This is a genomic window from Enterobacter quasihormaechei (assembly GCF_004331385.1).
In the GTDB taxonomy this organism is placed as follows: Bacteria; Pseudomonadota; Gammaproteobacteria; order Enterobacterales; family Enterobacteriaceae; genus Enterobacter; species Enterobacter quasihormaechei.
Map to the genome: position 1 here is coordinate 111180 of NZ_SJON01000005.1, position 56416 is coordinate 167595.

Genomic DNA, 56416 nt, shown 5'->3' on the forward strand with positions numbered 1-56416 from the left:
TCAGGCGTTTTTGCCGGGCCTGCGTAGTAGATCGGGTGATCTTTAATGTACTGCGGCAGCCCTTCGCCGTTGTCCAGGCGCTCTTTCAGCTTCGCATGGGCGATGTCGCGGCCCACGATAATTGTCCCGTTCAGGGAGAGGCGCGTTGAAACCGGATACTGTGAAAGCTGGGCCAGGATCTCCTTCATTGGACGGTTCAGGTCAACGCGCACAGCTTCGCCCTCACCCGCTTTACGCAGCGCTTCCGGGATATATTTACCCGGGTTGTTCTCCAGCTTTTCGATCCAGATGCCGTCGCGGTTGATCTTGGCCTTGATGTTACGATCCGCAGAGCACGACACGCCCATGCCCACCGGGCAGGATGCGCCGTGACGCGGGAGTCGGATCACGCGAATGTCATGCGCGAAGTATTTCCCGCCAAACTGCGCGCCCAGCCCCAGATTCTTCGCTTCGGTCAGCAGTTCCTGCTCAAGCTGCACGTCGCGGAACGCCTGACCATGCTCGTTACCTTCCGTTGGCAGCCCATCGTAGTATTTGGTGGAGGCCAGCTTGACGGTTTTCAGGGTGCTTTCAGCGGACGTACCGCCAATCACAAACGCGATATGGTACGGCGGACAGGCCGCGGTGCCGAGGGTGCGCATCTTCTCGACCAGATAGTTCTTCAGCTTGCCCGGAGTCAGCAGCGCTTTGGTTTCCTGGTAAAGATAGGTTTTGTTGGCTGAACCGCCGCCTTTGGCGATGCAGAGGAATTTATATTCGTCACCGTCGACGCTGTAGAGGTCAATCTGCGCCGGCAGGTTAGTGCCGGTGTTCACCTCTTTGTACATATCCAGCGCCGCGTTTTGCGAGTAGCGCAGGTTATCTTCGGTGTAGGTGTTGTAGACGCCGTGCGCCAGCGCCGCTTCGTCACCGCCGCCGGTCCAGACGCGCTGGCCTTTTTTACCGGTGATAATGGCCGTGCCGGTGTCCTGGCAGGTCGGCAGAATGCCTTTCGCCGCGATATCCGAGTTACGCAGGAATTGCAGCGCGACGTATTTGTCGTTCTCGCTGGCTTCCGGGTCGCTCAGGATATCGGCAACCTGCTGCTGATGCGCCGGACGAAGCATAAAGGAAGCATCGTGGAAGGCCTGCTGCGCCAGCAGCGTAAGCGCCTGTGGGTCAACTTTGAGGATCTCCTGCCCTTCAAACTCAGAGACAGAAACGTAATCGCGGGTTAACAGGTAATACTCGGTCCGATCCTGACTGAGGGGGAAAGGATCCTGATAATGGAAGGGTTTATTCGACATTGTTCTCTCACTTACTGCGTCGGTCTGTTTATTCAGGGCAGATGTTCCGCTGCCCGGCTTAAAAGCGAGTCAGCTTATCCTACACAATTTTTTAACAAAAACTGAGACTAGTACGACTTTTTACATCCGCAGGTTACTTCCATCCGGTTTATTGCTTTAATACCCGGAGTTAATTCCACATTTGAATCAGGGCTTGATAATGCAAAAACTCATCAACTCAGTGCAAAACTACGCCTGGGGAAGTAAAACTGCGTTAACGGAACTCTACGGTATCGCCAACCCGGACAATCTGCCGATGGCAGAGCTGTGGATGGGCGCGCACCCGAAGAGCAGCTCAAAAATAGAAGATGCCAGCGGCCAGGTTCGCGGCCTGCGTGACGTCATCGACGCCGACAAGGCTGCGCTGCTCGGCGAAAAAGTGGCAAATCGTTTTGGTGAATTGCCGTTTCTGTTCAAGGTACTGTGCGCCGATCAGCCGCTCTCCATTCAGGTTCATCCAAACAAAAAAGCATCTGAAATCGGGTTTGCCAAAGAAAATGCCGCAGGTATTCCGTTAGACGCGGCAGAACGTAACTACAAAGATCCTAACCACAAGCCGGAACTGGTGTTCGCCCTTACCCCTTTCCTGGCGATGAATGCCTTCCGCGAGTTTTCCGAGATTATTTCTCTGCTGCAACCGGTCGCCGGGGCGCACAAGGCTATCGCCCACTTCCTGGAGAACCCTACCGCGGAAGCCCTGAGCGCGCTGTTTGCCAGCCTGCTGAATATGCAGGGCGAGGAAAAATCCCACGCGCTGGCGGTGCTGAAAGCCGCGCTGAACGGCCAGCAAGGTGAGCCATGGGAGACCATTCGCGTGATTTCCGCGTTTTACCCGGACGACAGCGGCCTCTTCTCTCCGCTGCTGCTGAACGTGGTGAAGCTCAATCCGGGCGAAGCGATGTTCCTGTTCGCTGAAACCCCGCACGCCTACCTGAACGGCGTGGCGCTGGAGGTGATGGCTAACTCCGATAACGTGCTACGCGCGGGCCTGACGCCTAAATACATCGACATCCCTGAGCTGGTTGCCAACGTGAAGTTCGAGGCGAAACCTGCTGCGGAGCTGCTTACCCAGCCGGTGAAAAACGGCGCAGAGCTGGACTTCCCGATCCCGGTTGACGATTTTGCCTTCTCCCTGCACGACCTTAGCGCAGACGAAACTGCCATTGCTCAGGAGAGCGCGGCGATCCTGTTCTGCGTGGAAGGTGAAGCGACCTTTCATAACGGTAGCGAGCGTCTGGTGCTCAAGCCGGGGGAATCCGCTTTTGTTCCGGCAAACGAGTCGCCTGTCTTGGTAAGCGGCACTGGCCGTCTGGCGCGCGTTTTTAATAAGCTTTAGGGACTTACTGAATTTTTTAACAACTCTTGCTAAGCTAGTAACAGGCGTTGTAACACCAGGCGGTTTTGACCGCCTGGTTTCATTTTAGGGATAATCGCAATGAAAAAATCGGTCGTAGCGGTAGGAGTGATTGTTGCTTTAGGCGTGATCTGGACGGGTGCTTCCTGGTATACCGGGAAACAGCTGGAAAGCCGTCTGGCAGAGATGATGGCGCAGGCAAACAGCGAGATTAAGCGCAGCGCGCCTGAAGCAGGCCTGGAGCTGAGCTACCAGAATTACCAGCGCGGCGTGTTTACCAGCCATATGCAGGTGGTGGTGAAGCCGGTTGCGGGTAATCAGAACGCCTGGCTGAAACCGGGCCAGAGCGTGGTTCTGGATGAGGTGGTCAGCCACGGTCCGTTCCCGCTGGCGCAGTTGAAGAAATTTAACCTGATCCCCTCCATGGCATCAGCCAGAACCGTACTGGTCAATAATGAGGTGACGAAGCCGCTGTTCGATATGGCGAAAAATACGTCGCCGTTTGAGATCAATACCCGCATCAGCTATGCCGGCGATACGCATTCCGACATCGACCTGAAAGCGCTGAATTATGAACAAGGCACCGATAAAGTCGCCTTCAGCGGCGGTAATTTCAAGCTTGACGCCGATCGTGACGGCAAGAATGTCTCCCTGACAGGCGATGCTGAAAGCGGCCTGGTGAATTCAGTTAATGAATATAACCAGAAGGTTCAGCTCACCTTTAACAACCTGAAGGCCAGCGGCAACAGCCGCATGACCGATTTTGACGAGCGTATTGGCGACCAGAAGCTGAGCCTCGATAAGATCGCCATTGCGATTGAAGGCAAAGAGATGGCGGTGCTGGAAGGCATGGATCTGGACGGCAAGTCGGACGTGTCCAAAGACGGTAAAAGCATCAACACCCAGCTGGATTACAGCCTGAAAAGCCTGAAGGTTCAGAATCAGGACCTGGGTACCGGCAAGCTGTCACTGAAAATCGGCAACATTGACGGCCAGGCATGGCACGAATTTAGCCAGAAATACAGCAAAGAGAGCCAGGCTCTGCTGACCGATGCCGCCCTGCAACAGAATCCGCAGGCGTACCAGCAGCAGGCGATGAGCGTGCTGTTTAATAACCTGCCGATCCTGCTGAAAGGCGAGCCGGTAATTACCGTTGCGCCACTGAGCTGGAAAAACGACAAGGGCGAAACCAACTTCAACCTGTCGCTGTTCCTGAAGGATCCGGCAGCCGCTACCGGCGAGCCGCAGACCCTGGCGCAGGAAGTTGACCGCAGCGTGAAGTCGCTCGACAGCAAGCTGACTATCCCGATGGATATGGCGACCGAGTTCATGACGCAGATTGCGAAGCTTGAAGGTTATGGTGAAGAGGATGCAGGCAAACTGGCGAACCAGCAGGTGAAAGGCCTGGCGGCGATGGGCCAGATGTTCCGCATCACGAAAGTGGAAGACAACACCATTTCCACCAGCCTGCAATATGCTAATGGTCAGGTAACGCTCAACGGCGACAAAATGCCGCTGGAAGATTTTGTCGGCATGTTTGGTATGCCGACGCTGGGCATTCCGGCACCGGCTGAACCGGCAGCGCCGCCGGCAGTACCGCAGCAGTAAACGACAAAACCCCTCGCACGAGGGGTTTTTTATTGCCGGGTGGCGGCTGCGCCTTACCCGGCCTACGATTCTGAGCCTGCGTCACTTCACCGTCACTAACCGCGCCGCCACAATCTGATGCCCGGCCTGGACGTCCGCCTTCTCGATCCGCTGCATGATCCTGTCCGCGAGGGTGTACCCCATTTCACGAGCCGGCGTCGTCGCCCAGACGATGGGGAGATCGTCCAGCGCATTTTCACCCACATCGGCAAACGCCCCGAGCGCCACCTGGTGACCAAAGAAGGTTTCTACCCCGCCCTCACCGCTCTGGCGTCCGGCGCGGATCAAGCCGAACCACGCCCCCATCGCAATCACATCGTTATAGCAAATCACCGCGCTGATTGTCGGGCTGGTGCGGAGCAACGTGCCGATGGCTTCTGCGGCTTTCTTCTGGCTGGATTCGCACTCCACCACCCATTCGCTGTGAAACGGTAGGCCGTATTTGATGAGCGTGGAGCAGTAACCGCCCACCCGCTCGGCACGCGTGAGGGACGAGCTTTTACCGCCAAGCCAGGCGATACGCTGATGGCCGCGATGAATAAGATGTTCGGTCAGCATTTGCGCGGCCTGCATGTTATCCGGGCGAAGGGTATCGGCTTCGTCGAGATAGCTGGCGCGCGACGCAAACACCAGCGGTACCCCTTTTTGCGCGGCGCGCTCACAAAGTTCGCTGCCCACGCCGGACGCACCGGCCACTATCACCCCATCCACCCCTTGCGTCAGCAGCATATCCAGCCTGGAGAGCAGCTGCTCCGGTTCGCGCCCACCGTGGAGCAGAAACACCATTCGCCCCTGCGCTTCAAGCGCCTCGGTAAGCCCCGCGGTCAGTTCTGCATAAAACGGCGAGGTGAGGTCGCGAACGATCAGCCCTATCACCCCGCTTTGTCCGCCGCGCAGCGCCGACGCCTGGCGATTTCGCACAAAGCCCAGCTGCTCAACGGCCTCGTTGACGCGCTGACCCGTTGCAGGAGAGATGCGCCCCTTTCCGCTCAGTACCAGCGAAACGGTGCTGACGGAAACCCCCGCCGCCAGCGCGACATCGTTGATGGTGATCTTTTTCGCTACAGCCATGTGGTGGCGTGACTCCCTGATAATGAGAACGCTAAAACGTTTTATCAATACGTTATCTTTATACTACCAGTAAAAGCCTGAGAATGTGATTTAGCGCGCACTAAAGTTTGATAAAACGTTTTATCTTCTCGCTGCATCGAGGCCGTTAAATCTCTTTCTACCATTTAAGGAGTCGTTTTATGACGACGAAAGCAGCACAAAAAATATCGCTGTGGGAGTTTTTCCAGCAACTGGGTAAGACCTTTATGCTGCCCGTGGCACTTCTCTCCTTTTGCGGGATCATGCTGGGGATCGGCAGTTCGTTAAGCAGCCACGATGTCATTACCCTGATCCCTTTCCTGGGAAATCCGGTACTTCAGGCGATCTTCATCTGGATGAGCAAGGTCGGATCGTTTGCCTTCAGTTTCCTGCCGGTGATGTTCTGTATCGCCATCCCTCTGGGCCTGGCGCGCGAAAATAAAGGCGTGGCGGCCTTTGCGGGCTTCGTGGGCTATGCGGTCATGAACCTTGCGGTTAACTTCTGGCTGACCGCGAAAGGCATACTGCCGACGACCGACGCGGCCGTACTGAAAGCCAATAACATTCAGAGCGTGATCGGCATTCAGTCCATCGACACCGGGATCCTGGGAGCCGTGATCGCCGGGGTGATCATCTGGATGCTGCACGAGCGCTTCCATAACATCCGCCTGCCCGATGCGCTGGCCTTCTTCGGCGGCACCCGCTTTGTGCCAATTATTACGCTGGTTGTGATGGGGCTGTTTGGCCTGATCATCCCCCTGATTTGGCCCGTTTTTGCGATGGGGATTGCCGGTATTGGCCGCATTATCAACGGCGCGGGTGATTTCGGACCGATGATTTTCGGCACGGGCGAACGTCTGCTGCTACCGTTCGGCCTACAGCACATTCTGGTTGCCCTGATCCGCTTTACCGAAGCGGGCGGCACCATGGACGTCTGCGGCCACTCCGTGAGCGGCGCGCTGACCATCTTCCAGGCGCAGCTGAGCTGCCCGACCACGCACGGCTTCTCTGAAAGCGCGACCCGTTTCCTGTCACAGGGTAAAATGCCTGCCTTCCTCGGCGGTCTGCCCGGCGCGGCGCTGGCGATGTACCACTGCGCCCGTCCAGAAAACCGTCATAAAATTAAAGGCCTGCTGATTTCCGGCGTGATCGCCTGCGTCGTAGGCGGCACTACCGAGCCTATCGAGTTCCTGTTCCTGTTCGTAGCGCCGGTGCTGTACCTCATTCACGCCGTGCTGACCGGCCTGGGCTTCACCGTGATGGCGGTGCTGGGCGTCACCATCGGCAATACCGACGGCAACGTGATCGACTTCGTGGTGTTCGGTATCCTGCACGGCCTGTCTACCAAGTGGTATCTGGTGCCGGTAGTGGCGGCCATCTGGTTTGCGGTGTACTACGGGATCTTCCGCTTCGCCATCACCCGCTTTAACCTGAAAACGCCAGGCCGCGATGCCGATACGGCCACCAGCGTTGAACAGGCGGTAGCCGGAACCGTGGGTAAATCCGGCTATAACACGCCGGCTATTCTGGCGGCGCTGGGCGGTGCGGATAACATCACCTCTCTGGATAACTGCATCACCCGCCTGCGCCTGTCGGTGGCAGACATGTCGAAAGTGGACACCAACGCCCTTAAAGCTAACCGGGCTATCGGCGTGGTACAGTTAAATCAACACAATTTGCAGGTCGTCATTGGCCCGCAGGTTCAGTCAGTGAAGGATGAGCTGGCAACCCTGATGCGAACCGTCGAAGCCTGATGCCTCGCCCCCCTCGTTATGAGGGGGTTTTACTTTACGGAGCACCGTCATGTTTGATTTTTCTACCGTCGTGGATCGACACGGCACCTGGTGTACCCAGTGGGATTATGTCTCCGACCGTTTTGGCGCTGCCGACCTGCTGCCCTTCACCATCTCTGATATGGATTTTGCCACCGCCCCCTGCATTACCGAAGCGCTGCACCAGCGAATTAACCACGGGGTGTTTGGCTACAGTCGCTGGAAAAATGACGACTTCCTGGCCGCCGTAGCGCACTGGTTCCGGCAACGCTTTAACAGTCAAATTGATAGCGAAACCGTGGTGTATGGACCGTCGGTTATTTATATGGTCTCTGAGCTGATCCGCATCTGGTCCTCGCCTGGCGACGGCGTGGTGGTTCATACTCCGGCTTATGATGCGTTTTACAAAGCGGTCGACGGCAACCAGCGTAACGTTGTTTCCGTGCCGATGCAGAAAACGGCGCATGGCTGGGACGGCAATATGGCCGCGCTGGAAGCGGCGCTGGCAAAACCGGAAAACACGATTTTGCTGCTGTGTAGCCCGCAAAACCCGACCGGCAAAGTCTGGACGCGGGACGAGCTGGCCACAATGGCGGCGCTTTGCAGACGATACGATGTGGCGGTAATCAGCGACGAAATTCATATGGATATGGTATGGGGAACGCATCGCCATACGCCCTGGAATGAGGTGGCGAGTGGCAAATGGGCGCTGCTGACCTCGGGATCCAAGAGCTTCAACATTCCGGCGCTGACGGGCGCCTACGGGCTTATCGCCGATAACGACAGCCGTAACGCCTATCTGAATGCATTAAAAGGCCGGGACGGGCTCTCTTCCCCTTCCGTGCTGGCGCTGACCGCACACATTGCGGCTTATCGGCAGGGCGAACCCTGGCTGGATGCGCTGCGGGCATATCTTGCAGAAAATCTGCGCTATATTGCTGACGAACTGAATACCGCCTTTCCGGCACTCAGCTGGCAACCGCCTGAGGCTACCTATCTGGCCTGGATCGACCTCAGTCCGCTCGGTATTGACGACAATACGCTGCAAAAGGTGCTGATTGAGCAGCAAAAAGTGGCCATCATGCCGGGATATACCTATGGAGCAGAAGGAAAAGGCTACGTTCGTCTGAATGCGGGTTGCCCCCGTAGTAAGCTTGAACAGGGCGTTCAGCGCCTCATCGCGGGCATCAACACGCTGCTGTAAATTATTTGCGCAACGGAATATTCCCTTGCGCAAATAGCTTTTTACCCCGTTTTGTTTTTATAATATGGCGCACTTTAACCAGCAAAGAGTGCGACCATGATTGATACACGCCTGCCTTTAACCGATATTCACCGCCATCTTGACGGCAACATTCGTGCCCAAACCATTCTCGATCTTGGCCGCCAGTTCAATTTGACGCTTCCTGCTGAAACGCTCGAAACCCTGATCCCCCATGTCCAGGTCACGTCGAACGAGCCGGATCTGGTGAGTTTCCTGAGCAAGCTCGACTGGGGCGTGAAGATGCTGGCCTCGCTCGATGCCTGTCGCCGTGTCGCCTTTGAAAACATTGAAGATGCCGCACGCAACGGCCTGCACTATGTCGAGCTGCGTTTCTCCCCGGGCTATATGGCGATGACCCACAACCTGCCCGTGGCGGGCGTGGTTGAAGCGGTCATTGAAGGCGTGCGTGAAGGCTGCAAAACCTTTGACGTTCAGGCGCGTTTAATCGGCATTATGAGCCGTACCTTCGGTGAAGCGGCCTGTCTTCAGGAGCTGGAGGCGTTACTGGCGCATCGCGACCAGATCACCGCCATCGACCTCGCCGGTGACGAGCTGGGCTTCCCGGGCAGCCTGTTCCTGTCTCATTTCAACCGCGCACGTGATGCCGGCTGGCACATTACCGTTCATGCGGGTGAAGCCGCGGGGCCGGAAAGCATCTGGCAGGCCATTCGTGAGCTGGGTGCGGAACGTATCGGTCACGGCGTGAAGGCGATTGAAGATCGTGCGCTGATGGATTTCCTCGCAGAGCAACGTATCGGAATTGAATCCTGCCTGACCTCCAATATTCAGACCAGTACGGTGGCATCGCTGGCGCAACACCCGCTGAAAACCTTCCTGGAACACGGGGTTCTCGCTTCACTGAACACGGACGATCCGGCCGTTCAGGGCGTGGATATTATTCATGAATACACTGTCGCCGCACCGCAGGCCGGACTGAGCCGCGAGCAGATCCGTCAGGCACAAATCAACGGGCTGGAAATTGCCTTCCTGACGCCTGAAGAGAAACAGGCGCTTCGGGATAAGGTGGCGACCGCATAAACCCTTTGCCGGGGGGCGGCTACGCCTTACCCGGCCTACAAACGTATTTAACACCTATGCCAGACAGAGCGTGGCGCGATGTCTGGCAGATTCGATCCCCAGCTCGATGAGCTCCATAATCTGGATGGCCTGGCTCGCCGGAACCGGATTTTCACCTGAACCGTTCAGCGCGTCACGGATTGCAGCGTAGTAGGCCGGGTAATTCCCCGGCAGGGTCAACACCGTTTCCTCAACCAGCGTCTCGCCCTCCGCACGCGTCACCACCCCGTCCCGCATGTCGTAGCCCCAGTCCTCCTGCGGTAAGCGTTCGCCATTTTTGAGGCGCTCTTCCTGGGGATCCAGGCCGAACTTCACGTAGCTGCCGCGCGCCCCGTGAAGGATATAGCGGGCCGATTCCGCAGCCGCAAGCATTGTCCCGTGCAGCACGATGCGGCGCTGAGGATAGCTTAAAATCGCGTGAAAATAGTCGGTTGTCTCCGCGCCCGGCCTGAGCTGCGCTAAATCGACCGTCATGCTCACGGGCAGACCAAACAGATGGACGGCCTGATCGAGCAGATGCGGCGCTAAGTCATACCAGATGCCGCTGCCCGGCCCCGCCTGCTCGCGCCAGCGGTCACGCACCTGCGGACGATAACGATCGAAGTGCGATTCAAAATAGGCAATTTCCCCGAGCGTGCCTTCGCTCAGCAGCGCTTTCACCGTCAGGAAATCGCTGTCCCAGCGCCGGTTGTGAAAGACCGACAATAACCGCCCCAGGCTTCGCGCCAGCGCGTCCAGCTCTCGCGCCTGTGACAACGTCACGGTAAAGGGCTTATCGACGACAACGTGTTTACCCGCCTCCAGCGCCGCTTTCGCCAGCGGGAAGTGGGTGTCGTTAGGGGTAGGGATAACAATAAGGTCAATATTAGGATCGTTAAACAGATGCTTAGGCTCCGTCACCACCGGCACGGTGGGCCAGTCGGCGTGGACTTTGGCTTCATCGCTGCTTGAAATAGCCGCCAGCGCCATGCCCGGCGTGCCGGCAATCAGAGGTGCATGAAAGGTTTTACTTGCGTACCCGTAGCCAATAAGACCGACGCGGATGTTTTCACTCATCGTGTGCCCCTCGCTGTGCGCTTATTTATCACTGGCCCTGTGCTTATCGCACAGATTAATAATGTGCCCTGTGCGTTAAAATAGCATCCCGCGGAAACGTTTTTTTGTAACGCCGCATTAAAGGAGACATATTGTCACGAGGAATCGTTCCCAAAGCGCTTGCTCTGGAGAAAAGGGCGCTGTAACATTTGTAATCTGTATTTATGGATAAATTACAAACACAAATTATGACGTCAATAATTAATCGAATCATTGAATTAGCGGGATGGATTGTCCTTGGGGTTTCGGTCGTGTTGCTTGGCATTGCCAGCCATATCGATAACTACCAGCCGCCGGAGCCCGTCACTGTCGCACAACAAAAGTAAGCCATACCGTCATAAAGCGTGACACATTACGTTATGGTACGTATTGCCAGCCGTAATGAACGGGGTTACCCTTCTCTTCCAGGCATCTGCTGATGCCTGATTCTTCGCAAAGAAAACTCCTAATTTCGTCGCGTTACCCGAGTGGACAGTTTACGTCTTTATTAATCCGTTTATTATTCGAACGCATTACCTTTATGGGTATTACCCTTTTATATGGAAACTTATTAATATGACAGTTCAGGACTATTTATTAAAATTTCGCAAGATCAATTCCCTTGAAAGCCTGGAAAAACTGTTTGACCATCTGAACTACACGCTGTCGGATAATCAGGACATCATCAATATGTACCGCGCTGCTGACCATCGTCGCGCCGAACTCGTCTCCGGCGGTCGTCTGTTCAACGTGGGGGAAGTGCCTAAGTCCGTCTGGCGTTACGTTGTATAAGAAAGTAGCCTTCGGCGCGAAATGTTATATACTCTCCGCCCTGCAAATTTCTGTATAACATTTCGCGCAGACTATGGGAGAGCGTATGACCGCATTGCCTGGAGAAAGAATTGGGGGCTGGTTAATCGCCCCGCTGGCATGGCTGCTGGTGGCACTATTAAGCGCATCGCTGGCGCTGTTGCTTTACACCACCGCACTGGTTACGCCTCATGCTATTCAGACGCTGATGTCCCAGAGTGCGCTTAATATTGCAACGTGGTTTGTGTCGTTCGTTTTCGCGATCGCAATGTGGTACTACACGCTGTGGCTGACCATCGCCTTCTTTAAGCGCCGCAAAAACGTGCCGAAACATTATATTATCTGGCTGCTTGTCTCCGTGCTGCTGGCCGTTAAAGCGTTCGCTTTTTCGCCAGTATCTGACGCGCTGGCGGTTCGCCAGCTCCTGTTTCCGCTGCTGGCAACGGCGCTTCTGGTGCCCTATTTCAAGCGTTCGACGCGCGTTAAGAAGACCTTCGTTAACCCGTAATAACCTTACAGTTAACCTGTTGTGGCCTGTTGTCGTTTATCCGATAATAGGCGGCTATTTTATTTCAGGCTAAATAATGACCGATTACTTATTGCTCTTTGTCGGAACTGTGCTGGTTAATAACTTCGTACTGGTGAAGTTCCTTGGCCTGTGCCCGTTTATGGGCGTCTCCAAAAAGCTGGAGACGGCAATGGGCATGGGGCTGGCTACCACCTTCGTGATGACGATGGCCTCCATTTGCGCATGGCTGATTGACACCTGGATCCTGATCCCGCTGGACATGCTTTACCTGCGCACCTTGTCCTTTATCCTGGTCATCGCGGTCGTGGTGCAGTTTACCGAAATGGTTGTGCGAAAAACCAGCCCTGCCCTGTATCGTCTGCTGGGCATCTTTTTGCCCCTCATCACCACTAACTGTGCGGTGCTGGGCGTGGCGCTGCTCAACATCAACCTTGGGCATAATTTCATGCAGTCGGCGCTGTACGGTTTTTCCGCGGCGGTCGGTTTCTCCTTTGTTATGGTCCTGTTCGCGTCGATTCGCGAACGTCTGGCAGCGGCGGATATTCCCGCGCCGTTTCGCGGTAACGCCATCGCCCTGGTGACCGCCGGTTTAATGTCTCTGGCCTTTATGGGCTTTAGTGGTCTGGTGAAGTTGTAATGAGTGCTATCTGGATTGCCATCGCGTCCATCAGCGTACTGGGACTCGTCTTTGGCGTCATTCTGGGTTATGCCTCCCGCCGTTTTGCGGTAGAGGACGATCCGGTTGTTGAAAAAATTGATGAGCTTTTACCGCAAAGCCAGTGCGGGCAGTGCGGCTACCCTGGCTGTCGCCCTTACGCTGAGGCGGTGGGCGTGCAGGGAGAAAAGATCAACCGCTGCGCGCCGGGTGGCGAAGCCGTCATGCTTAAAATTGCCGCGCTGCTTAACGTCGATCCGCAGCCTGTCGACGGCGATGAACAGGCGCAGGAGCCGATCCGTGCCCTTGCTGTGATCGACGAAGCCAACTGCATCGGCTGCACCAAATGTATTCAGGCGTGTCCCGTAGACGCCATTGTGGGCGCTACGCGCGCGATGCACACCGTTGTGGCGGATCTGTGCACCGGCTGTAATCTCTGCGTGGCGCCCTGCCCGACGCAGTGTATAGAACTACGCCCGGTTGAAACGACTACCGAAAACTGGAAGTGGGATCTTCAGACCATTCCGGTTCGCAATATTCCTGTGGAACAACATGCTTAAGTTATTTTCTGCTTTCAGAAAAGAGAAGATCTGGGATTTCGATGGCGGTATTCATCCGCCGGAAATGAAATCGCAGTCTAACGGCACGCCGCTGCGCCAGATCCCGCTGGCGACCCGTTACGTTATGCCACTCAAACAGCACATCGGCGCTGAGGGTGAGCTGTGCGTGAAGGAAGGCGATAGCGTTCTTCGCGGTCAGCCGCTGACCTTTGGTCGCGGACGGATGCTGCCGATACATGCCCCGACTTCCGGTAAGGTGGTGTCCATTGCCCCCCATACCGTTGCCCATCCGTCGGCCTTGTCTGAGCTGAGCGTCATCATTGAAGCCGATGGCGAAGACCGCTGGATCGATCGTGACGGCTGGAGCGACTACCGTGCCCGCAGCCGTGAAGAGCTGATTGCACGCATTCATCAGTTCGGCGTGGCGGGTCTCGGGGGCGCTGGCTTCCCGACCGGCGTCAAGCTGCACGGCGGCGGTGATAAAATCGAAACGCTGATTATCAACGCCGCCGAGTGCGAACCGTACATTACCGCCGATGACCGTCTGATGCAGGACTGCGCGGCGCAGGTGGTGGAAGGTATTCGCATCCTTGCGCATATTCTGCAACCCCGTGACGTGCTGATCGGTATTGAGGACAATAAACCGCAGGCCATTTCGATGCTGCGCGCGGTGCTGGCCGACAGCCATGATATTGGTCTTCGCGTGATCCCGACGAAATACCCGTCCGGCGGGGCAAAGCAGCTGACGCAGATCCTGACCGGTAAACAGGTACCCCACGGGGGCCGTTCGTCCGACATCGGCGTGCTGATGCAAAACGTGGGTACCGCTTACGCGGTGAAGCGTGCGGTCATCGACGGTGAGCCGTTGACCGAACGCGTCGTCACGCTGACCGGCGAGTCCGTCTCCCGTCCCGGTAACGTCTGGGCGCGTCTGGGTACGCCGGTACGTCATCTGCTTGAACAGGCGGACTTCTGCCCGGGAAGCGATCAGATGGTCATTATGGGCGGCCCGCTGATGGGCTTTACCCTGCCGTGGCTCGACGTGCCGGTAGTGAAGATTACCAACTGCCTGCTGGCCCCATCCCCATCGGAGATGGGCGAAACGCAGGAAGAGAAAGGCTGCATCCGCTGTAGCGCCTGCGCGGACGCGTGTCCGGCAGATTTGCTGCCGCAGCAGCTGTACTGGTACAGCAAAGGCCAGCTGCACGATAAAGCTCAGGCGCACAACCTGGCTGACTGCATTGAATGCGGTGCCTGCGCCTGGGTCTGCCCAAGCAATATTCCGCTGGTGCAGTACTTCCGTCAGGAGAAAGCCGAAATCTACGCGATCTCCATGGAAGAAAAACGTGCCGCTGAAGCGAAGGCCCGATTTGAAGCGCGCCAGGCGCGACTGGAGCACGAGAAACAAGCCCGTCAGGAACGGCATAAGCAGGCCGCCGTGCAGCCTGCGGCCAAAGATCAGGACGCCATTAACGCAGCCCTGGCCCGCGTGCGCGAGAAAAAAGCCACTGCCGCCCAGGCGGTAGCGATCGTGGCGGGACAGAAGCCGGATAACAGCGAAGCGATTGCAGCCCGCGAGGCGCGTAAAGCCGAAGCGCGCGCACGTCAGGCGGAGAAAGCGCAAAACGTCAATCCGGAAGCCGACTTCGACCCGCGTAAAGCGGCGGTGGAGGCGGCTATCGCCCGTGCAAAAGCCCGCAAAGCCGGACAGCAGTCGGTAGTGGTTGAACAGGAAGCGACGGATCCGCGCAAGGCGGCCGTGGAAGCGGCTATTGCCCGCGCCAAAGCACGTAAAGCAGCGCAGAGTCAGCCTGCCGAAGAGAGTGAAGCGCCCGTCGACCCGCGTAAAGCCGCCGTTGAAGCGGCCATCGCCCGCGCGAAAGCACGAAAAGCGGCGCAGCAGGACGACCTGCCTGCGGCCGCTAACGACGATCCACGCAAAGCCGCAGTCGCCGCCGCGATTGCGCGCGTTCAGGCAAAGAAAGCCGCGCAGCAAGCCGTTAACGAGGATTAAATGGTTTTCAGAATTGCAAGTTCCCCGTATACCCATAACCAGCGCCAGACATCGCGTATTATGATGCTGGTGTGCCTGGCCGCGCTGCCAGGTATTGCCGTTCAGTGTTGGTTTTTCGGCTGGGGTACGCTTTTCCAGTTGATTCTGGGTTGTGCCAGCGCCGTTGCAGCAGAAGCCGCGATCCTGAAGCTGCGCAAAATGGACGTCACGCGCATCCTGAGCGATAACTCAGCCCTGTTGACCGGTCTGCTGCTGGCCATCAGCATTCCGCCGTTCGCCCCGTGGTGGATGGTGATGCTGGGGACGGTATTTGCGGTGATTATCGCTAAACAGCTGTACGGCGGGCTGGGCCATAATCCGTTTAACCCGGCGATGATTGGCTACGTGGTGCTGCTGATCTCCTTCCCGGTACAGATGACCAGCTGGCTGCCGCCGCATGAGATCGCCGCCACCGTGCCCGGCTTTATGGATGCCCTGCACGTTATCTTTACCGGCCACACCGCGCTGGGCGCGGATATGAACGCGCTTCGCATGGGCGTGGACGGTATCAGCCAGGCCACCCCGCTTGATACCTTCAAAACCTCCCTGCGCGCCGGTCACAGCGTTGAGCAGGTGATGAAATCCTCCATTTTCAGCGGCGTGCTGGCGGGCGCTGGCTGGCAGTGGGTCAATCTGGCCTACCTCCTGGGCGGCGCCTTCCTGCTGCAACAAAAAGCGATCCGCTGGCATATTCCGGTGAGCTTCCTGGTGACGCTGGCCGTCTGCTCGACGCTCGGCTGGGTTATTTCACCGGATTCACTGGCCAGCCCGCAGCTCCATCTGCTCTCCGGCGCGACCATGCTCGGGGCATTCTTTATTCTGACCGATCCGGTCACCGCCTCCACCACTAACCGTGGCCGTCTGATTTTCGGCGCGCTGGCGGGCCTGATGGTCTGGCTCATTCGCAGCTTTGGCGGCTATCCGGACGGCGTGGCTTTTGCCGTGCTGCTGGCGAATATCACCGTTCCGCTCATCGACTACTACACGCGTCCGCGCGTGTACGGCCATCGCTAAGGGTCACGCCATGCTAAAGACAATGCAAAAACACGGCGTCACGCTGGCGATCTTCGCCGCCGCCCTCACCGGAATGACCGCGCTGGTGAATGAACTGACGAAAAACACCATTGAAGAGCAGGCAATCAAGCAGCAAAAAGCGCTGTTCGATCAGGTGATCCCATCAGATCTTTATGATAACGATCTGCAAAAAAGCTGCTTTGTTGTGCAGGCCCCCCAACTCGGTAAAGGGGCGCACCGCGTTTATATTGCCCGTAAGGGCGATAGCCCGGTGGGTGCCGTCATGGAAGCCACCGCGCCGGACGGTTACTCCGGCGCGATTCAGCTGCTTGTGGGCAGTGATTTTTCCGGCACCGTGCTGGGCACGCGCGTGACGGAACATCACGAAACGCCGGGCCTTGGCGACAAAATTGAAACCCGCTTAAGCGACTGGATTTTACACTTCGCCGGGAAGATGATTCACGGCGAGGACGATCCCGCTTTCGCGGTGAAAAAAGATGGCGGCGAGTTTGACCAGTTCACCGGCGCCACGATTACGCCTCGCGCGGTAGTTAACGCCGTCAAACGCGCCGGGCTATATGCCGAAACGCTGCCCGCGCAGATCAATCACCTTTCCGCCTGTGAGGAGTGACCATGAGCCAGGTTAAAGAGGTTATCGTCCAGGGACTCTGGAAAAACAACTCGGCACTGGTACAGCTGCTGGGGTTGTGCCCGCTGCTGGCGGTGACATCTACCGCCACCAACGCGCTCGGACTGGGGCTGGCGACTACGCTGGTGCTGACCCTGACCAACTTCTCAATTTCTGTTTTGCGCCGCTGGACGCCGTCGGAAATCCGTATTCCGATTTATGTCATGATCATTGCGTCGGTAGTCAGCGTTGTGCAAATGCTGATTAACGCCTACGCATTTGGCCTGTACCAGTCCCTCGGGATCTTCATCCCCCTTATCGTGACCAACTGTATTGTCGTTGGACGCGCTGAGGCCTTCGCGGTGAAAAACAACCCGGCCATCTCCGCGCTGGATGGGTTTTCGATCGGCATGGGCGCCACTGCCGCCATGTTTGTTCTCGGCTCCGTGCGTGAAATTTTGGGCAACGGCACGCTCTTTGACGGTGCTGATGCGCTGCTTGGCGGCTGGGCGAAGTCGCTGCGCATTGAGGTGTTCCATACGGACACCCCGTTCCTGCTGGCGATGCTGCCCCCGGGAGCCTTCATTGGCCTTGGGATGATGCTGGCGTTAAAATACCTGATTGATGAAAAACGTAAGCGCCGCGCCGCTGAACGCAGCGTACAGGAAGGGATACCCGAGAAAGCAGCATGAATAAAGAGAAACGCATAGCGATCCTCACGCGCCTGCGCGATGAGAACCCTCATCCAACGACGGAGCTGAATTTTAACTCGCCGTTTGAATTGCTGATCGCGGTGCTGCTCTCCGCGCAGGCCACTGACGTGAGCGTCAACAAAGCAACGGCCCTGCTCTACCCTGTCGCCAATACGCCCCAGGCCATGCTGGAGCTGGGCGTTGAAGGGGTGAAATCCTATATCAAGACCATCGGCCTGTTTAACAGCAAGGCCGAAAACGTCATTAAGACCTGCCGGATCCTGCTGGAGCAGCACGGCGGTGAAGTTCCGGAAGATCGCGCTGCGCTGGAAGCGTTGCCGGGCGTCGGGCGGAAAACGGCAAATGTGGTGCTAAATACGGCGTTTGGCTGGCCGACGATCGCCGTGGACACCCATATCTTCCGCGTCTCTAACCGCACCCGGTTCGCGCCGGGCAAGAACGTTGAAGAGGTTGAAGAGAAGCTGTTAAAGGTGGTCCCTGCGGAGTTTAAGGTGGACTGCCACCACTGGCTCATCCTTCACGGGCGTTATACCTGCATTGCACGTAAACCACGCTGCGGCTCCTGCATCATCGAAGATCTGTGTGAGTACAAAGAAAAAGTCTATCCCTGAGCGGTCAGCCTTTTTACATGCCTAAGCCCTTAATTGTAATAAGGGCTCTGGTATCGTCTCAGGTGACCATAAATTGCCCTCTCTTTTTACATTAAGCCTTGTCGATTCTTCGGTCATTTAACACTCAAACAGGTTAATAGTTTTTTCATCACCAAAAATTTCTATACATCTGTGATCGCGATCACTCTGATAACCTGATGTTGGATTTTTGTTGTTAAAACCCTTCCTACCCCTTAGCCAGACAAGATCTCATCGACTCCACGCCGCACATAAGACCAGTCATTTTTCAGAATATGGGCTATATCACTGCCATTTACCCAAAATAGCAGAACATATCGCCATTCAGCCATTCAACAGGGTCATTTACAGTGAAAAAAACCAACAATTCTCAACGGATGAAATTTAACGCTGCATAACATTTGCGTGAACCGATGAATATACCGCCGCAGTTATATGTAACAGATTATTACAAACGTATTGCCAGATGGGGCTGGATAGTGAACATTACCCGCCGTTTCCCCTCCCAATATAACTATAAAGCGGATGGACTACGGTCATCACGCTATGAACACCCCCGTTAATATGGGATGTAAAAAAAGAGGTATATGTGTCGACTGCAAACAATAAACCAACAGAGGAAAGCGTAAGTCTGAACGCTTTCAAACAGCCTAAAGCGTTCTATCTCATTTTCTCTATCGAATTATGGGAGCGTTTTGGCTACTACGGCCTGCAAGGGATTATGGCCGTTTACCTGGTGAAGCAACTGGGTATGTCCGAAGCCGATTCCATCACGCTGTTCTCGTCCTTCAGTGCTCTGGTCTATGGCCTGGTCGCTATCGGCGGCTGGTTAGGCGATAAAGTCCTCGGTACGAAACGCGTGATTATGCTGGGCGCCGTGGTTCTGGCGATTGGCTATGGTCTGGTTGCATGGTCCGGGCACGATGCGGGCGTGGTATACATGGGCATGGCCACCATCGCGGTAGGTAACGGCCTCTTTAAGGCTAACCCGTCCTCCCTGCTTTCTACCTGCTACAACAAAGATGATCCGCGTCTGGACGGTGCATTCACCATGTACTACATGTCCATCAACATCGGTTCATTCTTCTCTATGCTGGCAACCCCATGGCTGGCCGCGAAATTCGGCTGGAGCGTAGCGTTTGCGCTGAGCTTCGTGGGTATGCTGATCACCGTTGTGAACTTCCTGTTCTGCCGTAGCTGGGTTAAAGATTATGGTTCTAAACCAGACTTCGAACCCGTGCATATGGGCAAACTGCTGGCAACCATCGTCGGCATTGTGATCCTGGCCGCTGTTGCCACCTGGCTGCTGCACAACCAGGGTATTGCACGTGCCGTACTGGCCGTGGTTGCGCTGGGTATCGTGATCATCTTCGCTAAAGAAGCCTTCGCGATGCAGGGTGCGGCACGTCGTAAGATGATTGTGGCGTTCATCCTGATGCTGGAAGCGATTATCTTCTTCGTTCTGTACAGCCAGATGCCAACGTCTCTGAACTTCTTCGCTATCCGCAACGTTGAACACTCCATTCTGGGTATCGCGTTCGAGCCGGAGCAGTATCAGGCACTGAACCCGTTCTGGATCATGATTGGTAGCCCGATTCTGGCCGCTATCTATAACAAGATGGGTGACCGTCTGCCGATGCCGCACAAGTTCGCTATCGGTATGGTGCTGTGCTCTGGCGCGTTCCTGGTGCTGCCGCTGGGGACGAAATTCGCGACCGATGCGGGTATCGTTTCTGTTAACTGGCTGATCCTGAGCTATGCGTTGCAGTCTATCGGTGAGCTGATGATCTCCGGTCTGGGCCTGGCGATGGTTGCACAGCTGGTTCCTCAGCGTCTGATGGGCTTCATCATGGGTAGCTGGTTCCTGACTACCGCGGGTGCAGCGATCATTGCAGGTAAGATTGCGAATCTGATGGCGGTACCGGACAACGTTACCGACCCGCTGGTCTCCCTGAACGTCTACGGCACCGTGTTCATGCAAATTGGTATCGCGACCGCCGTGATTGCCGTACTGATGCTGCTGACCGCACCTAAACTCAATCGTATGACGCAGGACGACGACAAATCCGCTAAAGCGACCAACACCGCTAACGCGTAATGTCATCGGGAAACGACTGAACAGAAGCCGCTAATTGATTAGCGGCTTTTTTTTTATCCGAACGCGCACTAACATAGCGGGAACCTCAGCAAAAAGGAGTTACCGATGAAACTGTTCTATAAACCGGGCGCCTGCTCTCTTGCTTCGCATATCACCCTTCGCGAGAGCGGTAAGGATTTCACGCTGGACGGCGTTGACCTGATGAAAAAGCGCCTGGAAAACGGGGATGACTTTTTTGCGATTAACCCAAAAGGGCAGGTTCCGGCCCTGCTGCTGGATGATGGCACCCTGCTGACCGAAGGCGTGGCGATTATGCAATTCCTGGCGGACAACGTACCGGATCGTCAGCTCCTTGCCCCCACCGGCAGCATTGCGCGCTATAAGACGCTGGAGTGGCTTAACTATATTGCCACCGAACTGCACAAAGGCTTTACGCCTCTGTTCCGCCCGGACACGCCGGAAGAGTACAAACCCACCGTACGCATGCTGCTGGAGAAAAAATTACAGTACATCAACGACGCGCTGAAAGACGACCAGTGGATTGGGGGCTCGCGTTTCACCATCGCCGATGCCTATCTGTTTACCGTTCTGCGCTGGGCGCGCGCGGTTAAGCTGAACATGGACGGGTTAGATCATATTGCGTCATATATGGCGCGCGTGGCAGAACGCCCTGCGGTGGCAGCGGCGCTGAAAGCGGAAGGACTGAATTAACCGAGTGGCCTGTGTTGCCGGGTGGCGCTGACGCTTACCCGGCCTACGAACTCTGGACGGTTATAACCGTGTGGCGCTGAAATAGTGCTCCGGCTTCGCGATACGATCCTGCGCCGCAACCACCTGTAGCTCATATTCCTGCATCGTCTTTGTCGCAATCATGATTTCATAAACGGCTGCCGTCACGTGCTCCAGCGCATCGCGCAGGCTCGCGCCCTGTAAGAGCTTCACCAGCAGTAAACCGCTGGTCACATCACCGACCCCGACGGGCTGACGTGTACCGAAATCCACCAGCGGTCGACTGATGTGCCAGGCTTCGTCCTTCGTCACCAGCAGCATCTCAAAACGGTCCTGGCTCAATCCTGCGCGTGCCAGGTGTTTAACCAGTACAATCTCTGGCCCCTGAGCGATCAGCTCGCGAGAAGCGCTTACAGCCTCTTCTACGCTGTTAACCGGATGCTCGCTCAGGATCTCCAGTTCAATCAGGTTGGGCGCAATAATATCGCTGGTGGGCAACGCATGACGGACATGAAACTCCGCAACGCCCGGCGCTACGATGCAGCCCTTTTCCGGATGCCCCATCACCGGATCGCAGAAATATTTCGCCGCAGGGTTAGCCGCTTTCACCTGGCGCACGATGCCGAGGATATGCTCCCCCTGCTCCGCCGAGCCCAGATAGCCGCTCAGTACAGCATCACAGCGTTTAAGCTGGTCGATATCCGCAATGCCCTGAACGATTTCCGTCAGATGCGACGGCGGCATCACGCAGCCGGTCCATTTACCGTACTGGGTGTGATTCGAGAACTGGACGGTATTGAGGGGCCAGACGTTGGCCCCGAGGCGGCGCATCGGGAATTCCGCAGCGCTGTTGCCAGCATGTCCAAAAACAACGTGGGACTGAATGGCGAGGATGTTCTTCATCTTGTACTTACCAAACCCTGTCAAAACAAAAGGGGCGTGGTTTCCCACGCCCCTGCATACTTTTAATTACTTCCAGCAGACCAGGCAGTAGTTTTTCTTACCGCGACGCAGCAGCGTGTAGCGACCATACAGACGGTCGTTGTCGGTAAAGGTGTATTCCGGATCGGCCTGTTTCTCACCGTTGATGGTGATCGCGTTAGAGGCGATGGTTTTACGCGCCTGACCGCGAGACGGCTGGAGCTCGGAGTCGACCAGCGCCTGCATCAGATCGGCGCCTTTTTCCATCTCCACCATCGGCACGCCATCCTGCGCCAGCTGTTCGAAGTCCGCTTCGCTTAAATCGCTCAGGGTGCCGTTGAACAGGCTCGCCGTGATGCGTTTCGCCGCCGCCAGACCTTCTTCGCCGTGAACCAGTTTGGTCACTTCGTCCGCCAGCACGTACTGGGCGCGCGGTGCTTTACCGCTGTTCTTGTCTTCTTCTTCCAGCGCATTGATCTCTTCGATATCCATAAAGGTGAAGAACTTCAGGAAGCGATAGACATCGGCATCCGCCGTGTTGATCCAGAACTGGTAGAATTTGTACGGGCTGGTTTTCTTCGGATCGAGCCATACCGCACCGCCTTCGGTCTTACCGAACTTGGTACCGTCTGCTTTGGTGATCAGCGGCACGGTCAGACCAAACACCTGATTCTGATGAAGGCGACGGGTCAGATCGATACCGGAGGTGATGTTACCCCACTGGTCGGAACCGCCAATTTGCAGAGAGACGCCGTGCAGCTTGTTCAGGCAGGCAAAGTCATAGCCCTGCAACAGGTTGTAGGAGAACTCGGTGAAAGAGATGCCCTGATCGTCACGGTTAAGACGCTGTTTGACCGCTTCTTTGTTAATCATCTGGTTAACAGAGAAGTGTTTACCGATGTCGCGCAGGAACGTCAGCACGTTCATGCCACCAAACCAGTCGTAGTTGTTCGCCGCAATCGCAGCGTTGTCACCACAATCGAAATCGAGGAACGGTGCAACCTGTTTACGGATCTTGTCCACCCACTCCTGAACGGTGTCTTCGGTATTCAGCTTACGCTCAGCGGCTTTGAAACTGGGGTCGCCAATCAGACCGGTCGCGCCGCCAACCAGCGCGACAGGCTTGTGGCCGGCCATCTGGAAGCGTTTCAGGCATAACAACGGAACAAGATGCCCCAAATGCAAGCTGTCAGCGGTAGGATCGAAGCCGCAATAGAGCGCGATCGGGCCTTGCGCCAGTCGCTCTGCTAACGCTTCTTCGTCCGTCACCTGAGCCACGAGGCCCCGCTCTTGCAATTGTTTAATCAAGTTACTGCTTGCCATCAAATTCTCCATGTATAAACGACTGCACCTTTGCCGGTACACGACTTTTCGCCTGGTGCGAAAGGTACATAGAATAAAGCGCCAGCGCGGTGTGCGCTAGCGCTTAACACAACAAATTTCAGGGTTTACGGCGCCAGTCGGTCTATTTTCCAGCCACCGTTGTCGCGCTGGTATAAAAAGCGGTCGTGGAGACGGTGTTCACCGCCCTGCCAGAACTCCATTTGCTCAATGGGAATGCGGAACCCGCCCCAGAAACTCGGCAGCGGCACTTCACCCTGCTGAAACTTCTGTTTGAGTTCGAGGAATTTACTCTCCAGTACGCCGCGGGCCGAGATTCGGCTGGACTGTTTAGAGACCCAGGCGCCGATCTGACTGTCACGCGGGCGGCTGTGGAAATATTTCACCACTTCGAGGGTAGAGAGGCGCTCCGCCTTGCCGGTGACCATTACCTGACGCTCCAGCATATGCCACGGGAAAAGCAGGCTAATACGCGGATTATTTTCCAGATGGTGAGCTTTGCGGCTGCCAAGGTTGGTGTAGAACACCAGCCCTTTCTCGTCATAATGCTTGAGCAGTACGATGCGTTGATACGGCTGACCATTTTCATCAACCGTCGCAACCACCATTGCCGTCGGGTCGGCCAGTTTCGCTTCGCAGGCCTGCTTCAGCCAGCGTTCAAAAAGCACCAGCGGTTCAGCGGGAAGATCCTGGCGGCGCAGCCCGCCTTTGGTGTATTCACGGCGCAGATGCGCAATTTGCTGTAGTTCGTCGTTATCTGACATGGCGTTAGCTGAAAGTGAGATTAGGTGGCGCTATTGTGCGCGCCCCCTTTAAAAATCTCAACGCTTCGGATTTTCAAGCTGACAATTGTTCAGCACGATGCGGTCTCGCTTGTAGACGGTGGCGCTGTCACCCTTCGACCAAAAGACATAGATCCCGTCAGAGTAGCGCGCACCGGAGGCCGACATTCCCTGCTTCAACGTCAACAGTTTATTGTCATAAATAAAGCTGGCTTCCTGACGCGTGTTGTTGAGCTTCACCGTCAGCGGTTTTTCATCACAACGGTATTCCAGCGTATCGGTCTGCATACGCTCGACGAACTGGTTATAGACGCTGCATCCGGTCATAAGAAAAGGCACAGCAATGAGAAGAAGTTTTTTCATGGGCAAATTCCGAAGACTATCCTGGTCCTGAAGGGCGTAGCCGCCCTCCTGTTTTTCCCTATTTTACGAGTTACGTCTGGCGCTGAATTTCAGTTAACTCTGATTATGGCGCGGGTTTGCGGGGAAAATGGCCCCGAGGACGCTCGCCTCCCGCGCACCGGTGACGGACGGTAAATTCCCCGGCAGACCGGCAACCGTGCGCCAGGCAAGCCAGGCGAAGGCCAGGGCTTCCATATCGTCTCCGCTGATCCCGGCTTCATCAGTGGTGGTGACTTCAGTGCCCGGCAGCAGGGCAGCGAGGCGCGCCATCAGGAGCGGGTTGCGGCTTCCGCCCCCGCATACCAGCAGACGCTCGCACCCGCCGCTGAGCAACACCTGTTCAGAAATCGACACGGCGGTAAGCTCGGTCAGCGTGGCCTGCACATCCTGAGGCGCCAGACCGGGGAAGCGCGCCAGCTGACGTTCAAGCCAGCCGTAGTTGAAATACTCTCGCCCCGTGCTTTTCGGCGCTGGCAGGGCAAAGAAAGGATCGCTTAACAGGGTTTGCAGCAACGGAAGGATCACTTTACCCTGGCTGGCCCACTGCGCGTCTTTGTCGTAGGGTTTACCGCTCTGACGCCAGATCCAGGCATCCATCAGCATATTGCCGGGTCCGGTATCGTATCCACGTACGGGCTGCCCGGGAATGAGCATCGACAGGTTGGCGATCCCGCCAATGTTCAGGACCATTCTGCGCTCCACCGGGTGCGCCAGCAGCGCCTGGTGAAAGGCCGGCACCAGCGGCGCGCCCTGCCCTCCTAGGGCCATATCCCGACGTCGGAAATCGCCCACGACCGTCACGCCGGTTTTTGCCACAATCTGGTTGTTATCGCCAATTTGCATCGTGTGCGGCGCCTCGCCGACCGGTTCATGCCAGACGGTCTGCCCATGGCAGCCTATCGCCACGATATCCTGCGGGTGAAGTCTTTCTTGCTGCATCAGGGCCAGGACCGCATCAGCAAACAGTGCCCCCAGACGCACATCCAGCTGGCCCAGCTGGGAAAGCGTCAGCTGTTGCCCCTGGCAGATATTCAGAATCTCTTCTTTTAACGAGACCGGAATAGGCCAGCTCAGGCTTGCCTGCTGCGCCACCATGTTTTCATCAATGGCAGCCAGAACGACATCCACACCGTCGAGACTGGTACCAGACATCACACCGATATAGCGACCCGATTTCATGCGCTTTCCTTACGTTACGTGGGCTAAGTGCAACCACTCCACCATAAATAACGCTGCTTTGCTATGCGGTGATAATAATTTTTAACAATCTCAGGCCTGTAACGCAGGCGGCTTTTGTTTATGTTCCGTTAAGCCACGTTCCAGTAAAATTTATTTATTCGGCATGCAAAGTTAGGAAGTGTGGTCAGGAATGCCATATAATTTAGCCATAACGGATGCCCCGTACGGGCGTTTTTTGGTGAACAGGAGAGTCAAATGATTTTACGTGTAATGGGCGTTTCGCTGATTGGTTTAACACTGGCGGGTTGTGTGAACGACAATTCACTCTCCGGCGACGTATATAGTGCTTCTGAAGCTAAACAGGTACAGAACGTGACATACGGTACTATCGTTAATGCCCGTCCTGTTCAGATTCAGGGTGGCGATGACACGAACGTTGTGGGCGCTATTGGTGGTGCTGTACTGGGTGGTTTCCTGGGTAACACCATTGGCGGCGGCACCGGTCGTTCTCTGGCTACCGCAGCGGGCGCAGTGGCCGGCGGTGTAGCGGGTCAGGGCGTTCAGGGTGCGATGAACAAAACCCAGGGCGTTGAGCTGGAAATCCGTAAAGACGATGGCAGCACCATTATGGTTGTGCAGAAACAGGGTAACACCCGCTTCTCTGCTGGCCAGCGCGTGGTTCTGGCAAGCAACGGCAGCCAGGTCACTGTCTCCCCGCGTTAATATCCCGCTGGATGCGGTCTCTTCGGGCCGCATCCTTTTACAAAAAATATCATCTTAAAAAATATATTTCTAAAAACACATTCACACGGTGAATGGTTAATTTCATCTGAAATTGTTCCTGCGCAAAGTATCTTTTATTTCTTTCCTTTAGACTCGTCTGATTCTCTTTTTTCCCTTTTTTACTTTTTTTTAAAATTCTATGCTTGCGATCTGTCGATTTGTAAAGAACCGCTTTGTGGCCTTCGCACTTGGGTGCATTGTTATCATTGCCGTATTACAAGGTTTTTTTATAAAGCTTGTAGAATGGGTTCCTTCATTCTCTCCGCTATTTTTCCCTACGCTCACGATATTTCTCCTGGTATTCCATCTGTTTATCGCCTGTTTTATGGCGATGAAATACTGGTGCGATAAAAAACGGTTATATCTCGTTCCGATTGCGTTGGCCTTTGCCGGTTCTGCACTGCTGATGGTGGGTACACTGTCCAGCTTTCCGGCCTGGCTGGATCTCTATCAGTTCAACGAGGCGAACTATAATGACGCGATGATCTTTTATATGTTCCGCCACCTCTTAATGGCGGTACTGATGATGGCCTCAGTATTGCTGTATACGCTTCGCGCTTCCCCCCTTTCACGAAGCGCCCACATCGGCATTGTCGCCGGGTCGACGCTCTTTACGGGCTGCATGCTCGGGCTGGCGTGGTTCTATTCCAGCTATTCCACGATGCTAACCCTGGATCTTGTGGATAATGAAACCCGGAAGTTTATGGTTCTCTGGAGCCAGACCATCAATATCATTTTGGTCATTCTTTGGGTTATCACCTTAATCACCCTGATGGCCGTAACCCGGATAAGAAATTTGTTCTGGATCGGCGGCAATTTTTTATGCGTCTGTTATGTCGTCACGCTGTTAATGCTGTTGTTAGGCGGACACGCAGAAGATGTTTCATGGTATCGCGCACGGTTATTCGAAACTGTCGCGACGTTAATGATTATTTTCATTTTACTTTCCGACGTCTTTAATTTGTATCGTGATTCGCACGTGAAATATCAGCAGTCTTATCAAAATTCAATTCGCGACCCGCTTACCCGTCTTTATAATCGCAGCTATTTTTATGATTCGTTAAATTACGCCCTCAGCTCGGCAACGGAGGCACATCCGGTATCGGTGGTGGTAAGCGATCTTGACCGTTTCAAGCGCATCAACGACTGTTACGGGCATTTGCAGGGGGATAAGGTTTTACAGTTTGTCTCTAATCTGCTGACGGATTCCGTGCGCCCCCAGGATATCGCGGCCCGAATCGGCGGTGAAGAGTTTGTGCTGATGCTGACCAATACCCCTTCAGACGCCGCGCGGCAGGTGGCCGAGCGCATCCGCCTCAAGCTGAGCGGGTTTGATAAAGCCAGCAGCGGTGGTCATCTGCCGGAGCCCATTACCATCAGCATGGGCGTATTCACCGCAACGTCGCCAGAAACCAGTGCGGAAACCTGCGTGGAGAGCGCAGATAAAGCCATGTACGAGGCAAAAGAGACGGGGCGAAACCGGGTGGTGGTATTCAGATAATAAGAAAGGCCCTGGATTCACAAGGCCTTTTCTTTCGGTCAGTCGCGGGATTGCAGATCGTGGATATTCTGCTCAAGACGGGCAATGAGTCCGATCAGCATCTCCAGCTCTGCGGGGGAAATACCGGACAGGATCTCCCCTCGCGTCTTACTGATGACGGTTTCCATCTCAGTAATAATCGGGGCCGCTTTTTCCGTCAATTTGATCCGCTTGGCGCGACGGTCGCTGGCGCAGGTTTGTCGGGAGATGAGTCCCTTCTCTTCCAGCTGGTCAAGGGTACGCACCAGTGACGGCTGCTCAATGCCAATCGCTTTTGCCAGTTGGATCTGTGACTGGTCGGGCGGGAGCTGATGAATATTATGCAGCGTAACCCAGTGCGTCTGCGTGAGTTCCAGAGGTTTCAGGCGATGGTCAATCAGAGCACGCCAGATGCGTACCAACCTTGCCAGATCAGAACCTAATGGCGATTCCAATTTCATCTCCTTATAATTAGCTTGCTAAGTGATTATAGTGATTTTAGAATAGTTTGCAGTATTTGTATTGCCAAAACAAATGCAATCACGGTATTCATCATTCCTGAAACGATGATTTACACTGAACTGTAATGCGCCATCGCATTGAAACATGCCCTTGTGGCCCTTACCCCACTGCAAAGGATCGCTGCTTGTGACGTTCTTTTCCCCCTCCGCAGGGTTGCCCCTCCAGGATCTGATTGTTGGCGCATCGGTCTACTTTCCGCCACTCTTTAAAGCCGTGATGGTGGGTTTTGTGATCTGGCTCATTGCGCATCGCCTGCTGCGCGACTGGATGTATTCCGGTGAAATCTGGCACCCGATGTTGATGGATCTCTCCCTGTTTACCCTCTCCGTCTGTCTTGGCCTTGCCGTGTTAACCGTGTGGTGAGAATGTCATTGAAAACGTTAAAATACTTTTCCACTCTTTTCGTTTTAGTCCTGGCGCTGCTGGCCGGCTGGTGGCTATGGAATTATTACATGCAGTCTCCCTGGACGCGCGATGGTAAGGTTCGTGCAGAACAGGTCAGCATCACGCCTCAGGTATCCGGCAGTATCAGCGCGCTACTGGTGAAGGATAATCAGTTCGTTCACGCAGGCGATGTGTTATTCCGTATCGATGAGACCCCTTTCCACATTGCGGTTCTTAATGCCCAGGCGCAGCTCGCTAAGGCTCAGTCCGATCTGGCAAAAGCCAATAACGAAGCCGACCGCCGCCGACACCTGTCGAGAAACTACATTTCTGCGGAAGATCTCGACACCGCCAATATCAATGTTAAAACCATGCAGGCCAGCCTGAAGGTTGCAGAGGCAACCCTGAAACAGGCCGAGTGGCAGCTGACCCAGACGGTGGTTAAAGCCCCGGTGGATGGATGGGTAACGAGCCTGTCTACCCGCGTAGGTGATTATGCCACCACAGGGCAGCCGGTTTTTGCCCTCGTCGATAGCCACTCTTTCTATGTTGTGGGTTATTTTGAAGAGACCAAGCTGCGCCATATTCGCGAGGGCGCACCTGCCCGGATCACGCTCTACAGCGGCGCAGAGACGTTACAGGGTCACGTTGGAAGCATAGGCCGGGCGATTTACGATCAGAGCGTCGAAACCGACTCTGGCCTGGTGCCCGATATCAAACCCAACGTGCCGTGGGTGCGTCTGGCTCAGCGAGTCCCTGTTCGCGTCGAGTTTGATCAACTGCCGAAAGACATCACCCTGGTCTCAGGCACAACCTGCACCGTCTCCATCGGGTCGCGGTGATGAACCTGGGGGCTTTCTCCTGGCGCAATATGCCCTGGATAAAAGCGACGCGCCCGCAGTGGCGCTACGCGCTGCGCAACGGCATCGCCATGTGCCTTGCGCTTACGGTTGCCTATTACCTGAATCTGGATGAGCCCTACTGGGCGATGACCTCTGCGGCGGTCGTCAGCTTCCCGACCGTCGGTGGCGTTATCAGTAAAAGCCTCGGGCGCGTGGCGGGTAGCCTGCTGGGAGCGACCGCCGCGTTGCTCCTTGCCGGCCATACCCTGAACGATCCCTGGCTGTTTCTGTTAAGCATGTCGGCATGGCTGGGGCTGTGCACCTGGGCCTGCGCCCATTTTACCAATAACGTCGCCTACGCCTTTCAGCTGGCAGGTTACACCGCGGCCATTATCGCCTTTCCCGTCGTTAACGTGCTGGATACCACCGAGCTGTGGGATATCGCCCAGGCACGCGTGTGTGAAGTGATGGTCGGCATTCTCTGCGGGGGCGTCATGATGATGATCCTGCCCAGCACCTCAGATGGCACCGCGCTCATCACCGCCCTTAAAACGATGCACGCGCGTTTGCTGGAACATGCCAGCCTGCTCTGGCAGCCTGATACTAACGATGATATCCGTATCGCGCATGAAAAAGTTATCGGCCAGATCCTGACCATGAACCTGCTGCGCATCCAGGCTTTCTGGAGCCACTACCGTTTTCGCCGTCAGAACACGCTGCTTAACTATTTGCTGCATCAGCAATTGCGGATGACGAGTGCGATCTCAAGCCTGCGCCGGATGTTGCTGAACTGGCCTGCACCGCCCGCGCATACCCGGGAGGTTATCGAGGCGCTGCTGGCCACCCTTGCGCGTCAGGATTCCGATATCTATACCGTGGCCCGCATTATCGCCCCGCTCGCCCCAACGGATGAATATGACTATCGGCACCGCGCCTTCTGGCAGCGTCTGAACTATTTTTGCCACCTGTATTTGCGCAGCAGCCGCTGGTTAAAAGCCGTCGAAAATGCTACCCCCGTCACCGAATTTTCCGTTCCCGGTAGCCCTGCTCTGGCGCGCCATACTGATGCGATGGAAGCGCTGTGGAGCGGATTTCGCACCTTTTGCGCGCTGATGCTGGTTGGCGCATGGGCCATTACCACCCAGTGGGAAGCGGGCAGCGCGGCGCTCACCCTCGCCGCCATCAGCTGCGTGCTCTATTCCGTGGCGGCCTCCCCGTTCAACTCCCTGACGCTCCTGATGCGCACCCTGGTGCTGCTCTCGCTGTTCAGCTTTGTCGTTAAGTTCGGTTTGATGGTGCAGATAAGCGATCTGTGGCAGTTCCTGCTGTTCCTGTTTCCGCTGTTAACCACCATGCAGCTGCTTAAGCTGCAAATGCCTAAACTGGCCGGCCTGTGGGGACAGCTGATTGTCTTTATGGGCTCCTTTATTTCGGTGACAAATCCGCCGGTGTACGATTACGCCGAGTTTCTCAATGACAACCTGGCGAAGATCCTCGGCGTGGGGCTGGCGTGGCTGGCCTTCGCCGTGTTGCGCCCGGGCTCTGACGCGCGTAAAAGCCGCAGGCATATCCGGGAGTTACGCAGAGGTTTCGTGGATCAGCTGAGCCGCAGGCCGCACCTGCGCGAAAGCGAGTATGAATCGCTGGTTTACCATCACGTAAGCCAGCTGAACAACAGCAAGGATTCCCTCTCCCGACGCTGGCTACTGCGCTGGGGCGTGGTGCTGCTGAATTGTTCGCACGTGGTATGGCAGTTACGCGCCTGGGAGACGCGTTCCGACCCGCTGGCGCAGGTTCGTGATAATTGTATTTCCATGCTCCGCGATGTGATGAGCGAGCGCGGGGTTCAGCAACGCCCCCTTAGCGTCACGCTGGTCGAACTTCAGCGTATTTGCGACGTGCTGGCGCGCCATCATCTGCCAGCGGCCCGCGACCTGGCGTCCATTATCTGGCGGCTGCACTGCTCCCTGTCACAGCTTGAACAGGCGCCGCCACCCGGAACGATTGGCGATCAGATCACGCCGCAGGCATAGCGCGCCCCGCCGCCGCCCAGCGGTTTAGGCTGATCGGACATGTTATCGCCCCCCACGTGGATCATCAGCGCTTTGCCTTTGACCTCGTCAAGCTTTTTCAGGCGTGGCGCAACAACGGGATCGGTAGCTTTACCGTCGTTATTCACCACCAGCACCGGCAGATCGCCGAGGTGCCCCATGCCTTCAGGACCTTCATGCTTGCCGGAGTTATGCGGATCCAGATGTCCCCCTGCGGCTTCCGCCGCTGTTGGTTTGCCCTCTTTCATTGCGGGTTGACAGCTGCCTTTGGCATGGACGTGATAACCGTGCTCGCCGGGTGGAAGAGCCTTGAGATCGGGTGCAAATTCCAGCCCTTTATCGGTTTCGGTGATTTTCACCGTCCCGATGGACTGGCCTACTCCCTGAGAAGTGACGAGATTCATTTCAACTTCTTCGCTGGCTGCCTGCGCTCCTGCGCAAACAACCAGCGTGACCACTGCCAGAGCAAAACGCTTCATATGACCTCCACGGGTTATTTTTTGCACCTTAAGTCTATACCAGAGGCGCAGATTTCACCGGAAAGTCAGACTCCGCGTGCTCAGGGTACGTCGTAGCCCAGAGCCGCCTTGCGGATGCGGAACCACTGCTGACGCGACATATCCAGCTCTTCAGCCACCAGCGCAGCGCGTACGCGCTCAATTTTGCCGGAGCCGATAATGGGCAGCGGTTTAGACGGCAGGCGCAGGATCCAGGCGTAAACCACCTGCTCAATGCTTTCCGCATTCAGTTCGCGGGCCACGGTTTCAAGTTCGTTACGCAGCGGCTGGAAGGCCTCATCGTTAAACAGGCGACCGCCGCCGAGACAAGACCAGGCCATCGGACGAATGCGTAACTGTTGCAGCTGATCGAGCGTTCCGTCCAGCAGCAGCGGCTGGTGAACAGGCGAGATCTCCACCTGGTTCGTCGCCAGCGTAAACGGCAGACGAGACTGCAACAGCGTAAACTGTGCCGGTGTGAAGTTAGACACGCCGAAATGACGCACTTTACCGCTCTGGTGCAGCGTCAGGAACGCTTCCGCAACCTCATCCGCATCCATCAACGGATCGGGACGGTGGATCAGCAGCAGGTCGATACGATCGGTGGCGAGGTTGACCAGCGACTGCTCGGCGCTTTTAACGATATGCGCGCTGGCGGTGATGTAATGTCCGAGGGCATGCTCCGGTTTTGCCGTGGTGGCAATACCGCATTTGGTCACAATCTCCATACGTTCACGCAGCGCCGGCACCCGCTTCAGCGCTTCGCCAAAGGCAGCCTCGCACTGATAGCCGCCATAAATATCAGCGTGATCGACGGTAGTGATCCCGAGATCGAGATGCTCTTGAATAAAGTTCGCCAGCTGGACGGGAGACATATTCCAGTCTATTAGGCGCCAGTAGCCCATTACAAATCGGGAGAATTCCGGGCCCTGCGGGGCAAGGGTAATACGCTGAACCATAACATTTTCCTCAAGGAAGTCATGTCACCAGTATACGCAATTACCTTGCTAAAACAGTGAGGGTTGCTGAGGTTCTTCGGTTTCTACCGCTTTGTTTGCGCGAATTTTGCGCAGCAGTCGCTGTCGACAGAGCCGTAAGACCTCCTGCTTTTGCGCATCGCTGAAGTTTTGCCAGTTAAAACGTTCATCGCGCGTGCGCATGCACCCGCGGCAGTACCCTTTTTCATCAACCTGACAAATACCCCGGCACGGGCTCTGGACAGGGAAAAATTCCAGTTGCTCTGCCACACCCACCTCCACAACGCCATCATTCCCTACAGTGAAGACCCTAATTGGCCTGCATGCAAGGGTGTTCCCCACAAACGGGGCATTAAGGTTTCGCTAATCTTCGCTTCTTATACTCGTCGCATTGATATAACGAATGGTTGAATCATCATGTGGCTTGCTAAAAAGTTACGCTGTAACGATATAAAATTTACCCTGGCCTGTGCGCTTTTTTTCACCGTATTAAATGCGCTGTTTATTCAGCGTAGCTGGTCGATTATCGCACCTTCCCGTGTGCACGACGTGCTTTTTGCCGCCAGCGTGCCGCTGGTGCTGTTCTGCGGCTGGGTCATTGTTTTTAGCCTGCTGAATATTCCCTACATTCGCAAGCCGCTCATGATTGTCCTGACCATAGGATGCGCCGCCGCGACGTATTTTATGTATACCTATGGCGCGGTTATCGATCAGAACATGATGGTGAACGTATTCGAGACTAACTCTCAGGAAGCGACAGCCCTGGTGACGCCGCAGATGCTCCTGTGGCTGGTCGTGGCGGGTCTGGTTCCTTCCATCGTGTTAGCCCTGACGCGCATTCGAAGCGGAAAATGGTGGTATGCCCTGCTGACGCGTTTCGCCGCCATGCTCGGCGCGCTGCTGGTGATTATCCTGGTCGCGGCGGTATTCTATAAAGACTACGCTTCGCTGTTCCGCAATAACAAAAGCATCGTGAAAATGGTCACGCCAGCGAATTACGTCAGCGCCATAGTGAAGTACAGCGAAATGCGCTGGTTTGCCGGCGACCAGACGCTGGTCCGCATCGGCGAGGATGCCCATAAAGGCGCGCTGATTTCCGGCCAGCACAAGAAAACCGTGCTGGTTCTGGTGGTGGGCGAAGCCTCCCGCGCCGCAAATTACTCGTTAAATGGTTACCCGCGTGAAACCAACCCCGAGCTGAAAAAGCAGGATGTCATCAACTTCCCACAGGCAACCTCCTGCGGCACGGAAACCGCCGTTTCTGTCCCCTGCATGTTCTCCGGCATGACGCGGAAAAAATATGACGCTGACCTCGCCCACCATCAGGAAGGTCTGCTTGATGTGCTTAAGCACGCCGGATTCAACCTGCTATGGCGCGACAATGACGGCGGGTGCAAAGGTGCCTGTAACCGCGTGCCACATACGGACATGACGCAGTGGAAACTGGATCGGTTCTGTAAGGACAAATCCTGTCTGGACGATGTCAACCTGTACCGTCTGGATAACGTGCTGGATGGTCTGAAGCAGGACACGGTTGTTGTTATTCACCTGATGGGGAGCCACGGCCCGGCCTATTACAACCGTTACCCGGACAGCTTCCGGAAATTCACGCCAACGTGCGATACCAATGAAATCCAGGATTGCAATCATCAGTCGCTGATCAATACCTATGACAACTCGATTCTGTATACCGACAGCGTCCTCAGCCGAACCATCGACGCGCTGAAAGCCCGGCAGGCCAGTATGAATACGGCGCTGATTTACCTCTCCGATCACGGTGAGTCCCTCGGCGAAAGCGGTATTTATCTGCACGGCACGCCGTATATGCTGGCCCCGGAACAGCAAACGCATATTCCGTTCATGTTTTGGCTCTCCCCGGATTACGTGAAAAACTTTGGCGTAAACCCGGACTGCCTGCGCGCCCATGCTGCAAAAGATGCGGTTTCACAGGATAATTTGTTCGCCACCGTGCTGGGCATGATGGACGTGAAATCAACGGTTTATCAACCACAGCTGGATATTTTGTCGCAATGTCGACGCCAGGCTGGCTTGCATTAGACCGAACGGTCTATTAGAGTGAAGGCATGAGCAGACACACAGAACACGATACGCGCGAACATTTACTGGCTACCGGCGAGCGCCTTTGCATGCATCGCGGGTTTACCGGTATGGGGCTGAGCGAGTTGTTAAAAACCGCTGAAGTCCCTAAGGGATCGTTTTATCACTATTTTCGATCCAAAGAGGCGTTTGGCGTGGCCATGCTGGAGCGGCACTACGCCAGCTATCATCAGCGCCTGGCAACCCACTTCGCCTGCGGTGAAGGGAATTACCGGGATCGTATTCTGAACTACTATCAGGAAACGCTGACGCAGTTCTGTCAGCAGGGCATCATCAGCGGTTGCCTGACGGTAAAACTGTCTGCCGAAGTGTGCGATCTTTCCGAAGATATGCGCACCGCCATGGATAAAGGGGCCAGCGGCGTTATCGCTCTGCTGGCTCAGGCGCTGGATAAAGGCCGCGATGAACAAACGCTCACCTTCTCCAGCGATCCGCTCACGCAGGCACAGGTGCTCTATTCCCTCTGGCTAGGCGCCAACCTGCAAGCAAAAATTTCTCGCAGTGCCGTGCCGCTCGAAAGCGCGCTGGCGCATGTGAAACGTTGTATTACGGCGCCCGGCGCGTAGCCGGCGTTTTTATTTACCCTTTTACTAGTCGACTGGTCTACTCAGGAGCCGTTATGTCCGCTGAAAAGCTATTTACCCCACTGAAAGTCGGTGCCGTTACCGCCCCAAACCGCGTGTTTATGGCCCCACTCACCCGTCTGCGCAGCATCGAGCCGGGCGACATCCCAACGCCATTGATGGGTGAATATTACCGTCAGCGCGCCAGCTCTGGCCTGATCATCTCCGAAGCCACGCAGATTTCTGCCCAGGCCAAAGGCTACGCCGGTGCGCCGGGTCTGCACAGCCCGGAACAGATCGCCGCATGGAAAAAAATCACCGCAGGCGTGCACGCTGAAGATGGCCGTATCGCCGTTCAGCTGTGGCACACCGGTCGTATCTCGCACAGCAGCATCCAGCCTGGCGGTCAGGCACCGGTTTCTGCCTCTGCCCTGAACGCGAATACCCGTACTTCCCTGCGCGATGAAAACGGTAACGCGATCCGCGTCGACACTACCACGCCGCGCGCGCTGGAGCTGGACGAAATCCCGGGTATCGTGAACGATTTCCGCCAGGCCGTTGCCAACGCCCGTGAAGCAGGCTTTGACCTGGTCGAGCTGCACTCTGCGCACGGTTACCTGCTGCATCAGTTCCTGTCACCGTCCTCCAACCAGCGTACCGACCAGTACGGCGGCAGCGTCGAAAACCGTGCGCGTCTGGTGCTTGAAGTGGTAGACGCCGTTTGTAACGAGTGGAGCGCTGACCGTATTGGTATTCGTGTCTCCCCGATCGGTACCTTCCAGAACGTCGACAACGGTCCGAACGAAGAAGCGGACGCGCTGTATCTGATTGAAGAGCTGGCGAAACGCGGTATCGCGTATCTGCACATGTCCGAGCCGGACTGGGCTGGCGGCAAGCCTTACACCGAAGCCTTCCGCCAGAAAGTGCGCGAGCGCTTCCACGGCGTGATTATCGGGGCGGGTGCCTATACGGCAGAAAAAGCCGAAGACCTGATCGGGAAAGGCCTGATCGACGCCGTGGCCTTTGGCCGCGATTACATTGCAAACCCGGATCTGGTGACCCGTTTGCAGAAGAAAGCCGAACTGAACCCGCAGCGCCCTGAAAGCTTCTACGGTGGCGGCGCGGAAGGTTATACCGACTACCCTTCACTCTAATCCCGCTTTGTACGTTGATAGCGGCGACATTTCGCCGCTATACTAAAACATCGTTTCTGTTCAAAAAGATAATCCATTTCATTGGTTAATGAGGAAATTATGCGCCTACTTCACACCATGCTGCGCGTTGGCGACCTGCAACGTTCTGTCGATTTCTACACTAACGTTCTGGGCATGAAGCTGCTGCGCACCAGCGAAAACCCGGAATATAAATACTCTCTGGCTTTTGTGGGTTATGGCCCGGAGTCAGATGAAGCGGTCATTGAGCTGACCTATAACTGGGGCGTGGACAGCTATGAGCTGGGCACGGCTTACGGCCACATCGCGCTGGAAGTGGATAACGCGGCGGAAGCCTGCGAACGTATCCGCAGCAACGGCGGTAACGTCACCCGTGAAGCCGGTCCGGTTAAAGGCGGCACTACCGTGATTGCGTTTGTTGAAGATCCGGATGGTTATAAAATCGAGCTGATCGAAGCCAAAGACGCTGGTCGCGGTCTGGGCAACTGATCCCACAGGGCGCACTATGCGCCCGTTGTTTTGCTGCATCCCCTCTCAAAATTTGCCATAATGCGCACTGCTTTTTCCCCCTTGTAAGAGACCCTGATGTCCGATAACGCTCAATTTACCGGTCTGTGCGACCGTTTTCGTGGTTTTTATCCCGTTGTCATTGATGTAGAAACAGCCGGATTTAACGCTAAAACCGATGCGCTGCTTGAGATTGCTGCCATCACGCTGAAGATGGATGAACAGGGCTGGCTTGTACCGGACACCACGCTGCATTTCCACGTTGAACCCTTTGAAGGGGCAAACTTACAGCCAGAGGCGCTGGCCTTTAACGGAATCGACCCGACAAACCCGCTGCGCGGGGCGGTAAGCGAATACGAGGCGCTGCACGCCATTTTCAAAATGGTGCGTAAAGGCATGAAAGAAAATGACTGTAGCCGCGCCATCATGGTGGCCCACAACGCGACGTTCGATCATAGCTTCACTATGGCTGCCGCCGAGCGCGCCTCGCTGAAACGCAATCCATTCCATCCGTTTGTGACCTTCGACACCGCTGCGCTGAGCGGCCTGGCGCTGGGGCAAACCGTGCTGTCCAAAGCCTGCATCACAGCGGGTATCGCGTTTGACGGCACCCAGGCCCATTCCGCGCTGTACGATACAGAGCGCACGGCAGAGCTGTTCTGTGAGATCGTCAACCGCTGGAAACGACTGGGCGGCTGGCCCCTGCCGATGGGCGACGAGGCCGATATTCAGTCATAAGACGGGTAAGCGACAGCGCCACGCGAAAAAAAAAGCGACCAGCATAATGTGGTCGCTTTTTTATATCAGCAGAAAACTTACTCTGCGTCCGGCTCTTCGGTTTTATACTTCGCCGCAGTCTCTTTGATCAGCTGCTGCAATTCGCCACGCTGATACATTTCAATCAGGATGTCGCATCCGCCAACCAGTTCACCATCAACCCACAGCTGTGGGAAGGTCGGCCAGTTTGCGTATTTTGGCAGCTCGGCGCGAATGTCCGGGTTTTGCAGGATATCAACGTAAGCAAAACGCTCACCACAGGCAGACAGCGCCTGAACAGCTTGCGCGGAGAAGCCGCAGCTTGGCAGCTTCGGGGAACCTTTCATGTACAGGAGAATCGGGTTTTCAGCGATCTGGCGCTGAATTTTTTCAATAGTGGTGCTCATGTCTTGCTTCCTTTAACTTCTGTTACGGCATCAGTCTGACATTGTAGCGGTTCAGGCCGACATCGGAAAATAACATTTTTGTCACGTCTCATTATTTTATCGCTTATCGCATAAAGTTGCATTGCAAATGACGCTTAACGCCACGCACCGTGCGGTTTTGCTTAAGGAGCGAACACGCGTGCAACAGAATGGTGAATTTTTTTGCACTTGCTAACGAAACACAATTTTTGAATGAAAAATGCTATTAACTTATTCTGATTTTATGGATTAGAATCGACAGGTTTTGTAAATCTCACGCGGGTATGCTTTATTGGCCTGCACTTATCAGGGGACTGCCCAGTGGCGCGGATAACTAAAATCTCGATGACGCTCTGTGCTTTACTGTTTACCACACTCTCATTGACGCCAGCGGCGAACGCCTCCGAACAGGCGCGGCATTCTGCTGTACAAAAAACGCATCTGGCAAAAGCCACAGAACGTAAGAAAAAAACCACCAGCAAAACCGTTAAAAAGAAAACCACCGCTCAGACCAAAAAGACCGCCTCCAGCAAAACCAAAACCCTCCGTTCCGGCACGCACAAAACCACCCGTAAAACCGCCAGCCTTGTGAGTGAAAAATGCACCGTGCGCAAAGGGCATAAAACAAAATGCGCTAAAGTGACGAAGCTGGCTGACGTGCATAAAGCGCGTATGCAGAAAGCGCAAAAAACGGCGATGAATAAGCTGATGGGGCAAATTGGTAAACCGTATCGCTGGGGTGGCACCTCTCCCCGCACCGGTTTTGACTGTAGCGGGCTGGTCTATTATGCCTATAAAGATCTGGTGAAGTTCCGCATTCCTCGTACCGCCAATGAAATGTACCACCTGCGCGACGCCGCGCCTGTAAACCGGGGCGAGCTGCAAAATGGCGACCTGGTGTTCTTCCGCACTCAGGGACGCGGCACGGCCGATCACGTTGGGGTGTACGTGGGTAACGGTAAGTTTATCCAGTCACCGCGCAGCGGACGGGACATTCAGATCACCTCCCTCAGCGAAGATTACTGGGTGCGCCACTATGTGGGTGCGCGCCGCGTGATGACGCCAAAAACCGTCCGCTAAACTCTGCCCTGTCGCCCGTGCGACAGGGTAAGTTCCTCTTTTGCATACCCTTTCAATTTGCTATTCTGTCCTTGTTGTCTGTAGGGTTATTGGCAACGTATAAAACAATAAGGAGAGAAGCAATGTCGTTCGAATTACCTGCACTACCGTATGCAAAAGACGCCCTGGCCCCGCACATTTCCGCGGAAACCCTGGAGTACCATTACGGCAAACATCACCAGACCTACGTCACCAACCTGAACAACCTGATCAAAGGCACCGATTTTGAAGGCAAAACGCTGGAAGAGATCGTGCGCAATTCAGACGGTGGCGTATTCAACAATGCTGCTCAGGTGTGGAACCACACCTTCTACTGGCACTGCCTGGCACCGAATGCAGGTGGGGAACCTACCGGTGATCTGGCCGCAGCGATTAACGCCGCATTCGGCAGCTTCGCGGACTTCAAAGCGAAGTTTACTGACGCCGCCGTTAAAAACTTTGGCTCCGGCTGGACCTGGCTGGTGAAAGAGGCCGATGGCAAACTGGCTATCGTTTCCACCTCTAATGCGGGTACCCCACTGACCACCAGCGCAACGCCGCTGATGACCGTGGACGTATGGGAACACGCCTATTACATTGATTATCGTAATGCGCGCCCGAACTACCTGGAGCACTTCTGGGCACTGGTTAACTGGGAATTTGTTGCGAAGAACTTCGCCGCGTAAGGGACACGCAGAAGGGGCAACCCTTCTGCGTTTTTGTTTATTCCGCCGTACACACCGCTTCTGGCTGTTTACGCCCGGACATCAGCACCAGCAGCAGGCCGAGTGCGGCAATGATCGCCCCCATCACCGGCACAAAGCTGTAACCTAAACCACCGGAAATCACCGCCCCGCCCGCTGCGGCTCCCAGCGCATTGCCCAGGTTAAACGCACCGATATTCACGGACGATGAGAGCCCCGGCGCCTCATGCGCAACACGCATCACGCGCATCTGCAACGGCGGCACCACGGCAAAGGTTGCGGCGCCCCACACCACCATGGCAACCGCGGCGCCCGCTTCGTTACGCGCCAGCCACGGGATCGCCACCATGATGACGATCAGCAGCGTTAAGAAGCCTTTCAGCGTCCCACTCACGGAGCGGTCGGCAAATTTCCCGCCGAGATAGTTGCCAATCGAGAACCCGACACCAATCAGCACCAGCATCGCGGTAACAAAGAGTGGCGTTGCGTGGGTAATGTCGTGCAGCACCGGGGAGATATAGGTGTAGAGCGTAAACATCGCCCCCGCCCCCAGTACCGTGGTGAGCAGCGCGGAAAGCACCTGGGGACGCATCAGCACCGCCAGCTCTTTACGTACTTCCGGACGTTCTCCCGCACTTCCTTTCGGCAGTGAGAAGAACAGCGCGACCATCGCGACCACGCCCAGTCCGGCGGTTGCGAGGAAAGACATACGCCAGCCGATAGCTTCTCCCAGCCAGGTGGCGGCGGGAACACCGCCAATATTGGCGATGGTCAGCCCCATAAACATGGTGGCTACCGCGCTGGCCTGCTTATGTTTTGGCACCACGCTGGCGGCAACAACCGAGCCCAGCCCGAAGAAGGCGCCATGGTTCAGGCTGGTCAGAATACGGGAAAGCATCAGCGTGGTGTAATCCGGCGAAATCGCGGAAAGCACGTTGCCCAGGGTGAAAATCGCCATCAGGAAAATCAGCGCATTGCGGCGCGCGCGGTGCGAAAGCAGCAGCGTCATCAGCGGCGCGCCCACCATCACGCCGATCGCGTAGGCGCTGATCAACATACCGGCCGCAGGGATAGAGACGTCCACGCCCCGGGCGATAACAGGCAATAACCCCATCGGGGAGAATTCAGTGGTGCCAATCCCAAAGGCGCCAATCGCCAGGGCCAGCAGGGGAAAATTGATTTTCATGAATAAACTCCGGATACCGTGCCGTTACCCGGCACAGAATTAAGAAGTCAAAAGCATGACATCAATCACAAAAAATGAGAAGTTAACATTTTGGCAAAAGATTTTTGCCGGAAAGATAACAATAGCGGCAAGCGAGGGAGAAAATTCTCCCTCCACCTAAATCAGTGCAGCGCAGCGGTTAAACCACCCGCAACAATCAGGGCAAGAACAACAATGGTGGTAAACAGCGAAAACTTCAGATCGGTACTCATCAATTTTTCTCCTTTTATTCACCCTACGAAAAGTGAGCCTGCTCATTTTTACACAGTTCAGGTCAAAAATCTTCCAGGATTTAAGCGGATATCCACTTTACCTCTTCCCCTTTTCATCAAGATAGGACAAAATTCCACGCTAAATTTATTAGCGTACCGGCCACTGACCCCCTCCTGACGTCCTGTGTCGTTTTCCCGGCGTGTCGCAACTCAAGATTGCGTAATAAGGGTGAGAGAAGGCAAACGTTTACCTTCAATGGTTTCAGGAGCTTAGGATATGGTCTGGAGTGACATTTAATGGCAACAATTAAAGACGTAGCAAAACGCGCAAACGTTTCCACTACAACCGTATCACATGTTATTAACAAAACGCGTTTTGTCGCTGAAGAGACGCGTAATGCCGTCTGGGCAGCGATCAAAGAACTGCACTACTCGCCAAGTGCGGTCGCGCGTAGCCTGAAGGTTAATCACACCAAATCGATTGGCCTGCTGGCCACCAGCAGTGAAGCGGCCTACTTTGCTGAAATTATCGAAGCCGTTGAAAAAAACTGCTTCCAGAAGGGCTATACCCTGATTCTGGGTAACGCGTGGAACAACATTGAGAAACAGCGCGCTTATCTGTCGATGATGGCGCAAAAGCGCGTCGACGGCCTGCTGGTGATGTGTTCTGAATACCCAGAGTCGGTCCTTTCCATGCTCGAAGAGTATCGCCACATTCCGATGGTGGTGATGGACTGGGGCGAAGCGCGCGCCGACTTCACCGATTCCGTTATCGATAACGCCTTTGAAGGCGGCTACATGGCGGGGCGTTACCTGGTGGAACGCGGACATCGTGAAATTGGCGTGATCCCGGGCCCGCTGGAGCGAAATACCGGTGCTGGCCGCCTGGCCGGTTTCATGAAGGCGATGGAAGAGGCGCTGATTACCGTGCCGGAAAACTGGATTGTTCAGGGCGATTTCGAGCCGGAGTCGGGCTATCGCGCCATGCAGCAGATCGTCTCCCAGCCGCATCGCCCTACCGCAGTGTTCTGCGGCGGCGATATCATGGCCATGGGCGCCCTCTGTGCGGCAGATGAACTCGGCCTGCGCGTTCCGCAGGATATCTCGGTGATTGGCTATGATAACGTGCGCAACGCCCGCTTCTTTACGCCGGCGCTGACCACCATTCACCAGCCGAAAGATTCGCTGGGTGAAACCGCCTTCAATATGCTGATGGACAGGATCGTCAACAAGCGTGAACAGTCCCAGTCCATTGAAGTGCACCCGCGCCTGATTGAACGCCGTTCCGTTGCGGACGGTCCGTTCCGCGACTACCGTCGTTAATCCTTTTACGGGGCCAGCTATGCTGGTCCCCGTAACCACTCCCGGTTCAGCGTTTCGCTGTCTCCCAGATAATCCAGCAGCCAGGCCATGGCGGGCGATACGTCGTTTTGCTGCCACGTCAGACAGCACGCGGCGTCCGGGAAGGGATTTTCCAGCGTCAGGGCCACCCACTCCCCCGCGTCGATGCGCGGGCGCGCAAAATGCACCGGCACCATGCCAACGCACAGCCCCGCGCTCAGGCAGGTGGCTGACGACTCCCAGTCCGGCGCGACCACGCGGCGCTGATTATCCAGCAGCCAGGTAATACGCTTCGGCAGCGAACGGGACGTATCTTCCAGCACCAGCGAGGGCCAGTTGCGCAAGGTGTCATCGCTCAGCGGCCCTTCCAGCGCCGCCAGCGGATGATCGCGCGCGACCACGCAGGTCCAGCTCAGCATGCCCATGTCGCGAAACGCGTAGCGCCCCCCAACCGGGATCGCCTGGGTGGCGCCAATTGCCATCTCTGCCCTGCCGTCCGCCAGCGCATCCCAGACGCCGTTAAACACCTCCTGTGAAACGCGCAGTTCGACGTCGGAGAAATGACGATAGAAATCGACGATCATCTGCCGGGTGCGTTCCGGCTTAACGATGTTATCCACCGCGATGGAAAGATGCCCGCGCCAGCCGTTGGCGATCTGCTGGCACTGCTCGCGGGTGATCTGCATTTTTTTGATAACAGACCGCCCCTCTTTCAAAAACCACGCGCCGGCGGGCGTGAGCTCCACGTCGCGATGGCGCCGCTCAAACAGCGGGACCGCCAGCCACGCTTCCAGCTGACGCACCGTATAGCTGATGGCTGAAGGAACGCGATGCAGCTCCTGGGCGGCACCGGTAAAGCTGCCGTTACGCGCCACGGCATCGACCACTTCAAGAGAATAATCTGACCACATCTTTTGCCTGCAAAATTTTTGAATTCACCCGCCAAATATTAGCGTTTCACAAGCCGCTTTGCACCTCCTACACTCTGCGCCAACGTACACCTGCCTCCTCAGGAGAATAAACAGTGCAACCCAGGAAAGGATTTTTAGTCTGGCTCGGCGGCTTAAGCGTGCTGGGCTTTTTGGCGACCGATATGTATCTGCCCGCGTTCGCCGCGATGCAGGAAGATTTGCAAACCCCTGCCGCCGCCATCAGCGCCAGCCTGAGTTTGTTCCTCGCAGGCTTTGCCTTTGCGCAACTGCTCTGGGGGCCGCTCTCAGATCGTTTTGGCCGTAAACCCGTCCTGTTGCTGGGGCTGGCAATTTTTGCCGTAGGCTGTCTGGGCATGCTGTGGGTCCGCGATGCCGCCTGGCTCCTCGTGCTGCGCTTCATCCAGGCCGTCGGCGTCTGTGCCGCAGCGGTCACCTGGCAGGCGCTGGTAACCGATTATTATCCGGCTTCGCGCACTAACCGCATTTTCGCCACCATTATGCCGCTGGTCGGCCTGTCGCCGGCGCTCGCCCCGCTGTTGGGCAGCTGGATCCTGGCGCATTTCGACTGGCAGGCCATTTTCGCCACGCTGTTTGCCATCACGCTGGTGCTGATGCTGCCCGCGTTCGGGCTCAAGCCTGCGCGTAAAAAAGAGACGCATCCGGACGCGCAGCCAGTGACCTTTACCTCTTTACTGCGGGCAAAAGCCTATCGCGGTAACGTGCTGATTTATGCCGCCTGCTCTGCCAGCTTCTTTGCCTGGCTGACCGGTTCGCCGTTCATTCTGCATGACATGGGCTACAGCCCGGCGGCTATCGGCCTGAGCTACGTTCCACAGACCATCGCCTTCCTGGTGGGTGGCTATGGCTGTCGCGCCGCACTGCAAAAATGGGAAGGCCAACAGATGCTGCCCTGGTTGCTGGTGTTGTATGCGTTAAGCGTGATTGCGACCTGGGCCGTCGGCTTTATTCCCGGTGCCGGGCTTGCAGAAATTTTGATTCCGTTCTGCGTTATGGCGATCGCTAACGGGGCCATTTACCCAATTGTAGTGGCGCAGGCACTACGTCCGTTCCCGCAGGCGACAGGCCGTGCTGCCGCGCTGCAAAATACCCTGCAACTTGGCCTGTGCTTCCTGGCAAGCCTCGTGGTCTCTGCGCTGATTGTCACCCCACTGCTCACCACCACCAGCGTAATGCTGGTCACCGTTGCGCTGGCAGGTCTGGGGTATCGCATGCAGTCCTCCGCGCGTCGCGAGCAGAATGACGACGCGCAAACCGAAACGTCTCATGCCTGATTGCGCGGGAAATTATGTTAAAAACCAGTGATTAGGTTGCTAACAATTTTCTGTTGAATCACCCATTTTTGAGGCCTATACTGAATTTGGTTCGATAAATACGATAAATATTAAGCGTTAACGGGAGCCGGAGCGCTCCCGTTTTACCATGGAAGGCATTTCGGCAAGGGTTATCTCCCTTCCTCTGTTCTACGTCGGATATTAGCCTCGCGGGCATTTACCGTGAGATTTCTCACAAACCAAAAAAGCGTCTACGCTGTTTTAAGGTTCTGATCACAGCAAGGTGATGGAGAAGCTATGAGTTCATCGTGTATAGAAGAAGTCAGCGTTCCGGACGATAACTGGTCCCGGATCGTCAGTGAAATGTTGGGACGTGCGGGCATTACAATTAATGGCTCATCGCCCTCCGATCCCCAGATTAAGCATCCCGATTTTTTCAAACGCGTTTTGCAGGAGGGATCGTTAGGGCTGGGTGAAAGCTATATGGACGGCTGGTGGGAGTGTGAACGGCTGGATATGTTCTTCTCCAGCGTATTACGCGCCGGTCTGGAAAATCAGCTCCCCCGTCACTTTAAAGATACGCTACGTATCGCCTCCGCCCGCCTGTTCAATCTGCAAAGTAAAAAGCGCGCATGGATCGTCGGCAAAGAGCATTACGATCTGGGCAACGACCTTTTCAGCCGCATGCTCGACCCGTTAATGCAGTACTCCTGCGGATACTGGAAAAAAGCGACGACCCTGGAAGAGGCGCAGCAGGATAAGCTACAGCTGATCTGCGATAAATTGCAGTTGCAGCCCGGCATGCGCGTGCTGGACATCGGCTGTGGTTGGGGCGGCCTTGCCTGGTTTATGGCGAAGCATTACGGCGTGAGCGTCGTCGGGGTCACGATTTCGGCTGAACAGCAGAAGATGGCGCAGGCGCGTTGCCTGGGGCTGGATGTCGATATTCGGCTTCAGGATTACCGCGACCTGAACGAGCAGTTCGACCGCATTGTTTCCGTTGGCATGTTCGAGCACGTCGGGCCCAAGAACTACAGGACCTATTTCGAGGTCGCTGACCGGAACCTGAAGCCTGACGGTATTTTCCTGCTACACACCATCGGCTCTAAGCGCACCGACAACAACGTGGATCCCTGGATTAATAAATATATCTTCCCGAATGGCTGTTTACCCTCTGTTCGCCAGATTGCCAACGCCAGCGAACCGCATTTCATTGTGGAAGACTGGCATAATTTTGGCGCAGATTACGACACCACGCTGATGGCGTGGCACGAACGTTTCCAGGCCGCATGGCCTGAAATCGCCGACAACTATTCGGAACGATTCAAACGGATGTTCAGCTATTATCTGAATGCCTGTGCCGGGGCTTTTCGCGCGCGGGATATACAGCTATGGCAGGTGGTGTTTAGTCGCGGGATTGAGCACGGCCTGCGCGTGGCCCGCTAAAAAAATAACCCCGGTTGCCCGGGGTTATTTTTTATTCTTCTCCCACGGCCTTTATTATCGCCGCCTCTTTCGCCGCCAGCACGCGCTCAACGGTATCCACGACCGCCTGGGTCTGCGGATCAATTTCGATATTCACCCGCTGCCCCAGTTTTTTTGAACCAAGCGTTGTACGTTGCAACGTTTCTGGAATTAAATGCACGCAAAAACGGGTTGGCGTCACTTCACCTACGGTCAGGCTAATCCCATCAATGCCAATAAATCCTTTATAAAGGATGTATTTCATTAAGGTGGGATCCTGCACCTTAAACCAGATTTGACGGTTATTTTCCGAGGTCACGATTTTCGCCACTTCGGCGGTGGTCATAATATGGCCCGACATCAGGTGCCCGCCAATCTCATCGCTGAATTTCGCCGCCCGCTCAACGTTGACGGTATCCCCCACTTCCAGCTCGCCCAGGTTAGTGATGCGCAGCGTCTCTTTCATTAAATCAAAAGCGATCTGGTTACCGTTAATTTCGGTCACCGTCAGGCAGCAGCCGTTATGCGCTATCGACGCCCCGGTTTCAATGCCGTCGAGCATATATTCAGGCAGCTCGACCACGTGAGTGCGGAAATTCGGTTTTTCATCAATGGACACCACTTTGGCAGTGCCCTGCACAATACCAGTAAACATGCTTACAGCTCCTGTTCATTCCGAACGGCGATGACACCGTATAATCCCACCACAATAACAGTTGAAAAAACAGGTTGCCAGTGATGCGCAATTTCTGGCGATTTTTTCACTAGATAATTAGTTAAACCCCGCTACAATAGCTGGCATCCCTCTGTTTTTTCTTCTTGCTGCCAGTTACGGCGGCCTTTTTAGTCTCTCAAATAACTACAATACAAAGGTGTTCACGTGCAGAAGTATATGATCGAAGCGCGTCAGTTATTGGCACTGGCAATACCGGTGATCGTCGCGCAGGTAGCCCAAACCGCAATGGGATTTGTGGATACGGTAATGGCCGGTGGTTACAGCGCCACCGATATGGCCGCCGTGGCGATCGGAACCTCAATCTGGCTCCCGGCCATTCTGTTTGGTCACGGCCTGCTGCTGGCGCTGACGCCCGTTATCGCACAGCTTAACGGCTCCGGTCGACGTGACCGCGTGGCCCATCAGGTTCGCCAGGGCTTCTGGCTGGCCGGAGGCGTCTCCGTCCTGATTATGATCGTTCTGTGGAACGCCGGGTATATTATCCGCGCCATGCATAATATCGATCCGGCGCTGGCAGATAAGGCGGTCGGTTATTTGCGCGCCCTGCTCTGGGGCGCCCCCGGCTATCTGTTCTTCCAGGTAGCACGTAACCAGTGTGAAGGGCTGGCAAAAACCAAGCCGGGCATGGTGATGGGATTTATCGGCTTGCTGGTGAATATTCCCGTGAACTATATCTTCATTTACGGTCATTTTGGCATGCCGGAGCTCGGTGGCGTGGGCTGCGGCGTTGCGACGGCAGCGGTGTACTGGGTGATGTTCGGAAGCATGCTCACCTACATTAAGCATGCGCGATCCATGCGCGACATTCGCAACGACACCGCCTTTAGCACGCCTGACTGGGCGATGTTGACCCGCCTGACCCAGCTGGGTCTGCCCATTGCGCTGGCGCTGTTCTTTGAAGTGACGCTGTTTGCCGTTGTCGCCCTGCTGGTTTCGCCGCTAGGGATTATTGATGTGGCAGGCCACCAGATCGCCCTGAACTTCAGCTCTTTGATGTTTGTTCTGCCGATGTCGCTGGCGGCTGCGGTGACGATTCGCGTGGGCTTCCGTCTGGGGCAAGGCTCTACGCTGGATGCGCAAACGGCTGCCCGCACCGGGCTGGGCGTCGGCGTCTGCATGGCGGTCTGTACCGCCCTCTTTACCGTGCTGTTGCGTGAGCAAATTGCCCTGCTCTATAACGACAATCCGGAGGTAGTGACGCTGGCCTCGCACCTGATGCTGCTGGCGGCCATTTATCAGATCTCTGACTCCATCCAGGTGATTGGCAGCGGCGTGCTGCGTGGGTATAAAGATACGCGTTCCATCTTCTTTATCACCTTCATTGCCTACTGGGTGCTGGGCCTGCCGAGTGGCTACATTCTGGCGCTCACGGATTTGGTGGTGGATCGCATGGGGCCAGCCGGGTTCTGGATGGGCTTTATCATCGGCTTAACGTCTGCGGCCATTATGATGATGCTGCGCATGCGCTTCCTGCAACGTCAGCCCTCTACGGTTATTTTGCAGCGCGCTGCACGTTAATGACCCTGTAGCCGCCGGCTGGCGGCTACTTTCTCTTCACTTTGCGCGGTAATGAAGCAATCGCGTGAAATCAGAGAGAAAAATGCATTTTCCCTCTTGCCACCTTGGTGCTGTGCCGCTAATATTCGTCCCCGTTGTCACCGACAACACAATGCGTTCATAGCTCAGTTGGTTAGAGCACCACCTTGACATGGTGGGGGTCGTTGGTTCGAGTCCAATTGAACGCACCATTCTGCGTCCGTAGCTCAGTTGGTTAGAGCACCACCTTGACATGGTGGGGGTCGGTGGTTCGAGTCCACTCGGACGCACCATTTCAGTCCTGAAATGGTGCAAAAATCCTCTTCTTAACGTCTTAATTTTTCCCTTCATTGAATGACTTAACCTTTCTCCTGCTACGCTTATTCTATGGTTCAGAAACGCAGGAACGCTTTCGATGAAAAAAATTGCCATTATCGGCTCAGGCCCAACAGGGATTTACACCTTCTACTCACTTCTTACCAACGCAGCGCCCCTTTCGATCTCCGTGTTTGAGAAAGCAGATCAGCCCGGCGTCGGTATGCCTTACAGCGATGAAGATAACTCCCGACTGATGCTGGCGAACATCGCCAGTATTGAAATCCCGCCCATTTTTATCACCTATCTCGACTGGCTTAAACAGCAAAATGCAGCCCATCTTGCCCGCTATAGCGTCGACAAAGACAAACTGCACGACCGGCAGTTTTTGCCCCGTATTCTGCTGGGTGAATATTTCCACGACCGTTTTCTCGCCGTCGTTGCCGAGGCGAAAAAGGCAGGATTTCAGGTCGAGGTTCATCCCAACGCAGAAGTAACGGATATCAAAGCAGATGCAGACGGCGTGGCCCTGTCAGTGAACGATGCGCCTTTCTCCAGAAGATTTGACCTTGCCGTGGTCGCCACCGGTCACGTCTGGCCTGATGAAGATGAAGCCACCCGCGCCTGGTACCCGAGCCCATGGTCGGGGCTGATGGACGCAGAGATCCGAGCCTGCGAGGTGGGGATCATGGGGACGTCCCTCAGCGGGCTGGACGCCGCGATGGCGGTTGTGATGCAGCACGGTCGGTTTACCGGCGAGCAGTTCGTTGTCAATAAAGGCAGCGAGGGGTTAAAAATCACGCTGATGTCCCGCACGGGCGTTCTGCCGGAAGCCGACTTTTACTGCCCTATTCCTTATGAACCGCTGTCGGTGTTAACGGCATCTGTGGCAGAAAGCGAGATCGCTAAAGGCCCGGACGGGCTGCTTGACCGCATTTTTGCGCTGATGGTGAAAGAGCTTGAGCTGGCCGATCCGCAGTGGTGCCAGGCGATATCGCTCAGCACGCTGAATGCCGACACCCTTCGTGAGGTCTGGTTTGAGGATCGTAAAAATCATGGTCCTTTCACCTGGGCCGAAGCGAATCTGAAAGAAGTGGAGCGCAACAAGCGCGACAAACGCACCGTTGCCTGGCGCTATACCGTGCTTCGTCTGCATGAGGTGGTTCAGGCGATTGTTCCTTCACTTAACGAACAGGACAGAGAGCGGTTTAAGTCGGGGCTGGAGCGCGTATTTATTGATAACTATGCCGCCATTCCACCGCAGTCTATCCGCCGGTTACTGGCGCTACGAGAGGCAGGGATCATCAGCGTGGTCGCCCTCAGTGATGATTACGACCTGGATATCGGCAGCGATCAAACCGTCATCACCACGCAAGAAAAGAGTTATCGCTTCGATGTCTTTATTGATGCGCGCGGGCAAAAACCGCTCAAAAATAAGGATATCCCCTTCCCGACGCTGCGCAAACAGCTTGAGGAAACGGGCGATGAGATACCGGACGTGGGGGAAGACTACACGTTGCTGTCACCTGCGTCTCTGCGCGGACGTATCGCGTTTGGGGCGATTCCCTGGCTGATGCACGACCATCCGTTTGTTCAGGGTTTGTCAGAGTGTGCTGAAATTGGTAAGGCGATGGCGAAAGCGGCGGGAAATCCTGCGTCGGGCGTGCGGCGGAAATTACCTTTCATGGAGTTTTAACCGGGCTTCCCTGCCCTACGGTGTCGGATTACTCGAAGAAGACTTCCGGGTTTTCCGACAGCGATACAAAGCTTTTGGTGTTCTTATCCAGGGCAAGGATTTTGCCGCTTTCAATATCATACACCCAGCCGTGCAGGCGGATGGCGTTGTTGCGCAGGCCTACCGCCACCGACGGATGGGTCTTGATGTTGCTCAGCTGCGCAAAGACGTTCTCCTGCACCATCGCATTCACTTTATCGATTGGCGTATCCCAGGTTTTCTTCTCCACCACCGCTTTCGCCGCATCAGAATAGCGCAGCCAGTGGGAAACGGCCGGCATGGGCTCCAGATCCGCGTTGTCGGCAATCGCCTTCATCGCGCCGCAGTTTGAGTGGCCGCAGATTACGATATCGGTCACGCCGAGGGCCACCACCGCGTATTCGATGGTCGCTGAGACGCCGCCAGGCTCCGGCCCGAACGGTGGCACAATGTTGCCAGCGTTTCGAATGACAAAGAGCTGTCCTGGCTCCTGTTGCGTAACCAGTTCCGGAACCAGACGGCTGTCGGAGCAGGAGATGAACAGCGCTTTGGGATTCTGACTGGACGCTAAACTACGAAAAAGCTCTTTACGTTGCGGGAAAATCTCTTTTTGAAAGCTGAGAAAACCTTCAATGATATGTTGCATAGCCATTTCTCTTTTATCTGTTTTAGTTTAGGTATGATCGCGATCACACTCGTAAAATTTAACCACCGTGCTTTATCGGAGACAAGCAATATATTTTTGGCCCGACCGCTGCACGATCTCATCCGCATTCGTCAGGATGTTCTGCCCTTCAAAGGCCCCGTACAGGCGCTGGTACTTTTTCCCCGCCAGTCGGCCGGTCACCGACTCGACGGTGCGGGCAGGCAGCGGGAGCATATTCGGATAACTCCACATAAACGACACGGCGTCTTTACCCGGCGTGACCTGCAAAATATCACCGGCCAGCAGTACGCCGTCGCCTGACTGCCAGTGCAGCACCGTGCCGCCTGCGAAATGCCCGCCCAGTCGCAACAGCGTTACCGACGGCATAATTTCCAGAGTGTCCTCCTCCCAGAAGCGTATCGCCGGACTGTCACGCATTACCCACTGCCGATCGCTGGCGTGCAGGTAGATCGGCGCGTTAAACGCCGCGGCCCACTCCTGCATGGTGGTGTAGTAATGAGGGTGCGAAATCGCAATCGCGCCGATCCCGCCGAGCGCGTCAATTAACGCTCTGGTTGCCGGGTCAAGGTTCGCGATGCAGTCCCACAGGATATTGCCCTGCGGCGTGCGCAGCAGGATGGCGCGCTGGTTGATGGCAAAAGAGGGGACGGTTTTGATGCTGAACAGCTGCGGCTCCAGCTGTTGCCATTTGTTGGTATGCGTGGCCGTAAGACTATCGAAATCCGTCCACACCTGGCCCGTCACCGGAACATACTGGCGTTCATCGTCGCAAATCGGGCAGCGTTTGGGGTGTTCATCGTAAGCGGTACCGCAGGTTTTACACAGCGTAATCATCAGCGTTCCTCAACAATAAAGCACTGAGTATGGCAGGGATTATCCATATGTGCTGCGGGGTGCATCGCCCCCTTTTTTTGACTTATACTGTGCCAGTATCAAAAACTGAATAACGCAGGTGGCACATGGAAATTGATCTCGATAACTTAGTCTTTAACGGGCTGGATGAAGCAGAAGAGCGCAACGCGGAACGTCTCGACGACGCGGATAAAAAAGCCCAGGCGATTGTCGCCGATGACGACTGCGGCGATGCCTGCAAGATCTGACGAGAAAGCACCGGAAGCCCCGGTGCTTTTTTTATGCATGAGGTTTTCACCCGCTATCAGTTCTCCGGCGTTTTGCTAAACCCGGTGAGCATCAGGATCAGACTTTGCGGAGATGATGCCGTCTCAAACTGATAGTGGTTTCCCTGACGATCGCCGCCGATATACCACGATATTTCGGTTTTCCCTTCTGCCAGCGCCTTGCGTACCGCTTTATCGACATCCACCATCCGGTATTCGCGAGCGTGGTTCAGGTACAGTACCGCATCCGACCGGTAGTTGCAGGACGGTCGCGCGTGCCAGTTCACGCTGGCCGGATCCCAGTCGTTGCTCGCCGGATAGAAGAAGATTTGATCCGCGCCGTTGGTTTCCACTTTCCCGCCATAGATACGTACGCGGTACTTAAACTGGGCAGGATCCTGTCCGGCAGGCAGCGGAGGAATGTTGAACTTCACCAGCGACAAGGTTTCGCTGTTTTTCGTCCTTCCGCCGTTCTGCCAGTTATCCTGCACCAGTAAGGCCTGAGGATCGGGCTGCGACAGTGTGGGTTCCAGGCTGCTTAGCCAGACGTTGGCCTTCGCTTTTGAATATCCGTATGGGACAGTGGTGCCGCAATCCAGCCCGCGGTTCATACACAGGTCGGTCATAAAGCGCGCGGCATCTTCCGTCCAGCCGTTCATGAAGTCAGCATGCGCCGTATAGAGGCTTCCCCACCGCTCCTCGCGCTCATTACCGTGCATGATGGGGTCGAGTGAAAGCTGCGCTTTGCTGGTGTCCAGAGCGCTAATCGTCGGGAGCACGTACGCGATATTCATGTTCACCGTCGGGATCTTAATCGGGAAGGCGGACGGACACTGCCCTTTCGTGTCGTAGGTGGCGTTAACCAGACCGTGGGCAGGCTTCAGGTGTACCCCATCCCAGCAGTTGGGGAACTGAATGCCGATATTAAACTGCACGGCATCCTTCGCCTTGCGTAAGCCGCAGACTTCACCCGTTTTGCTGGTGTAGCCCTTACCGTTGGCGCATAAAAAGGTGATATGGGAATTGGGCGCGGTGCCGTGATGATCGCCGGCCAGCAGCGACAGCCCCGCCGGGAACGGGTGCAGCGGCCAGGCGTCAACGTTCGATGCCTGATAATAGGTTTTTTGGTAGGCGGGTTTCACCACCGTTCCGTCCGGCAACCTCAGCGACGGCGCCCAGTAGGCCGAGCTGTCTGCTTTATTATCGCAGGTCGTCTTTTCTTGCGTACGCAGCGATTCGCGGCTGGAGTAAGCGTCCGTTTGCACGTTACCAAAAAAATCGTGCAGCATGGCCTCGTTGGGCATGCCGTACATCATAATGGCATCATCGCCAAGGGTGTGGGAATAACCGCAAACCACGTGCGCCTGTGGCGCAGCGTGCGCCGCCTGCATGGCAAGCAGTAGCGCGGTGGCAGAGAGTGTGGGGGTGAGTACTGTCCGTTTCATTATTATCTCCATCTGAGAAAGGAGATAGTGGTAACAAAACGGCTATCAATTACCGAGGATTTACCTGCGTACTTTTCCGCTCATCCCCGCTTTACAGCAGGCAGGCACAGTTCATTCCAGTACATTTCGCGCGTCCGGCGCAGTTCAGCGTGTCGTTTTAACATAGAACCACTCCGGATCAATGTTGGCTACGTCCACGCCGTACAGGCTGGCGACAGGCAGTATTGACTCAAGAACACGTTGCGCGCTGTTCTCCGCATTCGCTGGTTGGGTGGCAAAAAACCGCCGTAACGTGCCGATCCATTTTTTCATCGTCATTACCCCTCTCGCTTAACCTGAACTCAGTTAAACACGCCTTCGTCATGAAGAGGAAATAACAATACTGACTGTTGATATGCAGGATTTGAGAAACGCCCAAGGCGCCGGCGCGCTAGCCGGCCAGCGCTTTAACGACCGTTTCCATCGCTTTGGTGGTCAACTCGCTGCGCTTAACGCGCTGGTTCGCCAGCGCGGTACGCAGTACGCCCGCAATGACAATATGTTTCGGCTCTTGCCCTAAATCACGCATTTCGAGAACGACCTTGCCTACCACACGACACATCTCCTGGTACAGCGCTTCGTCTTTGGTCACATTGCCCATTGCCATCACTCCGATGCCTTAAACCGTCAGCTTAAAGCATTCGTCGGCTGGATACAAAAAAGAAGCCCGGCGTATTGCTCGCCGGGCTTCGTCTGGAAAATCAGGCGATTAGTTGTTTACCGGGATGACCGCACCTTTGTATTTGGTACGGATCCAGTCCTGGATCTCTTTAGAATGCAGCACGTTCACCAGCGCGACGATATCTTTCTTCTTCTCGTCACCGCGATGGACGGTAATGATGTTGGCGTACGGGTTATTCTCACCGCTTTCAACCGCGATCGGATCGTGCACCGGATCCAGGCCCGCGTCGATGGCGTAGTTAGCGTTAATCACCACCGCGGCACCTTCGTCGTTGTTGTACATCTGCGGCAGCAGGGACGCTTCCACATTCGGGGTAAATTCCAGCTTTTTCGGGTTTTCCACGATATCGCTGATGCGCGCGGTCACTTTATCGATGCCAGGCTTCAGCTTGATCACCCCCTCCTTTTCGAAGATGGAGAGAATACGTCCTTCCTCGGAAACCGCATCACGCATGATGATTTTGCCGCCTTCCGGCAGATCCTTCAGTGATTTGTATTTTTTCGAATAGATACCGATCGGCTCAATGTGGATAGCGCCCGCACTGACAAAATCATAATCCTTATCGCCCGCGTGATCTTTCAGCACGCTGTTCAGATAAGGGATGTGCTGGAAGTAGTTGGCGTCGATGTCACGCCCCGCCAGCGCGGTGTTGGGCAGAATGTAGTCCTGGAACGGCTTAATCTCCAGATCGATACCCTGCTTTGCCAGAATCGGCTTAGCCTGCTCCAGAATTTCCGCGTGCGGCGTGTTGGATGCCCCCACGGTCAGCGTATCTGCCCAGGCGGCAAAGCTCAGGGCGCTCAGGGTGGCTGCGGCGATCAGTGTCAGTGTCTTTTTCATGATGTGGTTCCTGTGTGTATTTATTAGCGTTTATCTAACAGTGAAGTAATGACATCGCCGCAGAACTGGATAATGAACACGATGATCAGAATGGTCACCGTTGCCACCAGCGTGACGTCACCATGGTTGCGCTGGAATCCTTCCAGATAAGCCAGATTTCCCAAACCGCCGGCGCCTATCACCCCCGCCATTGCGCTGTAACTCACCAGCGCAATCAGCGTCACCGTCATGCCTGAAACCAGCGCGGGTGAGGATTCCGGCAGTAAAACCCGAAACACTAACGTGCTCAGCCGTG

Annotated in this window: 59 protein-coding genes and 2 tRNA genes (2 of these 61 only partly in view); 37 read left to right on the plus strand and 24 right to left on the minus strand. The window is 55.5% G+C overall.

The genetic code is table 11. The features are described 5' to 3' along the window. Positions 1-1286, minus strand: the 5' portion of a protein-coding gene (fumA, locus tag E0L16_RS09155; protein ID WP_131636777.1) for a class I fumarate hydratase FumA. Its footprint begins 361 nt before the window's first position; the window shows 1286 of its 1647 coding nt (coding positions 1-1286); its start codon is at positions 1284-1286; the stop codon falls past the left edge of the window. 199 nt (positions 1287-1485) lie between these two features. Between fumA and manA the strand changes: the two genes are divergently transcribed. After that, positions 1486-2661, plus strand: a complete 1176-nt coding sequence (gene manA, locus E0L16_RS09160; protein ID WP_131636778.1) for a mannose-6-phosphate isomerase — start codon at positions 1486-1488, stop codon at positions 2659-2661. 99 nt (positions 2662-2760) lie between these two features. After that, positions 2761-4287, plus strand: a complete 1527-nt coding sequence (locus E0L16_RS09165; RefSeq protein ID WP_131636779.1) for a YdgA family protein — start codon at positions 2761-2763, stop codon at positions 4285-4287. An 81-nt stretch (positions 4288-4368) separates the two neighbouring features. Here E0L16_RS09165 and E0L16_RS09170 read toward each other — a convergent pair whose 3' ends face one another. Beyond that, positions 4369-5397: a Mal regulon transcriptional regulator MalI gene (locus E0L16_RS09170; protein WP_112792992.1), complete on the minus strand. Its 1029-nt coding sequence runs from the start codon at positions 5395-5397 to the stop codon at positions 4369-4371. A gap of 179 nt (positions 5398-5576) precedes the next feature. Between E0L16_RS09170 and malX the strand changes: the two genes are divergently transcribed. The 3 genes from malX to add all read left to right on the plus strand — a co-directional run bounded on the left by malX (position 5577) and on the right by add (position 9489). Continuing rightward, positions 5577-7169 carry a maltose/glucose-specific PTS transporter subunit IIBC gene (gene malX, locus E0L16_RS09175; protein WP_063866957.1) on the plus strand — a complete coding sequence of 531 codons (1593 nt, stop codon included), beginning with the start codon at positions 5577-5579 and terminating at the stop codon, positions 7167-7169. 49 nt (positions 7170-7218) lie between these two features. After that, entirely contained in the window at positions 7219-8391 is a 1173-nt protein-coding gene (locus E0L16_RS09180) for a MalY/PatB family protein (RefSeq protein WP_131636780.1), read from the plus strand. Between the two features lie 96 nt (positions 8392-8487). Then, positions 8488-9489 (plus strand): adenosine deaminase, encoded by a 1002-nt coding sequence (gene add, locus E0L16_RS09185; protein WP_063448903.1) that lies wholly within the window; start codon positions 8488-8490, stop codon positions 9487-9489. A 54-nt stretch (positions 9490-9543) separates the two neighbouring features. Here the strand turns inward: add and E0L16_RS09190 are convergent, their stop codons facing one another. Further along, positions 9544-10584, minus strand: coding sequence for an oxidoreductase (locus tag E0L16_RS09190; RefSeq protein ID WP_107535228.1), 1041 nt, complete (start codon positions 10582-10584; stop codon positions 9544-9546). 239 nt (positions 10585-10823) lie between these two features. Here E0L16_RS09190 and blr point away from each other — a divergent pair, with 239 nt between their 5' ends. The 12 genes from blr to gstA all read left to right on the plus strand — a co-directional run bounded on the left by blr (position 10824) and on the right by gstA (position 21002). Beyond that, on the plus strand, positions 10824-10949 hold the full coding sequence (gene blr, locus E0L16_RS09195; protein WP_151884424.1) for a division septum protein Blr: 126 nt from the start codon (positions 10824-10826) through the stop codon (positions 10947-10949). Between the two features lie 229 nt (positions 10950-11178). Beyond that, positions 11179-11394, plus strand: coding sequence for a transcription modulator YdgT (ydgT, locus tag E0L16_RS09200; RefSeq protein WP_000217941.1), 216 nt, complete (start codon positions 11179-11181; stop codon positions 11392-11394). 85 nt (positions 11395-11479) lie between these two features. Then, positions 11480-11920, plus strand: a complete 441-nt coding sequence (locus tag E0L16_RS09205; protein ID WP_017693547.1) for a DUF2569 domain-containing protein — start codon at positions 11480-11482, stop codon at positions 11918-11920. Positions 11921-11996: 76 nt separating this feature from the next. After that, positions 11997-12578 carry an electron transport complex subunit RsxA gene (gene rsxA / locus E0L16_RS09210; protein ID WP_022647920.1) on the plus strand — a complete coding sequence of 194 codons (582 nt, stop codon included), beginning with the start codon at positions 11997-11999 and terminating at the stop codon, positions 12576-12578. After that, a complete protein-coding gene (gene rsxB, locus E0L16_RS09215) occupies positions 12578-13156 on the plus strand; it encodes an electron transport complex subunit RsxB (protein ID WP_063866964.1) in 579 nt (192 codons plus the stop codon). Before rsxA ends, rsxB begins: the two co-directional genes overlap by 1 nt. Next, positions 13149-15170: an electron transport complex subunit RsxC gene (gene rsxC, locus E0L16_RS09220; RefSeq protein ID WP_131636781.1), complete on the plus strand. Its 2022-nt coding sequence runs from the start codon at positions 13149-13151 to the stop codon at positions 15168-15170. The genes rsxB and rsxC overlap by 8 nt, the downstream gene beginning before the upstream one ends. Next, positions 15171-16223: an electron transport complex subunit RsxD gene (rsxD, locus tag E0L16_RS09225; RefSeq protein WP_131636782.1), complete on the plus strand. Its 1053-nt coding sequence runs from the start codon at positions 15171-15173 to the stop codon at positions 16221-16223. It abuts the gene before it with no gap. 10 nt (positions 16224-16233) lie between these two features. Then, positions 16234-16854: an electron transport complex subunit RsxG gene (gene rsxG, locus E0L16_RS09230; RefSeq protein WP_131636783.1), complete on the plus strand. Its 621-nt coding sequence runs from the start codon at positions 16234-16236 to the stop codon at positions 16852-16854. A gap of 2 nt (positions 16855-16856) precedes the next feature. Then, positions 16857-17543: an electron transport complex subunit E gene (locus E0L16_RS09235; protein ID WP_063448911.1), complete on the plus strand. Its 687-nt coding sequence runs from the start codon at positions 16857-16859 to the stop codon at positions 17541-17543. Continuing rightward, complete coding sequence (nth, locus tag E0L16_RS09240; RefSeq protein ID WP_015570668.1) at positions 17540-18175, plus strand: endonuclease III; 636 nt, start codon at positions 17540-17542, stop codon at positions 18173-18175. Before E0L16_RS09235 ends, nth begins: the two co-directional genes overlap by 4 nt. Before the next feature lie 607 nt (positions 18176-18782). Further along, positions 18783-20291: a dipeptide/tripeptide permease DtpA gene (dtpA, locus tag E0L16_RS09245; RefSeq protein ID WP_107535673.1), complete on the plus strand. Its 1509-nt coding sequence runs from the start codon at positions 18783-18785 to the stop codon at positions 20289-20291. 105 nt (positions 20292-20396) lie between these two features. After that, positions 20397-21002 carry a glutathione transferase GstA gene (gene gstA / locus E0L16_RS09250; protein ID WP_063448912.1) on the plus strand — a complete coding sequence of 202 codons (606 nt, stop codon included), beginning with the start codon at positions 20397-20399 and terminating at the stop codon, positions 21000-21002. A gap of 60 nt (positions 21003-21062) precedes the next feature. On the opposite strand, the gene pdxY is transcribed toward gstA, so the two are convergent. From pdxY to anmK, 5 genes are all read right to left on the minus strand, one after another. Then, positions 21063-21923 (minus strand): pyridoxal kinase PdxY, encoded by an 861-nt coding sequence (pdxY, locus tag E0L16_RS09255; protein WP_131636784.1) that lies wholly within the window; start codon positions 21921-21923, stop codon positions 21063-21065. Positions 21924-21989: 66 nt separating this feature from the next. Then, positions 21990-23264 (minus strand): tyrosine--tRNA ligase, encoded by a 1275-nt coding sequence (gene tyrS, locus E0L16_RS09260; RefSeq protein ID WP_063866975.1) that lies wholly within the window; start codon positions 23262-23264, stop codon positions 21990-21992. Positions 23265-23389: 125 nt separating this feature from the next. Further along, a complete protein-coding gene (gene pdxH / locus E0L16_RS09265; RefSeq protein WP_003857601.1) occupies positions 23390-24046 on the minus strand; it encodes a pyridoxamine 5'-phosphate oxidase in 657 nt (218 codons plus the stop codon). Positions 24047-24103: 57 nt separating this feature from the next. Continuing rightward, a complete protein-coding gene (gene mliC / locus E0L16_RS09270) occupies positions 24104-24433 on the minus strand; it encodes a C-type lysozyme inhibitor (RefSeq protein ID WP_107535221.1) in 330 nt (109 codons plus the stop codon). An 87-nt stretch (positions 24434-24520) separates the two neighbouring features. Further along, a complete protein-coding gene (anmK, locus tag E0L16_RS09275; RefSeq protein ID WP_063866979.1) occupies positions 24521-25645 on the minus strand; it encodes an anhydro-N-acetylmuramic acid kinase in 1125 nt (374 codons plus the stop codon). A gap of 255 nt (positions 25646-25900) precedes the next feature. Here anmK and slyB point away from each other — a divergent pair, with 255 nt between their 5' ends. Beyond that, the gene (slyB, locus tag E0L16_RS09280; RefSeq protein ID WP_063448917.1) at positions 25901-26368 is read left to right on the plus strand and encodes an outer membrane lipoprotein SlyB; all 468 of its coding nucleotides are present in this window, start codon (positions 25901-25903) and stop codon (positions 26366-26368) included. A 199-nt stretch (positions 26369-26567) separates the two neighbouring features. Next, the gene (locus tag E0L16_RS09285) at positions 26568-27929 is read left to right on the plus strand and encodes a GGDEF domain-containing protein (RefSeq protein WP_131636785.1); all 1362 of its coding nucleotides are present in this window, start codon (positions 26568-26570) and stop codon (positions 27927-27929) included. 38 nt (positions 27930-27967) lie between these two features. Here the strand turns inward: E0L16_RS09285 and slyA are convergent, their stop codons facing one another. After that, on the minus strand, positions 27968-28408 hold the full coding sequence (slyA, locus tag E0L16_RS09290) for a transcriptional regulator SlyA (RefSeq protein ID WP_063448919.1): 441 nt from the start codon (positions 28406-28408) through the stop codon (positions 27968-27970). 187 nt (positions 28409-28595) lie between these two features. On the opposite strand from slyA, the gene E0L16_RS09295 reads away from it, so the two are divergent. Genes E0L16_RS09295 through E0L16_RS09305 form a run of 3 tightly spaced genes read left to right on the plus strand, consistent with a single transcriptional unit; the run spans position 28596 to position 31728 of the window. Further along, on the plus strand, positions 28596-28832 hold the full coding sequence (locus E0L16_RS09295; RefSeq protein ID WP_063866984.1) for a DUF1656 domain-containing protein: 237 nt from the start codon (positions 28596-28598) through the stop codon (positions 28830-28832). Between the two features lie 2 nt (positions 28833-28834). Further along, a complete protein-coding gene (locus tag E0L16_RS09300) occupies positions 28835-29695 on the plus strand; it encodes an efflux RND transporter periplasmic adaptor subunit (protein ID WP_063866986.1) in 861 nt (286 codons plus the stop codon). Then, positions 29695-31728, plus strand: a complete 2034-nt coding sequence (locus E0L16_RS09305) for an FUSC family protein (protein ID WP_131636786.1) — start codon at positions 29695-29697, stop codon at positions 31726-31728. The genes E0L16_RS09300 and E0L16_RS09305 overlap by 1 nt, the downstream gene beginning before the upstream one ends. On the opposite strand, the gene sodC is transcribed toward E0L16_RS09305, so the two are convergent. The 3 genes from sodC to E0L16_RS09320 form a co-directional block, all read right to left on the minus strand. Then, positions 31707-32225 carry a superoxide dismutase [Cu-Zn] SodC gene (sodC, locus tag E0L16_RS09310; RefSeq protein ID WP_063866991.1) on the minus strand — a complete coding sequence of 173 codons (519 nt, stop codon included), beginning with the start codon at positions 32223-32225 and terminating at the stop codon, positions 31707-31709. The genes E0L16_RS09305 and sodC overlap by 22 nt on opposite strands. Positions 32226-32305: 80 nt before the next feature. Then, on the minus strand, positions 32306-33202 hold the full coding sequence (locus tag E0L16_RS09315) for an aldo/keto reductase (RefSeq protein WP_131636787.1): 897 nt from the start codon (positions 33200-33202) through the stop codon (positions 32306-32308). A gap of 48 nt (positions 33203-33250) precedes the next feature. After that, positions 33251-33490 (minus strand): DUF1289 domain-containing protein, encoded by a 240-nt coding sequence (locus E0L16_RS09320; RefSeq protein WP_063866994.1) that lies wholly within the window; start codon positions 33488-33490, stop codon positions 33251-33253. Between the two features lie 147 nt (positions 33491-33637). Here E0L16_RS09320 and eptA point away from each other — a divergent pair, with 147 nt between their 5' ends. The 5 genes from eptA to rnt all read left to right on the plus strand — a co-directional run bounded on the left by eptA (position 33638) and on the right by rnt (position 38318). After that, positions 33638-35278: a phosphoethanolamine transferase EptA gene (gene eptA / locus E0L16_RS09325; protein ID WP_131636788.1), complete on the plus strand. Its 1641-nt coding sequence runs from the start codon at positions 33638-33640 to the stop codon at positions 35276-35278. A 26-nt stretch (positions 35279-35304) separates the two neighbouring features. Next, positions 35305-35904, plus strand: coding sequence for a TetR/AcrR family transcriptional regulator (locus E0L16_RS09330; protein ID WP_131636789.1), 600 nt, complete (start codon positions 35305-35307; stop codon positions 35902-35904). Between the two features lie 53 nt (positions 35905-35957). Next, positions 35958-37055, plus strand: coding sequence for an alkene reductase (gene nemA / locus E0L16_RS09335; protein ID WP_063867000.1), 1098 nt, complete (start codon positions 35958-35960; stop codon positions 37053-37055). A gap of 99 nt (positions 37056-37154) precedes the next feature. Beyond that, complete coding sequence (gene gloA, locus E0L16_RS09340) at positions 37155-37562, plus strand: lactoylglutathione lyase (RefSeq protein WP_063448928.1); 408 nt, start codon at positions 37155-37157, stop codon at positions 37560-37562. 96 nt (positions 37563-37658) lie between these two features. Beyond that, complete coding sequence (rnt, locus tag E0L16_RS09345) at positions 37659-38318, plus strand: ribonuclease T (RefSeq protein ID WP_063448929.1); 660 nt, start codon at positions 37659-37661, stop codon at positions 38316-38318. A gap of 77 nt (positions 38319-38395) precedes the next feature. Here the strand turns inward: rnt and grxD are convergent, their stop codons facing one another. Further along, complete coding sequence (grxD, locus tag E0L16_RS09350) at positions 38396-38743, minus strand: monothiol glutaredoxin 4 (protein ID WP_003832760.1); 348 nt, start codon at positions 38741-38743, stop codon at positions 38396-38398. 339 nt (positions 38744-39082) lie between these two features. Between grxD and E0L16_RS09355 the strand changes: the two genes are divergently transcribed. Then, complete coding sequence (locus tag E0L16_RS09355; RefSeq protein WP_063867003.1) at positions 39083-39841, plus strand: C40 family peptidase; 759 nt, start codon at positions 39083-39085, stop codon at positions 39839-39841. Between the two features lie 122 nt (positions 39842-39963). Then, on the plus strand, positions 39964-40545 hold the full coding sequence (gene sodB, locus E0L16_RS09360; RefSeq protein ID WP_063867005.1) for a superoxide dismutase [Fe]: 582 nt from the start codon (positions 39964-39966) through the stop codon (positions 40543-40545). Positions 40546-40582: 37 nt separating this feature from the next. Here the strand turns inward: sodB and E0L16_RS09365 are convergent, their stop codons facing one another. Further along, positions 40583-41749, minus strand: coding sequence for an MFS transporter (locus tag E0L16_RS09365; RefSeq protein ID WP_131636790.1), 1167 nt, complete (start codon positions 41747-41749; stop codon positions 40583-40585). 161 nt (positions 41750-41910) lie between these two features. After that, a complete protein-coding gene (gene cydH / locus E0L16_RS09370; RefSeq protein ID WP_003857632.1) occupies positions 41911-42000 on the minus strand; it encodes a cytochrome bd-I oxidase subunit CydH in 90 nt (29 codons plus the stop codon). A gap of 297 nt (positions 42001-42297) precedes the next feature. Between cydH and purR the strand changes: the two genes are divergently transcribed. After that, on the plus strand, positions 42298-43323 hold the full coding sequence (gene purR / locus E0L16_RS09375; protein ID WP_006809011.1) for an HTH-type transcriptional repressor PurR: 1026 nt from the start codon (positions 42298-42300) through the stop codon (positions 43321-43323). 17 nt (positions 43324-43340) lie between these two features. On the opposite strand, the gene punR is transcribed toward purR, so the two are convergent. After that, entirely contained in the window at positions 43341-44252 is a 912-nt protein-coding gene (gene punR / locus E0L16_RS09380) for a DNA-binding transcriptional activator PunR (protein ID WP_047353996.1), read from the minus strand. Between the two features lie 113 nt (positions 44253-44365). On the opposite strand from punR, the gene punC reads away from it, so the two are divergent. Together punC and cfa are read left to right on the plus strand one after the other, a co-directional pair. After that, a complete protein-coding gene (gene punC / locus E0L16_RS09385; protein WP_131636791.1) occupies positions 44366-45565 on the plus strand; it encodes a purine nucleoside transporter PunC in 1200 nt (399 codons plus the stop codon). A 297-nt stretch (positions 45566-45862) separates the two neighbouring features. Further along, positions 45863-47011 (plus strand): cyclopropane fatty acyl phospholipid synthase, encoded by a 1149-nt coding sequence (gene cfa / locus E0L16_RS09390; protein WP_131636792.1) that lies wholly within the window; start codon positions 45863-45865, stop codon positions 47009-47011. A 31-nt stretch (positions 47012-47042) separates the two neighbouring features. On the opposite strand, the gene E0L16_RS09395 is transcribed toward cfa, so the two are convergent. After that, positions 47043-47684 (minus strand): riboflavin synthase subunit alpha, encoded by a 642-nt coding sequence (locus E0L16_RS09395; RefSeq protein WP_131636793.1) that lies wholly within the window; start codon positions 47682-47684, stop codon positions 47043-47045. Positions 47685-47909: 225 nt separating this feature from the next. Between E0L16_RS09395 and mdtK the strand changes: the two genes are divergently transcribed. The 4 genes from mdtK (at position 47910) to E0L16_RS09415 (ending at position 51312) form a co-directional block, all read left to right on the plus strand. Continuing rightward, positions 47910-49283 (plus strand): MdtK family multidrug efflux MATE transporter, encoded by a 1374-nt coding sequence (gene mdtK, locus E0L16_RS09400; RefSeq protein ID WP_131636794.1) that lies wholly within the window; start codon positions 47910-47912, stop codon positions 49281-49283. Between the two features lie 153 nt (positions 49284-49436). Beyond that, positions 49437-49513 (plus strand) — tRNA-Val (locus E0L16_RS09405). A 4-nt stretch (positions 49514-49517) separates the two neighbouring features. Continuing rightward, positions 49518-49594 (plus strand) — tRNA-Val (locus E0L16_RS09410). Between the two features lie 122 nt (positions 49595-49716). Next, positions 49717-51312 (plus strand): FAD-NAD(P)-binding protein, encoded by a 1596-nt coding sequence (locus tag E0L16_RS09415; protein WP_131636795.1) that lies wholly within the window; start codon positions 49717-49719, stop codon positions 51310-51312. A 28-nt stretch (positions 51313-51340) separates the two neighbouring features. Here the strand turns inward: E0L16_RS09415 and E0L16_RS09420 are convergent, their stop codons facing one another. Continuing rightward, positions 51341-51976 (minus strand): carbonic anhydrase, encoded by a 636-nt coding sequence (locus E0L16_RS09420; protein WP_063448938.1) that lies wholly within the window; start codon positions 51974-51976, stop codon positions 51341-51343. Positions 51977-52048: 72 nt separating this feature from the next. Then, the gene (locus tag E0L16_RS09425) at positions 52049-52831 is read right to left on the minus strand and encodes an MBL fold metallo-hydrolase (RefSeq protein WP_131636796.1); all 783 of its coding nucleotides are present in this window, start codon (positions 52829-52831) and stop codon (positions 52049-52051) included. Positions 52832-52956: 125 nt separating this feature from the next. Between E0L16_RS09425 and E0L16_RS09430 the strand changes: the two genes are divergently transcribed. Then, a complete protein-coding gene (locus tag E0L16_RS09430; RefSeq protein WP_003857665.1) occupies positions 52957-53097 on the plus strand; it encodes a hypothetical protein in 141 nt (46 codons plus the stop codon). Between the two features lie 56 nt (positions 53098-53153). On the opposite strand, the gene E0L16_RS09435 is transcribed toward E0L16_RS09430, so the two are convergent. From E0L16_RS09435 to E0L16_RS09450, 5 genes are all read right to left on the minus strand, one after another. Next, positions 53154-54560 (minus strand): DUF1996 domain-containing protein, encoded by a 1407-nt coding sequence (locus E0L16_RS09435; protein ID WP_131636797.1) that lies wholly within the window; start codon positions 54558-54560, stop codon positions 53154-53156. Positions 54561-54704: 144 nt separating this feature from the next. Continuing rightward, positions 54705-54872, minus strand: coding sequence for a hypothetical protein (locus tag E0L16_RS22030; RefSeq protein WP_063867029.1), 168 nt, complete (start codon positions 54870-54872; stop codon positions 54705-54707). 118 nt (positions 54873-54990) lie between these two features. After that, a complete protein-coding gene (gene fumD / locus E0L16_RS09440) occupies positions 54991-55200 on the minus strand; it encodes a fumarate hydratase FumD (RefSeq protein ID WP_003857676.1) in 210 nt (69 codons plus the stop codon). Positions 55201-55308: 108 nt separating this feature from the next. Then, positions 55309-56121 carry a MetQ/NlpA family ABC transporter substrate-binding protein gene (locus tag E0L16_RS09445; protein ID WP_063448942.1) on the minus strand — a complete coding sequence of 271 codons (813 nt, stop codon included), beginning with the start codon at positions 56119-56121 and terminating at the stop codon, positions 55309-55311. A 23-nt stretch (positions 56122-56144) separates the two neighbouring features. Then, on the minus strand, positions 56145-56416 hold the 3' end of the coding sequence (locus E0L16_RS09450) for a methionine ABC transporter permease (protein ID WP_063448943.1). Its footprint extends 397 nt past the window's final position; only the last 272 of its 669 coding nucleotides appear in the window; its start codon lies beyond the right edge, outside the window; it ends in the stop codon at positions 56145-56147.

Excerpts from the sequence above, each read along its gene's own strand:
- manA (WP_131636778.1), top strand. The coding sequence starts at position 1,486 with ATGCAAAAACTCATCAACTCAGTGCAAAACTACGCCTGGGGAAGTAAA.
- E0L16_RS09165 (WP_131636779.1), top strand. The coding sequence starts at position 2,761 with ATGAAAAAATCGGTCGTAGCGGTAGGAGTGATTGTTGCTTTAGGCGTG.
- E0L16_RS09170 (WP_112792992.1), bottom strand. The coding sequence starts at position 5,397 with ATGGCTGTAGCGAAAAAGATCACCATCAACGATGTCGCGCTGGCGGCG.
- malX (WP_063866957.1), top strand. The coding sequence starts at position 5,577 with ATGACGACGAAAGCAGCACAAAAAATATCGCTGTGGGAGTTTTTCCAG.
- E0L16_RS09180 (WP_131636780.1), top strand. The coding sequence starts at position 7,219 with ATGTTTGATTTTTCTACCGTCGTGGATCGACACGGCACCTGGTGTACC.
- add (WP_063448903.1), top strand. The coding sequence starts at position 8,488 with ATGATTGATACACGCCTGCCTTTAACCGATATTCACCGCCATCTTGAC.
- E0L16_RS09190 (WP_107535228.1), bottom strand. The coding sequence starts at position 10,584 with ATGAGTGAAAACATCCGCGTCGGTCTTATTGGCTACGGGTACGCAAGT.
- ydgT (WP_000217941.1), top strand. The coding sequence starts at position 11,179 with ATGACAGTTCAGGACTATTTATTAAAATTTCGCAAGATCAATTCCCTT.
- E0L16_RS09205 (WP_017693547.1), top strand. The coding sequence starts at position 11,480 with ATGACCGCATTGCCTGGAGAAAGAATTGGGGGCTGGTTAATCGCCCCG.
- rsxA (WP_022647920.1), top strand. The coding sequence starts at position 11,997 with ATGACCGATTACTTATTGCTCTTTGTCGGAACTGTGCTGGTTAATAAC.
- rsxB (WP_063866964.1), top strand. The coding sequence starts at position 12,578 with ATGAGTGCTATCTGGATTGCCATCGCGTCCATCAGCGTACTGGGACTC.
- rsxC (WP_131636781.1), top strand. The coding sequence starts at position 13,149 with ATGCTTAAGTTATTTTCTGCTTTCAGAAAAGAGAAGATCTGGGATTTC.
- rsxD (WP_131636782.1), top strand. The coding sequence starts at position 15,171 with ATGGTTTTCAGAATTGCAAGTTCCCCGTATACCCATAACCAGCGCCAG.
- rsxG (WP_131636783.1), top strand. The coding sequence starts at position 16,234 with ATGCTAAAGACAATGCAAAAACACGGCGTCACGCTGGCGATCTTCGCC.
- E0L16_RS09235 (WP_063448911.1), top strand. The coding sequence starts at position 16,857 with ATGAGCCAGGTTAAAGAGGTTATCGTCCAGGGACTCTGGAAAAACAAC.
- nth (WP_015570668.1), top strand. The coding sequence starts at position 17,540 with ATGAATAAAGAGAAACGCATAGCGATCCTCACGCGCCTGCGCGATGAG.
- gstA (WP_063448912.1), top strand. The coding sequence starts at position 20,397 with ATGAAACTGTTCTATAAACCGGGCGCCTGCTCTCTTGCTTCGCATATC.
- pdxY (WP_131636784.1), bottom strand. The coding sequence starts at position 21,923 with ATGAAGAACATCCTCGCCATTCAGTCCCACGTTGTTTTTGGACATGCT.
- tyrS (WP_063866975.1), bottom strand. The coding sequence starts at position 23,264 with ATGGCAAGCAGTAACTTGATTAAACAATTGCAAGAGCGGGGCCTCGTG.
- pdxH (WP_003857601.1), bottom strand. The coding sequence starts at position 24,046 with ATGTCAGATAACGACGAACTACAGCAAATTGCGCATCTGCGCCGTGAA.
- anmK (WP_063866979.1), bottom strand. The coding sequence starts at position 25,645 with ATGAAATCGGGTCGCTATATCGGTGTGATGTCTGGTACCAGTCTCGAC.
- slyB (WP_063448917.1), top strand. The coding sequence starts at position 25,901 with ATGATTTTACGTGTAATGGGCGTTTCGCTGATTGGTTTAACACTGGCG.
- E0L16_RS09285 (WP_131636785.1), top strand. The coding sequence starts at position 26,568 with ATGCTTGCGATCTGTCGATTTGTAAAGAACCGCTTTGTGGCCTTCGCA.
- slyA (WP_063448919.1), bottom strand. The coding sequence starts at position 28,408 with ATGAAATTGGAATCGCCATTAGGTTCTGATCTGGCAAGGTTGGTACGC.
- E0L16_RS09300 (WP_063866986.1), top strand. The coding sequence starts at position 28,835 with ATGTCATTGAAAACGTTAAAATACTTTTCCACTCTTTTCGTTTTAGTC.
- E0L16_RS09305 (WP_131636786.1), top strand. The coding sequence starts at position 29,695 with ATGAACCTGGGGGCTTTCTCCTGGCGCAATATGCCCTGGATAAAAGCG.
- sodC (WP_063866991.1), bottom strand. The coding sequence starts at position 32,225 with ATGAAGCGTTTTGCTCTGGCAGTGGTCACGCTGGTTGTTTGCGCAGGA.
- E0L16_RS09315 (WP_131636787.1), bottom strand. The coding sequence starts at position 33,202 with ATGGTTCAGCGTATTACCCTTGCCCCGCAGGGCCCGGAATTCTCCCGA.
- eptA (WP_131636788.1), top strand. The coding sequence starts at position 33,638 with ATGTGGCTTGCTAAAAAGTTACGCTGTAACGATATAAAATTTACCCTG.
- E0L16_RS09330 (WP_131636789.1), top strand. The coding sequence starts at position 35,305 with ATGAGCAGACACACAGAACACGATACGCGCGAACATTTACTGGCTACC.
- nemA (WP_063867000.1), top strand. The coding sequence starts at position 35,958 with ATGTCCGCTGAAAAGCTATTTACCCCACTGAAAGTCGGTGCCGTTACC.
- gloA (WP_063448928.1), top strand. The coding sequence starts at position 37,155 with ATGCGCCTACTTCACACCATGCTGCGCGTTGGCGACCTGCAACGTTCT.
- rnt (WP_063448929.1), top strand. The coding sequence starts at position 37,659 with ATGTCCGATAACGCTCAATTTACCGGTCTGTGCGACCGTTTTCGTGGT.
- grxD (WP_003832760.1), bottom strand. The coding sequence starts at position 38,743 with ATGAGCACCACTATTGAAAAAATTCAGCGCCAGATCGCTGAAAACCCG.
- sodB (WP_063867005.1), top strand. The coding sequence starts at position 39,964 with ATGTCGTTCGAATTACCTGCACTACCGTATGCAAAAGACGCCCTGGCC.
- E0L16_RS09365 (WP_131636790.1), bottom strand. The coding sequence starts at position 41,749 with ATGAAAATCAATTTTCCCCTGCTGGCCCTGGCGATTGGCGCCTTTGGG.
- cydH (WP_003857632.1), bottom strand. The coding sequence starts at position 42,000 with ATGAGTACCGATCTGAAGTTTTCGCTGTTTACCACCATTGTTGTTCTT.
- purR (WP_006809011.1), top strand. The coding sequence starts at position 42,298 with ATGGCAACAATTAAAGACGTAGCAAAACGCGCAAACGTTTCCACTACA.
- punR (WP_047353996.1), bottom strand. The coding sequence starts at position 44,252 with ATGTGGTCAGATTATTCTCTTGAAGTGGTCGATGCCGTGGCGCGTAAC.
- cfa (WP_131636792.1), top strand. The coding sequence starts at position 45,863 with ATGAGTTCATCGTGTATAGAAGAAGTCAGCGTTCCGGACGATAACTGG.
- E0L16_RS09395 (WP_131636793.1), bottom strand. The coding sequence starts at position 47,684 with ATGTTTACTGGTATTGTGCAGGGCACTGCCAAAGTGGTGTCCATTGAT.
- E0L16_RS09415 (WP_131636795.1), top strand. The coding sequence starts at position 49,717 with ATGAAAAAAATTGCCATTATCGGCTCAGGCCCAACAGGGATTTACACC.
- E0L16_RS09420 (WP_063448938.1), bottom strand. The coding sequence starts at position 51,976 with ATGCAACATATCATTGAAGGTTTTCTCAGCTTTCAAAAAGAGATTTTC.
- E0L16_RS09425 (WP_131636796.1), bottom strand. The coding sequence starts at position 52,831 with ATGATTACGCTGTGTAAAACCTGCGGTACCGCTTACGATGAACACCCC.
- E0L16_RS09430 (WP_003857665.1), top strand. The coding sequence starts at position 52,957 with ATGGAAATTGATCTCGATAACTTAGTCTTTAACGGGCTGGATGAAGCA.
- E0L16_RS09435 (WP_131636797.1), bottom strand. The coding sequence starts at position 54,560 with ATGAAACGGACAGTACTCACCCCCACACTCTCTGCCACCGCGCTACTG.
- E0L16_RS22030 (WP_063867029.1), bottom strand. The coding sequence starts at position 54,872 with ATGAAAAAATGGATCGGCACGTTACGGCGGTTTTTTGCCACCCAACCA.
- fumD (WP_003857676.1), bottom strand. The coding sequence starts at position 55,200 with ATGGGCAATGTGACCAAAGACGAAGCGCTGTACCAGGAGATGTGTCGT.
- E0L16_RS09445 (WP_063448942.1), bottom strand. The coding sequence starts at position 56,121 with ATGAAAAAGACACTGACACTGATCGCCGCAGCCACCCTGAGCGCCCTG.